Below are 56,208 nucleotides of genomic sequence, written 5' to 3'. Positions count from 1 at the left end.
GAAGGTGCTCCCCTGCTAAGGGAGTATGTGGGCAAAACCTGCATCGAGGGTTCGAATCCCTCCGACTCCGCCAAGCACTACCGAAACAGAAACACGGGCCCGAGAGGCCCGTTTTTCATGCCCCGTCGCAACCCGCGACGCGCCGCGCCCGCCTTGCTGCCGGCTTTCCGTGTCCTCGGGATTGAGCTGCATCAAGACCTTGCCGGACCGAAGTCCTAACCTTCGGCGCATGAGCAAGATCCTCGTCGTGACCTACTCCTTCACCGGTACGGGGGCACGCTTGACCGAGCTGTTATGCAGGTCGCGGGACTGGGCGTCTGCCCAGGTGGTGGAGAGGCGGCCGCGGCGTCGCTTCGTGACATGGCGCTGCGCGATCGAATCGTTCTTCAGGCTGCGCCCGGCCATCGTCTACGACGGGCCCGATCCCGCCGACTTCGACCTGGTGGTGCTGGTCGCACCGATCTGGCTGCAGCAGATGGCCAGCCCCATGCGCAGCTTCGTCGCCAGCTTTCGCGGCCGGCTGCGCCGCGTGGCCGTCATCTCCGTGATGGGCGGCAAGGGCGGACAGAACGCTCCGGCGGAAATCGGCACGCTGCTGGACCTGGCGCCGCTGATGAGCACGACCTTCACCATGCGCGAGGTCGACGATGGCAGCTACGCGCCGCGCCTGCTGGCCTTCGCCGTGGCCGTGCAGGCCAGCGTCGACGCGACCGGGCAATTGCGTCCCTTCCTGCTGTCGCCGGAGGCCGCGGGCTGAAGTCCGCGCGCATTGCCGTGACGGATTGACGCCCGTGCAGGGCCTGTCAAATCATCTACCGTTTTTATCAATTTATGATGGGCGCCATGGTGGCGACGGGTAGCAATCCTTGGCGACGCCGGTGCAGCGCGCCCGCGGGGAAGCGGCTCGCCGGCGAGCGGTTTCGCTTTGACCCTAATGCCGAAAGTGCGCTGACGCCGCTCGGAGGCCAGCGGTGAAGCAGGGCTCGCAGTCCCGCCTGCTACCCCTCGCCCTGGATGCCGCCCTCGTCGCCGTGGTGGTGTTGGCGGGGCTGCTCGCCAGCATCGGCGCCTTTCGCTCGCTGACGCAGAAGGCCGCGGCCCAACAGCGCGAGGTGCTGAATGCGATCGGCCAGAGCGTCGTCGCCGCCTTCGACCTGCAGCTGGTGCGGGCCATCGAGGCCCTTGAGGTGAGCGGCCAGTTGCTGTCCGTCCAGGGCCAGCCCTCGCTCGATCAGTTCAGGCGTTATGGCCGAGGCCTGTTGAGCGGCGGCTCGGCCCTGACCCTGCTGGAGTGGCAGCCCGTCGTGAGCGACGCGGACCTCTCCGCCTTCGAGCGCCGCGCCGCCGCCGAGCAGCGGGGCTATCGCATCGTCGAGCCGGCCGCGGCCGAGGGCGGGGCCGCCGGTGACGACTTCATTGCGGCGCGCCCGCGCGACCTGCATCTGCCGGTGCTGTACTCCTGGCCCGAGGCGGGGGCGGCCCTGGGCGTGGACATGGCTTTCGACCCGCGCCGCATGCGCTCCAAGCTGCTGGCTCGCGACTCCGGCTCGCCGGTGGCTTCAGAGACCTTCAGCCTCATCCGCCGCGGCCAGCCCGGCCCGGTCGTGCTCGGCTTCGCCGTCTCCGCCCCCGTCTACCGCGCCGCCCGGCCCGACACCGTCGAGGCGCGGCGTCGCGAACTGCTGGGCTTCCTGGCCGGCGTCATCGAGATGCCTGCCCTCATGCGCGAGGCCATGCGCCGCGCCGATGCCAACGACCTCGATCTCTTCGTCTACGACCAGGACGAGCAGCACCGCCTCATCTTCGGTGCCGCGGGCGCCGAACCCGCGCCTGGCGAGGAGGGCGACGCCGTGCTCAGCGTCGATGTCGGCGGCCGGCCATGGCAGCTGGTGCTGCGCCCCAGGCCTGCCTTCGTCGGCGGTGCGCGGGACCAATTGCCCTTGCTCGCCCTGGCCCTCGGGAGCCTGGCTTCGCTGTTGATGGGGGTCGCGGTGGCCCGCAGCCTCGTCATCCGCCGCCGGCTCGAACGCACCGAGGCCGTGCTGGCCGAGGACCGCCAGTACCTCAGCAATGTGCTCGACGGCACGGCCGCCGGCACCTGGGACTGGCATGTCGAGAGCGGTCGCCTCGAGGTCAACGAGCGCTGGGCCGAGATGCTGGGCCGCAGCCGCTCCGAACTCGAGCCCATCACCGGGACGACCTGGGAGCGGCTGTGCCATGCCGGCGACCTCATCGCGGCCAACGACGCCATGAAGCGCCATCTGGCGGGCCAGGAGGAGCGCTATGCGGTGGAGTTCCGCATGCGCCATGCCGACGGCCGCTGGGTCTGGGTGCAGAGCGTGGGCAGCATCGTCAAGCGCGACGCCCGCGGCCGGCCGCTGCGCCTGGCGGGCACCCACATGGACGTCTCCTGCCGCAAGGCCGAGGAGGAGTGCCTGCAGGAAGACGCCCGGGCGCTCGAGGCTGCCAACCGGCAACTGCGCGACCTCGCCATCCTCGACCCCCTCACCGGCGCCTTCAACCGCCGGCACTTCAACGACGTCTGCCTGGCGGCGCTGGCCGGCGCCCACCGTGGTCACGCCGTGGGCCTGTGCATGCTCGACGTCGACTACTTCAAGCCCTACAACGACCATTACGGGCATCAGTCCGGCGACGCCATCCTCAAGACCGTGGCGCAGGCCCTCAAGGACAACCTCAAGCGGTCCACCGACGCACTCTTCCGCGTCGGCGGCGAGGAGTTCGGCGTCATCTTCTCGGCCGCGTCGGCCGAGTCGGCCCAGCATTTCGTCGCCGAACTCGGCGCCACGCTGCGCGGGTTGGCACTGCCTCATGCCCGGAGCCCCTTCGGCCATGTGACGGCGAGCTTCGGCCTGGCCTGGTGGGCCGCGCCGACCTCGGCGCTGACGCCCGAGGCCATGTACGCCGCGGCGGACGCGGCCCTGTACGAAGCCAAGCGCGCCGGCCGCGACCAGACCGTCTTCCACCGTTTCGAGGCGGGCGAGGGCGAAACCCTGCCGCAGGCGCTGACGGGCAGACACTCCCTCGGCGTCGAGGCCGCCACCGATGATGCGGTCGACGGGCCTGTCAGGGCCTAGCCGCGGCCGGCATCGCGTCGGGGCGGTCTAGACTCGCTGCCCCATGAAGCCGCCGCCAGCCGCCCCTCAGCCCCAGCTGAACCGCCTCGTCCATCGCCCGCTCCAGCCGGGCCGCGACTATTGGGTGCTCGACGACGCGCTGCCCGACCCCATGGCGGTGAGGCAGCGTGCGCTCGCGCGGCAGGACTGGGTGCTGGGGGCGCCCCACCGCCCCGAAAGCTGGCCCGGCATGCGCATCCAGCCCGGCCTGACGCCTGAGGAACTGGCGCCGCTGGAGCGCTGGATGCTGGCGCAGACCGGCTGCCGCAAGGTGTACGCGCCACAGGTCGGCGCCGGGGACCGCATCAACCACAACTGCGTGCAGCTCGTCGGTGTCGACGAAGGCGCGGTGAAGCCGCACACTGATTCACGCGCCCTGTGCAGCTACGCCGCCGTGCTCTACCTGTCGCCCGACACGCCGCCCCACGCCGGCACGTCCTTCTTCCGGGTGCGCCACCCCGACGGCCGGCTCGGCGGCAACTGTGTGCCCTCGCGCTTCGCCAACCTCGTGGAGGCCCTGGGCACGCGCTTTGTGCCGCCCGACCTCTTCGTCGAGGAGGCGGCAGTCGACGCGCGCTTCAACCGCCTGCTGCTCTACCGCGCCGACCGGATCCACAGCGCCTCCGGCTACTTCGGCGAAGCGCCCGCCGAGCGGCGCATGACGGCGGTGTTCTTCTGGCTGGCCCGTTAGGGCCGGCCGCGCCTCACTCGTCGCCGGGGATCTGGCGGCGCAGCGTCACCTTGGTGTCGGCCGCGCGGCGCAGGCGGATGTTCATCATCTCCACGACGAGGGAGAAGGCCATGGCGAAGTAGATGTAGCCCTTGGGCACGTGGTGGCCGAAGCCCTCGGCCACCAGCACCACGCCGACGACGACCAGGAAGGACAGGGCCAGCATCTTGATGGTCGGGTGGTCGGACACGAAGCGACCGATCGGCCGGGCGAACAGCATCATCAGCGCCACCGAGCAGACCACCGCGGCGATCATCACGCGCACGTCGTCCACCATGCCCACGGCCGTGATGATGGAGTCGAGCGAGAACACCAGGTCGACCAGCATGATCTGCACGATGGCGGCGCCGAAGGCCGCCCGGGCTGCCTTGCCGGGGCTGGGCTTGGTCTCGTCTTCGCCTTCGAGCGAACCGTGGATCTCGACGGTGCTTTTCCAGATCAGGAAGAGGCCGCCTCCGATCAGGATGAGATCCCGGCCGGAGATGCCCTTGTCGAACACCGTGAACAGCGGCTCCACCATGCCGACGATCCACGCCAGCATCAGCAGCAGGCCGATGCGCATGAACATCGCCATGAAGAGGCCCACGCGCCGGGCCAGCTCCTGCTGCGCCTTGGGCAGCTTGTCCACCAGGATGCTGATGAAGATGATGTTGTCGATGCCCAGCACCAGCTCCAGCGCGGTCAGCGTGGCGAGGGCGATCCAGGTCTGCGGGTTGGTCAGCAGTTCGAGCATGGCGGGGCCGGTCCGTGGATTGAGCCGGAAATTGTCTCCAGCGCGGGGCCGGCCTTGCCCAGGCCCAGGCTGAGCGTCGCTTCGGTTTTTCAGGGGGTGTCGCCGCCGCTCGTGCGGCTCGATTCAGGACAGGCCCAGGGCCTGGAGCAGCTCGGCGGGCGAATAGGGCCGGCGGCGCCGGGGCCAGGCCTCCACCAGGCCCTGCATGCGCGCGTTCAGCGGTGCTCTGCGCCGCAGGCCTTGGGCCAGGCGGACGATCTCGCCGCACAGGGCGTCGATCTCGGTCGTGCGGCCCTGGGCGAGGTCGTCGGCCATGCTGGAGCGCGCCTTGGCATCGATGCGCAGCATGCGAGCCGCCACGAGGCGGAACAGCGGCGTGGGCAGGCGCAGCACCGTCAACAGCCGCCGGGGTGGCAGCGGCGTGAGCTGGGCGACCGGGCGGCCGGCGCCCTCCAGCAGATCCAGTGCCTCTTCCTGGAGGGCGGCCAGGGCGCGCCGGTAGCCGCGCTGCAGCAGTTCGTCGCGTAGCGGCCGGCCGCTGAGGGCGTTCACCGGGTTGTTCAGGTTGAGCAGCAGCTTGCCCCACTGGACGGGGGCGAGGTCGGCATGCAGGTCCAGCCGCATGCCCACGCGCGACAGCGCCGTCTGCCAGGCGGACAGCGCGGCATCCTGGGCCTCGCCCTCGGCGGCCAGCGCGCCGCCCGTGCCGCGGTGGTAGTGGCCGGGCGCGAGTTCGGCGATGTTGAAGGGCACCATGCCTGCGTGCCAGCGCAGCGCCGGGGCGGTGGCGCGGGCGAGGTCGGCATTGCCGATGCCGTTCTGCAGGCTGACGACCGGCGTGCCAGGAGGCAGCGTCAGGCCGAGCGCCGTCGCCGCTGCCGCCGTCGCGCCGGACTTCACGCACAGCAGCACCAGGTCTGGCTTGAGTCCGGCGGGTGGCTCTTCATGCAGGCGCAGCTGCAGCGCGGGGATGTGGCGGTCCAGGCCGTCCTGGTCGGTCAGGCGCAGGCCGTGCTTGCGCAGCGCCGCCAGCACGCGCGGGCGCCCGACGAAGTGCACTGGCACACCGGCCAGTTGCGTCAGGCCGCCGGCGAAGCAGCCGACGGAGCCGGCGCCCATGACCAAGACGCCGGTCATCGCTTCAGGGCTTCAGACCGGATGGGCCAGGTCGCGCAGGTGCGTCGGCCCGACGCGCCTTTCGATCTCCTCGAGCAGGCGGCGTCCCCAGCCCAGCGTGAACATCGCCTCGCCGACGACGAACATGGGGCCGACGAGCAGGCCGACGAGGTCATCGACGAAGGCGGGCTTGCGGCCCTCGTAGTAGTGGCCGACGAACTGGAAGATCCAGCCCACGACGAAGGCGCCCACGCCGATGAGCAGCCAGCTCGTCATCGAGCCTTGGGCCGCCGTCATGGCCATCGCCGTCAGGACGCCGTTCACGATGGCGGTGGCTGCGCCTAGCATGAGGTTGCCGCGGGTGAGATACCACAGCGCGGTCACGGCCCAGACGACGATGGCGGCATTCATGGGCGTGTCGCCGAGCGTGAACTCGGCGCGCGACAGCAGCACGCTGATGGCGAAGACGATGAGGGGGATGCCGATGAAATGCGTCGCGATGTTGCGGCGGTCGCGGTGGTAGGCGGCGTACTGCGCCATCAGGTCGAGGGCAGGGCGGAACAGGCTGGCCATGGCGGGCTCCGTGCGTGGGAGAGTGGTGGCTATGCTAGACCAGCCGGGCGCCGCGGCGCGAGGCGTCGGCCCGCAAACCCCCGAATGAACGTGCAGTTTGATGCCTAGGAACCTCACGATGTCACCTGCGAGACGCCGGCTGCTGCTGGCCGCCGCGGCGGCCCTGGCGGGCTGTGCCGGCCCTCTCCCGCCGTCGCCCGCCGCTCCTGACGATGGCCAAGCCTTGCGCATCCTCGTCTTTCGCGGTGGCACGGCGGCGCGGCTGGGCCATAACCACGTGCTGCGCGCAGCCGATCTCCGGGTGGAATGGCCCGAGGCCGGCCCGGTGCTGCGCTTTCGCCTGGACGCGCTGGACATCGACCCGCCGGCCCTTCGCGCCGGCCTCGGCGCCGCCTTCGCCAGCGCTGTCGGCGACGAGGCCCGCGCCGGCACGCGCGCCAACCTGCTCAAGGCCCTGGACGTGGCCAGGCATCCCGAGGTCGTCGTGCGCACGCTGCAGCGCCTTGGCGAGGGCGGCCGGCAGGCGGTGGAGGCCGAGATCAGCCTGCACGGCGTCACGCGCCGCCAGTGGTTCGTCGCCGAGGTCGAGGGCCGCCGAGCCCGCGGCGAGGTCGTCGTGCGGCAGAGCGACTTCGGCCTGCAGCCCTTCACGGTGCTCGGCGGCCTGCTGGCCGTGCAGGACGCGCTGGTGGTGCAGTTCGAGCTGACGGCGCCTTAGGCTCGCGGCGCCGGCCCGAGCCGGCGGACCATGAGGTCCTTGTCGAGCCGCCGGCCGTCGGGCAGGCGGATCGCGTCGGGCAGGCGGCCATAGCGCTCGAAGCCCTGGCTCTCGTAGAGGCCGATGGCGGCGCGGTTGCCGGCGGTGACGCTGAGCGTGACCTGCGCCAGCCCCGGGGTGGCCTGCAGGCGGTCGAGCGCCTCGGCCAGCAGCGCACGGCCGAGGCCACGGCCGCGGTGGCTGGCCGCCACCATCATGCCCACGAGGTGGGCGGTGTGCTGCACTTTGCGCCGCGGCTCGCGCTCGCAGGTGAGGGCGCCGACGAGGCGTCCGCCATCCAGGGCCACCAGGGTGAACAGCGTGGTGCCGTTGGCGCCGCCGGTCAGGCGGCTCCGATAGCTCGCCAGGTCGCGCTGGATCTCGGTCTCCGCGTCCGAGGTGAAGGCCTCGGGGTGGGCCGCGAGCATGCCGTCGCGCAGTGCCTTGTAGGCGAGCAGGTCGGGTTCCACCATGGGTCGGATGAGCAGGCTATCCATGCAGGTCGGCGAGGTGGTTGAAGTTGGCGAAGGCGGCTTCGCCGTCGAAGTGGGCGATGCCGTGGGGCCGGCTGCGCATCCAGCCCAGCACGGCACGGCCGCCGCCGCTCAGATGTTCGGCCAACGGCTCGCGCAGCCGGGCGTGCAGCAGAGCGTGGGTGGGATGCTCGCGCGCAGCCTGCGCGAAGGCCTGCCCGTGATCGGCTGCTGCTGCCAGCAGCCGGGCCGCAAGGTCCAGTGGCAGGCGAGGGCTGTCGCAGGGGGCCGTCAGCAGCCAGGCATCGTCGGGGATGGCGTTCAGGCCGGCCAGCATGCCGGCCAGCGGGCCGGCGAACTCGAGGCCGGGTGGATCGGTCAGCACCGGGTGGCCGAATGCCGCGTAGGCGTCCAGGTGGCGGTTGGCGCTGATGAGCAGCGCCTGGGCCTGCGGCGCGAGGCGTGCGATGACGTGAGCGACCAGGGGCTGGCCGTCCAGCAACTGCAGGCCCTTGTCCAAGCCGCCCATGCGCGTTCCCCGGCCACCGGCGAGGACGAGGGCATGGACGGCGCTCATCCGCCGATGTAGTGCATCTCGACGCGGCGCTCGCCCTCGGGCGTCGCGGCGCCCTGGCCGCGCAGCTGCGAATAGCGGTCGGCGCGGCCCGTCCAGACGCTCGCGACCGCCGCGGCCAGTTGTGCGTCGTCCACCGGCGCGGACCCGCGCAGCAGGCCGCGCAGGTCGTGGCCGCGGGTGGCGAAGAGGCAGGTGTAGAGCCGGCCTTCGGTCGAGAGCCTCGCGCGGTTGCAGTCGCCGCAGAAGGCCTGCGTGACGGACGAGATGAAGCCCACTTCGCCGCCGCCGTCGGCATAGGCCCAGCGTTCGGCCGTCTCGCCCGGGGCGCTGGCCGACAGCGGCACGAGGGGGAACTCCGCGGCGATGCGGCGCTGCACCTCGCTCGACGGCAGCACCTGGTCCATGCACCAGCCGTTGGTGGCACCCACGTCCATGTATTCGATGAAGCGCAGCACGATGCCGCTGTGCCGGAAGTGCCGCGCCATCGGCAGGATCTGGCCGTCGTTGACGCCGCGCTGGACGACCATGTTGACCTTGATCGGCCCGAGGCCGGCGGCCTGGGCGGCCTGGATACCCGCGAGCACGTCGGCCACGGGGAAGCCGACGTCGTTCATGCGCTGGAAGACGGCATCGTCCAGCCCATCGAGACTGACCGTCAGGCGCTTCAGCCCGGCCGCCCTGAGCGCACCGGCCTTGCGGGTCAGCAGTGAGCCGTTGGTGGTCAGCGTGAGGTCGAGTTCGCGGCCCTGCGGCGTGCGCAGGCCGGCCAGCATGCCGATCAGCGTTTCAAGGTGGCGGCGCAGCAGCGGCTCGCCGCCGGTGATGCGCAGCTTCTCCACGCCGAGGCCCACGAAGACGCGGGCCAGGCGGGTGATCTCCTCGAAGCTCAGCAGGTCGGCATGCGGCAGGAACTCGTGGTGCTTGTCGAACACCTGCTTGGGCATGCAGTAGCCGCAGCGGAAGTTGCAGCGGTCCGTCACCGAGATGCGCAGGTCGCGCAAAGGGCGCCCCAGCCTGTCGACCGGCGGGGCGCCGGCATCGCCGGCCGCGGGTTGCACCGGCATGCGCAGCGGGCGGGCGTCGTGCAGGGGGACGATGCGGGCGGACATGTGGCGATTGTGTCAGCGCCGCGAAGTCCGAGGGGTTGCGGGGCCAGGCGGCGCGCGCTTGAATCGGTCTGGATGAGCCCGATCCTCCATCCCGACCTGCCTCGCTTCGTCGCCTTCGGCGAGGCGTTGACCGACCTCATCCGCATCGGCCCGGACCGCTGGCGCAGCGCCTGCGGCGGCTCGCCCTGGAACGTCGCCGTGGCGATGTCCAGCCTCGGGCAGCTCAGCGCCTTCGCCGGCGCCATCAGCAACGATCCCTTCGGTGCCGAGATCTGGCGCAGCAGCCAGGACGCCAACCTCGACATGCGCTTCATCCAGCAGCTGGCCCGGCCGCCGCTGCTGGCCGTGGTGCACGAGGTCGACCCGCCGCAGGTCTTCTTCATCGGCCAGGACAGCGCCGACCTGCACTTCCGGCCCGAGGGCCTGCCCATGGGCTGGACGCGCGCGCTGCGATGGGCCCACTTCGGCAGCCTGGGCCTGGCGCGCGAGCCCCTGGCCGGGCGCCTGCTGTCGCTGGCCGAGGCGCTGAAGTCCGAAGGGCGGCTGATCAGCTACGACCCGAACTTCCGCAGCCCGCCGATGGATTCGAGCTACGACGACACGCTGGAGCAGATGTGCCGCCTGGCCGACGTCATCAAGGTGTCGGACGAAGACCTGCGCGGCCTGTTCCGCCTGCCCGACCACCGCTCGGGCCTGGCCCAGATCGCCGCCTGGAATCCCGGGGCCTGGCTGCTGCTGACGCGCGGCGATGCCGGCGCGACGCTCTACCACGGCGTCGAGGAGTGCAGCGCCCGGCCGCCGGAGGTCGACGTGGTGGACACCGTCGGTGCGGGCGATGCCGCCATGGCGGGGCTGCTCGACAGCCTGATGCGCGACGCCGGTGCCAGCGCCGAGCAGCATTTGCGCTGGGCCCTGGCGGCCGGTGCAGCGGCCTGCACCGAGGCCGGCTTCGCGCCCCCTCGCGCGGGTCATGTGGCGGCCTTGGCCGAGGCCGTGGAAATCGTCGACGCTAGGGTTTTCCCGCTTCGGTCTTGATCCAGATCAAGGGGGGCTCTAGGATTAACCGACCGGTCGGTAGAGAAATTCCATGTCCGAACACCTGATCCAGATCGAGCCGCAAGGCGCCGTGCGCTTGCTGCGCCTGAATCGCCCCGAAGCGCTGAACGCCTTCACGGCGCCCCTGCTCAGCCAGCTCCGTCAGGCCCTTGAGGCGGCGGCCGAGGACCGGGAGACGCGCGCCGTCGTCATCACTGGCGCGGGCCGGGCCTTCAGCGCCGGCCAGGATCTCGCCGACCCCCACGTCGCGCCCAGCCGCGACCCCGGCGCCGCGCCCAAGGACATTGGGCACATGCTGGAGCACTACTACATCCCGCTGGCCCTGCGCCTGCGCAGCATGCCGATCCCAGTGGTGGCGGCCGTCAACGGCGTGGCCGCAGGGGCGGGCGCCAACCTGGCACTGGGCTGCGACCTGGTGGTCGCGGGCGAGAGTGCCAGCTTCATCCAGGCCTTCTCCCGCATCGGCCTCATTCCCGACTGCGGCGGCACTTGGCTGCTGCCGCGTCTGGTGGGCCGCGCCAAGGCGCTGGAGCTGGCCCTGCTGGGCGACAAGCTCAAGGCCGCGGAGGCCGAGCGCATCGGCCTGATCGCCCGCGTGGTGCCCGACGCCGAGCTGGCCGGCACGGTCCTGGCCATCGCCCAGAGGCTCGCCGCCATGCCGACCCGCGCGCTTTATGAAACCCGCGCCGCGCTCGACGACGCCATGAAGCTGGACTATGAGCCCGCCCTCAAGCGCGAGGCACAGTTGCAAAGCCAGCTTGGCTTCGCCTACGACTACCTGGAGGGCACGGCCGCCTTCCTGGACAAGCGTTCGCCCGAGTTCAAGGACCGCTGATGGATACGCAAGCCACGGCCGAGAAGGTCCGCGACGTGATGTTCGCGGACGATGCCGCCAGCCGCATGCTGGGCCTGCAGATCACCGAGGTCTCGCCCGGCCGGGCCGTGGCGACGATGACGGTCCGGCCCGACATGCTCAACGGCTTCGGCATCTGCCATGGCGGGCTGATCGCCACGCTGGCGGACTCCGCCTTCGCCTTTGCCTGCAACAGCCGCAATGCGATGACGGTGGCGTCGGGCTTCGCCATCGACATCCTCAAGAGCGCCAAGCTCGGCGACGTGCTGACCGCGACGGCCGCCGAAGCCTCGCTGGCGGGGCGCACGGGCCTGTACGACATCACGGTCCGCAACCAGGAAGGCGAGTTGATCGCCCTGTTCCGCGGTCGCTCCTACCGCCTGGGCGAGCGCAAGGTCTTCGACGAAGGAATGCCAGCATGAGCATCAAGGCCCCGATCCGCGTGCCCAAGCCCGGCGAGCTGGAGCCCATCGAGACCGCCAGCCGCGACGAACTCCAGGCCCTGCAGCTCGAGCGGCTGCGCTGGAGCCTGCGGCACGCCTACGAGCACGTGCCGCACTACAAGGCCAGCTTCGACCGGGCCGGCGTGCACCCGTCCGACTTGAAGCAGCTGTCCGACCTGGCGAAGTTCCCGTTCACGACCAAGCAGGACTTGCGCGCGAACTACCCGTTCGGCCTCTTCGCCGTGCCGCGCGAGAAGCTGGCGCGCATCCATGCCTCCTCGGGCACGACGGGCAAGCCGACGGTCGTCGGCTACACCCTGGCCGACATCGACCGCTGGGCCAACCTCGTCGCCCGCTCCATCCGCGCCGCGGGTGGCCGTGCCGGCGATCTGGTGCACGTGGCCTACGGCTATGGTCTCTTCACCGGCGGCCTGGGTGCCCACTACGGCGCCGAGCGCCTGGGCTGCACCGTCATCCCGATGAGCGGCGGCCAGACCGAGAAGCAGGTGCAGCTCATCACCGACTTCAAGCCCGACATCATCATGGTCACGCCGAGCTACATGCAGGTGCTGATCGAGGAGTTCCGCCGCCAGGGCCTGGATGCGCGCGAGTCGTCGCTCAAGATCGGCATCTTCGGCGCCGAGCCCTGGACCGAGGCCATGCGCCGCGACATCGAGCAGGGCGCGGGCATCGACGCGGTGGACATCTACGGCCTGTCCGAAGTGATGGGTCCGGGCGTGGCCAACGAGTGCATCGAGAGCAAGGACGGCCCGGTCATCTGGGAAGACCATTTCTACCCCGAGATCATCGACCCCGAGACGGGCGAGGTGCTGCCCGACGGCAGCGAGGGCGAACTCGTCTTCACCTCGCTCACCAAGGAAGCGATGCCCGTCATCCGCTACCGCACGCGCGACCTCACGCGGCTGCTGCCGCCCACGGCGCGCAGCATGCGGCGCATGGGCAAGATCGTCGGCCGCAGCGACGACATGCTCATCATCCGCGGCGTCAACCTCTTCCCCACGCAGGTGGAGGAACTGGTGCTGCAGGAGCCGGGCCTGGGCGGCCAGTACCAGCTCGTCGTGACGCGCGACGGGCACCTGGACGAGCTCGTCATCCGCTGCGAGCTGGCGCTGGGCGCGACCGACGACGGCATCGGCCGGCGGCTGGCCGAGCGCATCAAGAACCTGATCGGCGTGAGCGCCAAGGTGAGCGTCGAGCAGCCCGAATCCATCGAACGCACGCTGGTCGGCAAGGCCCGCCGCGTGGTCGATCAACGCAAGAGATCATGAATACCCAACACAGCCACAGAGGCACAGAGACACAGAGGCGCTCGGATCTCTCTGTGTCTCTGTGCCTCTGTGGCCGTGTTCTTTTTCCTGAGCAAAGGAGCCGCTGATGTACACCCAAGCCATGGATCTGATGGCCCGGGAAGCCAAGCCCAAGGTCGTCAAGAGCGCCGAGGAGCTGGCCCGCGAAGAGGCCTTCGAGGCCCGCATCGACGCGGGCGACTTCATCGAGGCCAAGGACTGGATGCCCGAGCACTACCGCAAGACGCTGGTGCGCCAGATCAGCCAGCATGCGCACAGCGAGATCGTCGGCATGCTGCCCGAGGGCAACTGGATCACGCGCGCGCCGACGCTCAAGCGCAAGGCGATTCTTCTCGCCAAGGTGCAGGACGAGGGCGGCCACGGCCTCTACCTCTACGCCGCCGCCGAGACCCTGGGCACCAGCCGCGACGAGATGACCGAGGCGCTGCTGTCGGGCAAGGCCAAGTACAGCTCCATCTTCAACTACCCCACGCTGACCTGGGCCGACATCGGCGTCATCGGCTGGCTGGTGGACGGCGCGGCCATCATGAACCAGGTGCCGCTGTGCCGCTGCTCCTTCGCGCCCTACGCGCGGGCCATGATCCGCGTCTGCCGCGAGGAGAGCTTCCACCAGCGCCAGGGCTACGAGAGCCTGCTGGTGATGATGCAGAAGGGCACGCCCGAGCAGAAGGCCATGGTGCAGGACGCCGTGAACCGCTGGTGGTGGCCGGCGCTGATGATGTTCGGCCCGGCGGACAAGGATTCGCCCAACTCCGAGCAGAGCATGCGCTGGGGCATCAAGCGTGTCTCCAACGACACCCTGCGCCAGAAGTTCGTCGACGCCACCATCCCGCAGGCCGAGATCCTGGGCGTGACCGTGCCCGACCCCGAGCTGAAGTGGAATGCCGAGCGCGAGAGCTACGACTTCGGCCCCATCGACTGGAGCGAGTTCTGGCGCGTGGTGGGAGGCGAAGGCCCCTGCAACCGCGAGCGCCTGGCGGCACGTCAGAAAGCCTGGAACGACGGCGCCTGGGTGCGCGAGGCGGCAATGGCCCATTCGCGCAAGCAAGCCACCAAGGCCCAAGCGGCCTGAGGAGAGCACATGAGCAACACGAAGAACGAATGGCCGCTGTGGGAAGTCTTCGTCCGCAGCAAGGCGGGCCTGGACCACAAGCACTGCGGCAGCCTGCATGCGGCCGACGCGGCCATGGCCATTCAGATGGCACGCGACGTCTACACCCGCCGCCAGGAGGGCACGAGCATCTGGGTCGTGCGCTCCGAGCAGATCGTCGCCAGCGACCCGGTCGAGAAGGGCAGCCTCTTCGAGCCGGCCGACGACAAGGTCTATCGCCATCCGACGTTCTACGAACTGCCGGAACAGCTGAGCCACATGTGAGGACAGGCCCACCCCCTACTCGCTTTGCGAGCCTCCTCAAGGGGGCAACGCCGATGGCCCGGCAAAGCCGGTTTCGTGGCGTTCGCTGGGTAGAACCCACTGGCTGCGAGTCGAACTGCGAGACCCATGATGTTTGATCCCCGAATGACGTATGTCCTGCAACTCGCGGACACCTGCCTCATCCACGCCCAGCGCCTGGGCGAGTGGTGCGGCCATGCGCCGGTCATCGAGGAAGACCTCGCCCTGACCAACATGGCGCTGGACCTGATCGGCCAGGCGCGTGCGCTGCTCACGCATGCCGGCGCGCTGGAAGGGGCGGGCCGCGACGAAGACCAGCTCGCCTTCCTGCGCGAGGAGCGCGACTACCGCAACGTCGTCCTCGTCGAACTGCCCAACTCGGCGGCCAGCCCCAGCGACGGCAGCGGCGGCCGCGACTTCGCGCTGACGACGCTGCGCAACGCCGCGGTCGCCATCTGGCTGGAGCTGCTCTACGAGAAGCTCCTCGACAGCACGGACCCCGAGCTGGCCGCCATCGCCGCCAAGGCGCTCAAGGAGGTTCGCTACCACCGCCAGCATGCCAGCGACTGGGTCGTTCGGCTGGGCGACGGCACGGCCGAGTCGCAGGCACGCATGCAGGCGGCGCTGGCCGTGCTCTGGCCCTATGTCAACGAGCTGTTCGCCGCGCCGGGTGTCGACGGCGTCGGCCCGGCCTGGAAGGACGTCGAGGCCGAATGGCGCGCCCGCTGGGGCACCTTGATGCAGGAGGCCACCCTGAGCCTGCCGCGCGACAGCGCCCTGCGGACGCAAGGCCATCTCGGCGTCCACAGCGAGCACATGGGCCACCTGCTGGCGACGATGCAATACCTGCAGCGCGCCTACCCCGGAGGCGTGTGGTGAACCTGGAAGCCGCCCGGGCACGGCTGGCCTCGCTGCCGGACCCCGAGATCCCGGCCGTGACGCTGGTGGAGCTGGGCATCGTGCGGGACCTGCGCGAGACCGGCGCCGGGCTGGAGGTGGTGCTGACGCCGACGTACAGCGGCTGCCCCGCCACCGAGCTGATCGCCGACGACGTGCGTGCCGCGCTGGCGGAGTTCGGCCCGGTGACCGTGACCCTGCAGCGCAGCCCGGCCTGGACAACCGACTGGATCAGCGCCGAAGGCCGCGAGAAGCTGCAGCGCTACGGCATCGTGCCGCCGCAGTGCAGCGCCGAGCAGGCCATCCGCTTCGTGCCCCAGCTGCGCTGCCCGCGCTGCGCGGGCGGGCGCACGGAGCAGCTCTCGCGCTTCGGCTCCACGCCGTGCAAGTCGACGTGGCGCTGCATCGAATGCGGCGAGCCGTTCGAATACTTCAAATCGATATGAGCCCACCCCCTACGCGCTTCGCGCGCCCCCTTCAAGGGGGCACTGCCAGCGGCCCAGCAAAGCCGGCTCCGCGGCAGTCGCTGGATGGGCTCGCGCGCTTCGCCGCGAGCATTTAAGCCCCTGAAAACCATGGCACTTCACTTCCGACCCCTGCGCGTGACTTCCGTCGAGCGCGACACCGACGACGCGGTGGTCGTCGGCTTCGAGGCGCCGCCCGAAGGCTTCGGCTTCGAGCCCGGCCAATACCTGACCCTGCGCGCCAGCGTCGGGGGCGAGGAGCTGCGGCGCAGCTACTCCATCTGCTCGGACCGTTCGCTCAAGGTCGGCATCCGCCGCGTCGACGGCGGCGCATTCTCGAGCTGGGTGCATGAGCAACTGCGCGTGGGCGACGTGCTCGAGTCCTATCCGCCCCAGGGCCGCTTCGTGCTGCCGGCCGCGCGCCGGGACGGGCGCCATGTGCTCTTCGTCGCCGGCGGCTCAGGCATCACGCCCATTCTGGCCTTGCTGACGGCGCTGCTCGAACGCGAACCCACGGCCCGCGCGACGCTCATCTACGCCAACCGCCGCACGGCGTCGACGATGTTCAAGGAAGAACTCGAAGACCTGAAGAACCGCTTCATGACGCGGCTGTCGCTGCACCTGATCTTCAGCCGCGAGGCGGTCGACGCGCCGCTCTACGGCGGGCGGCTGGACGCGGGCAAGCTCAGCGCCTTCCTGGCCGGGCCGGTGCCAGCAGCCAGCGTTGACGAGGCCTTCGTCTGCGGGCCCTTCGAGATGAACGACCAGGCCGAGGCGGCGCTGCGGGGCGCTGGCGTGCCGGCCGAGCGCATCCACATCGAGCGCTTCGGCACGCCGGAGACCCTGGCCGGCCGTCCGGCGCCGCACGAGGTCAAGCCCGGCGATGCGCCCGAGGCCCGCGTCACCGTCATCCGCGACGGCCTGTCGCGCGAGATCGACTTCCATGCCGGCGACCCCAGCCTGCTCGACGCCGCCGCGCGCGAGGGCCTGGACGTGCCGTTCTCCTGCAAGAGCGGCGTCTGTTCCACCTGCCGCTGCAAGCTGGTGGAGGGCCGGGTGCGCATGGACAAGAACTTCGCGCTCGACAAGGACGAGGTGGCGGCCGGCTTCATCCTGAGCTGCCAGGCGCATCCGCTGACCGAGCGTGTCGTGATCAGCTTCGACGAACGTTGATGCATCATCCGGGGCCCTTCAACACGGCCACAGAGGCACAGAGACGCAGCGGCGTTTCCGGCCTGCGCTTCTCCGTGCCTCTGTGCCTCCGTGGTTGCATTTCTGAATCACGAGATTTCTGATGGCCCGTAAACGTGCCCCCGGTTTCGAAGCCCAACGCGAGGACATCCTCGCCGCCGCCGCGCGCCTGTTCGCCGAGCAGGGCTTCAGCGCCACGTCCATGAACCAGGTGGCCGAGGCCTGCGGCGTGGCCAAGCCCACGCTCTACCACTACTTCCAGGACAAGCAGGAGCTGCTCGCCCAGATCTGCGACAGCCATGTGCATGCGCTGCTGACGCTGGTGGAGGAGGTCAAGGCCCGGCAGCTGGCGCCCGACGCCCAGCTGCGCGCCCTCATCGAGCGCTTCACCCGCGCCTATGCCGACGCGCAAGACCAGCACCGCGTGCTGACCAGCGAGATCAAGTTCCTGGCCGATGCCGAGCGCGAGCGGCTGCTGGACGTCGAACGCCGCGTCGTGGCGGAGTTCGCCGCCGCGCTCTGCCGCGTGAGGCCGGAGCTGCGCGATGCCAAGCTGCACAAGCCGCTGACCATGCTGCTGTTCGGCATGATCAACTGGACCTTCACCTGGCTGCGCCCCGACGGCGAGCTCTCGCACGAGGCGCTCGCGGCCCTGGTGAGCGATCTATTCTTCGGCGGCCTCGGCGCAGTGCAACTGCGCCAGTCCGCCGCCATTCAATAACCCCGAGGAGACGACCCATGAAGCCCTTCAAGCAACTCGCCCTGGCCCTGGCCGCCACGCTCAGCCTCGCCGCCCAGGCCGACATCAACGTCGGCGTCACGCTGTCGGCCACCGGCCCCGCGGCCTCGCTGGGCATCCCGGAGAAGAACACTGTCGCGCTGATGCCGACGACCATCGCCGGCCAGAAGGTCAACTACATCGTGCTAGACGACGCGTCCGACACGACCACGGCCGTGGCCAACACCCGCAAGCTCATCACCGAGAACAAGGTCGACCTCATCATCGGCTCGACCGTCACGCCCAACTCGCTGGCCATGATCGACGCGGTGTCGGAGTCGGGCACGCCGATGATCTCGATGGCGGCCTCGGCCCGCATCGTCGAGCCCGTCGACGCCAAGAAGCGCTGGGTCTTCAAGACGCCGCAGAACGACATCATGATGGCCCTGGCCATCGTCCAGCACATGGTGGACAACGGCGTGAAGACGGTCGGCTTCATCGGCTTCGCCGACGCCTACGGCGAAGGCTGGTGGACCGAGTTCAACAAGATCGCCACCACCAAGAAGCTCAACGTCGTCGCGACCGAACGCTACAACCGCACGGACACCTCCGTCACCGGCCAGGTGCTCAAGCTCGTCGCCGCGCGGCCCGACGCCATCCTCATCGCTGGCTCGGGCACGCCCGCGGCCCTGCCGCAGAAGGCGCTCAAGGAGCGCGGCTACGCCGGCAAGATCTACCAGACCCACGGCGTGGCCAACAACGACTTCCTGCGCGTGGGCGGCAAGGACGTGGAAGGCACGCTGCTGCCGTCCGGCCCGGTGCTGGTGGCAGCCCAGCTGCCGGCCGACCATCCGGTCAAGAAGAGCGCGCTGGACTACATCGCCAAGTACGAGGCCGCCAACGGCAAAGGCAGCGTGTCGACCTTCGGCGGCCACGCCTGGGATGCCGGCATGCTGCTCGCCGCCGCCGCGCCCGAGGCCCTGAAGAAGGCCCAGCCCGGCACGCCGGCCTTCCGCGCCGCCCTGCGCGACGCGCTGGAGAACGTCAAGAACGTCGCCGGCGCCCACGGCGTGTTCAACATGTCCGCCCAGGACCACCTCGGCCTCGACCAGCGCGCCCGCGTGATGGTGAAGATCGAGAACGGCACCTGGAAGCTGATCAAGTAGCCCACCCTCTACGCGCTTCGCGCGCCCCTTCAAGGGGGCACTGCCGCAGGACCGGCAAAGCCGGATCCTCGGCAGTTGCTGGATGAACGGCCGTCGCTTCGCGAGGCCTTGAGGATCAAAGATGTCGGTTCCCATTCTGCAAAGCTACATCGCCGGCCGCTGGGTCGGTGCCACCGCGGCCAAGCCGCTGGCCAGCGCGATCAACGGCCGCGTCGTGGCCCACACGCACGAGGAGGCGCTCGACTTCGCCGAGAGCCTGGCCTATGCCCGGGGCACGGCCCTGCCGGCGCTGCTGCGCACCCACTTCCAGGACCGTGCCCGCGTGCTCAAGGCCCTGGCGGCCTACCTGCTCGAACGCAAGGAGCAGCTCTACGCCATCAGCGCCCACACCGGCGCGACGCGGGCGGACTCGTGGATCGACATCGAGGGCGGCATCGGCACGCTGTTCGCCTATGCCTCCATCGGCGGCAAGGACCTGCCCAGCAGCAATGTGTTGCACGAGGGCCCGCCGATGCGCCTCGGGGCCAACAACCACTTCATCGGCAGCCACGTGCTGGTGCCCAAGCGCGGCGTGGCCCTGCACATCAATGCCTTCAACTTCCCGATGTGGGGGATGCTGGAGAAGTTCGCGCCCAGCTTCCTGGCCGGCATGCCCTGCCTCGTGAAGCCGGCCACCGCCACCAGCTATGTCGCCGAGGCCTGCGTGCGCCTCATCGTCGACTCCGGCCTGGTGCCCGAAGGGGCGCTGCAGCTCATCATCGGCGGCACGGGCGACCTCTTCGACCGCCTCGACGAAGCCGACGTCGTCACCTTCACCGGCAGCGCCGACACTGCGCTGCAGCTCAAGGCCCATCCCAACCTGCTCCGCAGAAGCATCCCCTTCAACGCCGAGGCCGACAGCCTCAACTGCGCCATCCTCGCCCCCGACGTGACGCCGGCCGACCCTGAGTTCGACCTCTTCGTCAAGGAGGTGGCGCGCGAGATGACGGCCAAGGCCGGCCAGAAGTGCACGGCCATCCGCCGCACCCTGGTGCCGCGCCACCTGACCGATGTCGTCGCCGCCGCCTTGAAGGCCCGCCTGGCCAAGATGGTGGTCGGCGACCCGGCCCTGGAAGGCGTACGCATGGGGGCCCTGGCGAGCAAGGCTCAGCAGCATGACGTGGCCGAGCGTGTGGCCCAGCTCGCCCGCGGCTGCGAGGTGCTGCTGTCCGAGCGCGACGGCTTCGCGCCCAGGGGCGAGGGCGTGTCCGATGGCGCCTTCTTCGCGCCGACCCTGCTGCTGGCGCACAACTCCGCGGCCAGCGACGCCCACCATGTCGAGGCCTTCGGCCCCGTCACGACGCTGATGCCCTACGGCGAGTTCGAGGAGGCCCTGCATCTCGCGACCCTGGGCCGTGGCAGCCTCGTCGGCACCCTCTGCACCAAGACGCCGGCCCTGGCCGCGCAGGCCGTGCCCACCTTCGCCGCCTGGCATGGCCGCATGCTGGTGCTGGACCGCGAGGCGGCTCTCGAGAACACCGGCCACGGCTCGCCCCTGCCCAAGCTCAAGCACGGCGGCCCGGGGCGCGCCGGCGGCGGCGAGGAACTGGGCGGCCTGCGGGCCGTCAAGCACTACCTGCAGCGCTGCGCCGTGCAGGGCTCGCCGACCATGATCTCGGCCGTCACCGGCGAATACCAGCGCGGCGGCGCCGTGACGGAGAGCGAGACCCATCCCTTCCGGCGCTACTTCGAGGACGTGGAGGTGGGCATGAGCCTGCTCACCCACCGCCGCACGGTGGGGGAGGCCGACATCGTCGCCTTCGGCGGCCTGTCGGGCGACTACTTCTACATGCACTTCGACGAGGTCGCCGCGAAGGAGTCGCCGTTCGGCCGGCGCATCGCCCACGGCTACTTCGTGCTGTCGGCGGCGGCGGGCCTCTTCGTGAGTCCGGCGCCGGGCCCGGTGCTGGCCAACTACGGCCTGGAGAACCTGCGCTTCGTCACGCCCGTGGCCATCGGCGACACCATCCAGGCGCGCCTCACCGCCAAGCGCAAGATCGACCGCCCGCCGCGCGACGACCAGCCCGCGCAGGGCGTCATCGGCTGGGACGTGGCCGTCACCAACCAGCGCGGGGAGCTCTGCGCGAGCTACGAGATCCTGACGCTGGTGGCCAAAAGGGTGGCGGGATAGCCCACCCCCGAGGCGCTGCGCGCCTCCCCCTCAAGGGGGCGCACCCGGTGGCCTGGCAAAGCCAGTTCCACGGGTGCTGCTGGAGGGGGCAGCCGGCTGCGCGGCTGCGAAGGGTTCAGTTCAGGGGCAGCGCGCCTCAGCGCGTGACGGTGCCGCTCTCGGCGGCGGCCTTGAGGTCGGCGCGGCGGGCGCCGGTGAAGCGCTTGGCCCAGTAGGAGTCGCGCATGTCCTCCACGCGCACGGCACTGCCGGTGCGTGGGGCGTGGATGAACTTGCCTTCGCCCACGTAGATGCCCACGTGGCTGAAGGTGGCGCGCATGGTGTTGAAGAACACCAGGTCGCCGGGCTTGAGCTCGTCCTTGCGGATGGGCAGCAGGCTGCTGAGCTTGGCCTGCTCGTCGGCGCGGCGCGGCAGGATCAGGCCCACGCTCATCTCGAAGATGTGGCGGGTGAAGCCGCTGCAGTCGAAACCGTTCTCGACCGAATTGCCGCCTCGGGTGTAGCGCACGCCCAGGAAGTTCATGGCCGAGAGCACGAGGTCGGACGCGGTGTCCCGCACGCTGGCCAGCAGCCGAGATGACCCGCCGGTCTCGGCATTGCCCAACAGGCCGCGGTCGCTGAGGAAGCGGCTCACGGCATCGTTGGCTGGCTGGGTGCCCGGGGCGGGGCGGGGAGCCGCCTTGTCTGCCGCAGGCTGTGCCTGGGCCTGGGCCTGGGGCTGGGGCTGTTGCTGCTGCAGGCTCTGGCCGTAGGCACCCGTCATGGTGCCGGGCGGCGGCGTCACCGTCGCGGCCTGGGCCACCCCCTGAGCATGCGCGGCGCAACCGACGACCAGCAGGCCAGCGGCGGCGAGGCGATTCAGGAGGGCGAAGGGAACCAGGGACATTCGAGCGGACAGGGACCGGACGGAACGGGCCGCAAGGGCCAAGGCGGAGAAGGGAACGGCGGCGCGCAGGGTAGGGGGGTGACCCGCCAGCGTCAACCGGAGCAGACGTAAAGCGCAGAATTTTCAGGGCAAACCCGGGGTCGGCCAACGGCGAACTTCGTAAAAACCCGAAATAGTCCGCGCGACCTGACCCAGGTCAGACTGTCGTCAGTGGTGCATGACCACACTGGCGGACATGACGACCTATGCCGACTTCCACCGCCGCTCCCTCGTCGAACGCGATGCCTTCTGGGCCGAGCAGGCCCGGCGCATCGACTGGCAGACCCCGCCGCAGCAGATCTGCGACGCCAGCAATCCGCCCTTCGCGCGCTGGTTCGTCGGCGGCACCACCAACCTCTGCCACAACGCCGTGGACCGGCATGCCGCCAAGCGGCCCGATGACCGCGCGCTGATCTGGGTCTCCACCGAGGTGGGGCAGGAGAAGGTCTACAGCTTCGCCGAGCTGCAGGCCGAGGTGGAGGCCTTCGCGGCCATGCTGCAGGCCGAGGGCGTGGGCCAGGGCGACCGTGTGCTCATCTACATGCCCATGATCCCCGAGGCGGCCTTCGCCATGCTGGCCTGCGCCCGCATCGGCGCCGTGCACTCGGTGGTGTTCGGCGGCTTCGCCTCGGTCGCCCTGGCGAGCCGCATCGACGACGCCACGCCCAAGCTCGTCGTCAGCGCCGATGCCGGCAGCCGCGGCGGGAAGGTCGTCGCTTACAAACCCTTGCTCGACGAAGCCATTTCGCTCGCTGCCCACAAGCCCGCCAAGGTGCTGATGGTGGACCGCGGCCTCGCCGCCTTCACGCCCGTGGCCGGCCGCGACCTCGACTACGCCACGCTGCGCGCCACCTACCTGGGCAGCCGTGTGCCGGTGACCTGGCTGGAGTCCAACAGCGTCAGCTACACCCTCTACACCAGCGGCACCACCGGCAAGCCCAAGGGCGTACAGCGCGATGTCGGCGGCTATGCCGTGGCCCTGGCCACGAGCATGGACTACATCTTCGGCGGTAAGGCCGGCGAGACGTATTTCTCTACCAGCGACATCGGCTGGGTCGTCGGCCACAGCTACATCATCTACGGCCCGCTCATCGCCGGCATGGCCACGCTGATGTACGAAGGCCTGCCCGTCAACCCTGACGCGGCCATCTGGTGGAGCCTGGTCGAAAAATACCGGGTGACAGTGATGTTCAGCGCGCCGACCGCCGTGCGCGTGCTCAAGAAGCACGACCCCGCCCTGCTCAAGCGCCACGACCTCTCCAGCCTGCGTGCCCTGTTCCTGGCCGGAGAGCCGCTGGACGAGCCGACGGCGCGCTGGATCGCCGAAGGCCTGGCGGTGCCCATCGTCGACAACTACTGGCAGACCGAGACCGGCTGGCCGCTGCTGACGGTGGCCAACCACATCCCCGGCGTCGACCCGGTGCCCACGCGCTTCGGCTCGCCTGGCATGCCGATGTACGGCTACGGCGTGAAGCTGCTCGACGAGAACACCGGCGAGGAGCTGAGCTCGCCCGACCAGAAGGGCGTGCTCGTCATCGAGCACCCGCTGCCGCCGGGCTGCCTGCAGACGGTCTGGGGCGACGACGCCCGCTTCGTCAACACCTACTGGAGCAGCGTGCCGGGGCGGCAGGTGTATTCGACCTTCGACTGGGGCCTGCGCGACGCCGACGGCTACACCTTCATCCTCGGCCGCACCGACGACGTCATCAACGTGGCCGGCCACCGGCTGGGCACGCGCGAGATCGAGGAGTGCATCTCGGGCCATGCGGCCGTGGCCGAGGTGGCCGTCGTGGGCGTGGCCGACACCTTGAAGGGCCAGGTCGCGCTCGCCTTCGCCGTGCCGCGCGAGACGCCGGCCACGCCCGAGGCGGCCCTGGCCCTGGAGGGCCAGATCATGAAGCGCGTGGACGAGCAACTGGGCGCCGTGGCGCGGCCTTCGCGCGTGCTCTTCGTCAGCGTGCTGCCCAAGACGCGCTCCGGCAAGCTGCTGCGCCGCGCCCTGCAGGCGGTCGCCGAAGGCCGCGACCCCGGCGACTTGACGACGATGGACGACCCAGGCGCCCTCGCTCAGGTAAAAACCCTGCTGCACAAGTAGGGGTGTGAAGAACGGCTCCCGGGCCGGCGCCCGGGAGAATCGCGGCCTTCCCACAAGGAGACGCGATGAAACCCGTCCTCACCTCCCTGGCCGCGCTGGCGCTCGCCGCCGCGGCCCAGGCACAACCCCAACTGCCCGGTCCCAACTTCCCCGCCTTCCATACCGCCGGCGACATCAAGACCAGCTGCGACGCCGGCCTCAAGGGCGCCCGCCAGCGTGTTGCCCTGCTCGAGAAGCGCAAGGTCGATGGCGGCTGGCTGGCCGCCTACGACGACCTGACGGTCTATCTCGAGGACCACCAGGGTCCGACCGACTTCGTCCTCAACGTCCACCCCGACAAGGCGGTGCGCGACGCGGCCCAGGAGTGCTCGCTGCGCTGGGCCGACTTCGGCTCCAGCCTCGGCCAGAACGAGAAGCTCTACCGCGCGCTGCAGAAGGCGCCGAAGAAGGACGGCATCGACGCCGAGTTCGTGCGCCTGGCCTCGGGCCAGTTCGAGGACAGCGGCGTGGCCCTGCCCAAGCCCAAGCGCCAGCGCGCCAAGCAGATCCTGGACAAGCTCACCGAGCTCGACCAGCAGTTCAACAAGAACATCCGCGACGCCGGCACCAAGGTCGTCTTCACCGAGGCCGAGCTCAAGGGCGTGCCGGCCAGCGTCTGGGAGAAGGCCAAGCGCGACGACCAGGGGCGCATCGTCCTGGGCGTGGACTATCCGAGCTACGTGCCCGTGATGCGCAGCGCCGAGAGCGCCGAGGCGCGCGAGCGCATGTGGCGGGCCAAGACCAACGAGGGCGGCCAGGCCAACCTCGACCTGCTGGCCCAGATCGCCACGCTGCGCGCCGAGTACGCCAAGCTCTTCGGTTATGGCAACTACGTCGACTTCAACCTGCGCCGCCGCATGGCCAAGGACGGCGCCACGGCCACGCGCTTCCTCGACTCGGTGACGGGTGCCGTCAACGAGCGCGAGAAGGCCGAGCTGCAGGAGCTGCGCGCCAACAAGGCCCAGCACCTGGGCACGCCGCTGGAGCAGACGACGGTGCAGCGCTGGGACGCATCCTTCTACAGCGAGCGCGTCAAGCGCGAGAAGTTCAGCGTCGACCAGAACGCCTTCCGGCCCTACTTCCCGCCGCAGGCCAGCCTGCAGTTCGCCATGCACATCATCGAGAAGCTGATGGGCGTGAAGTACGAGCGCATCGCCAACCCGCTCTGGCATGACGAGGCGCAGACCTATGTCGTCAGCGACGCGGCGTCCGGCAAGGCCATCGGCCAGCTCTACGTCGACCTCTACCCCCGCGAGGGCAAGTACAACCACGCCGCCGTCTGGCCGCTGCGCGGCAGCGCCACGCGCATCGCCCGCACGCCGGCCGCGGCCCTGGTCGTCAACTTCGACCGCAACGGCCTGACGCTGGACGAGGTCGAGACCCTGCTGCACGAGCTGGGCCACGCGGTGCACGTCGACCTGTCCAACACCCGCTATGCGGCGACCGCGGGCACGAGCGTGATGCACGACTTCGTCGAGGCGCCCTCGCAGATGCTGGAGGACTGGGTCTACGACAAGAAGGTGCTCAAGCTCATGCAGGAGGTCTGCGCCGAGTGCAAGCCGGTGCCGGATGCCATGGTCGAGCAGGCGACGGCCGCCAAGCACTACGGCAAGGGCGGGCTTTTCGGCCGCCAGCACCTGTACGCGAGCTACGACCTGGCCCTGCACCAAAGCGCCAAGCCCGAGCCGCTGCCGCTGTGGGCCCGGATGGAAGGCGCCACGCCGCTGGGCTACGTGCCGGGCACGATGTTCCCTGCCGGCTTCGCCCACATCGCGGGCAGCTATGGCGCGGGCTACTACGGCTACCTGTGGAGCCTCGTCGTCGCCATGGACCTGCGCACCGCCTTCGCTGCCGACAAGCTCGATCCGGCGGTGGGCAAGCGCTACCGCGACGGCGTGCTGGCCCAGGGCGCGCAGAAGCCGGCGCCCGAGCTGGTCAAGGACTTCCTCGGCCGCGAGTCGAACTCGCAGGCCTTCTTCGACTACCTGAAGAAGTGAGCGGCAGGCCGGCCAGGCCGGCCTCGCCGACGGCGCTCAGCCGCAGCTGCTCGAACCGCAGCCGTGGCTGGCGACCGCCAGCGGCTCGCGGCATTCGCCGGTGGTGGGGTCGAAGCCGACCTGCTGCATGGTGAACACCAGGGCCGCGTCCATCATCTCGGCGTGCTGGGGAAACCAGCCCGCCAGCTCGGTGCGCAGGATCTTGAGCGGCTCGCGGTCCTTCAGCTCGGTCGCGTAGCGCAGCGCCTCGCGCATCACGTCCAGCACCATCTTGTGCTGGCCGGCATGGCAGTTCTGCGGGTCGAAGCCGCAGCGGGCCATCCAGTCCTCCTCCATCGCGAAGTGCTGCTCCGTGTGGGTCAGCAGCGCATGGAAGGCGGGCAGGGCATCCTCGCCGCGGTCCAGGGCGTCGCCGTAGGCGTTCAGCAGCTCGACGAACTCCTGGTGGGTGGTGTCCAGCCGGGGCTGGCTGAGGACGAGGTTGTCGGTCCAGGCGAGGGTAGTCATTCGGCGGATGCTAGTCAGGCGTGGCTTCGGCGGCTTTGAGGCAACTCAAGCGAGTCGCTCACGGTGGCGGGCCACCTGGGCCCGCACCTGGGCCGGCGCGGTGCCGCCGAGCACGTTGCGCGCGTTCAGCGAACCTTCCAGCGAAAGCACGTCGAACACGTCAGCCTCGACGCGGGCGTCGAAGGCCTTGAGCTGGTCCAGCGACAGCGCGGCCAGGTCCACGCCCTGCTGGGTCGCCGCCTTGACCGCATGGGCCACGACCTCGTGGGCGTCGCGGAAGGGCAGGCCCTTCTTGACGAGGTAGTCGGCCAGGTCGGTGGCCGTCGCATGGCCCTTCAGGGCCGCCGCGCGCATGGCCTCGGGCCGCACGCTCAGGCCGGCCAGCATGTCGGCAAAGATGCGCAGCGTGTCCTTGAGCGTGTCCACGGTGTCGAACAGGGGCTCCTTGTCCTCCTGGTTGTCCTTGTTGTAGGCCAGGGGCTGGCCCTTCATCAGCGTGACCAGGCCCACCAGGTGGCCGACGACGCGGCCCGTCTTGCCGCGCGCCAGCTCGGGCACGTCGGGGTTCTTCTTCTGCGGCATGATCGACGAGCCGGTGCAGAAGGCATCGGGCAGGGCGATGAAGCCGAAGTTCTGGCTCATCCACAGGATGAGCTCCTCCGACAGCCGCGACACGTGCAGCATCACCAGCGAGGCCGCGGCGCTGAACTCGATGGCGAAGTCGCGGTCGCTGACGGCGTCGAGGCTGTTCTGGCACACGCCCTCCATGCCCAGCGTGCGGGCGACACGCTCGCGGTCCAGCGGGTAGCTGGTGCCCGCCAGGGCGGCGGCCCCGAGCGGCAGGCGGTTCACGCGCTTGCGGGTATCGAGCATGCGCTCGGCGTCGCGGGCGAACATCTCCACGTAGGCCAGCAGGTGGTGGCCGAAGCTCACCGGCTGGGCCACCTGCAGGTGGGTGAAACCGGGCAGGATGACCTCGGCATGCCGCTCGGCCTGATCCACCAGCACGCGCTGCAACTGGGCCAGCAGGCCGGTGATCTCGTCGATCTCGCCGCGCAGCCACAGCCTCACGTCGGTGGCGACCTGGTCGTTGCGGCTGCGGCCGGTGTGCAGCCGCTTGCCGGCGATGCCCACTCGCTCCGTGAGGCGCGCCTCGATGTTGAGGTGCACGTCCTCCAGGTCCAGCTTCCAGTCGAACTGCCCGGCCTCGATCTCGGCGGCGATCTCGCCGAGGCCACGCTGGATGGCCTCCAGGTCTTCGCGACTCAGGATGCCCTGGGCGGCCAGCATCTCGGCATGGGCGAGGCTTCCGGTGATGTCGGCCCGCCACAGGCGCTTGTCGAAACCGACGCTGGCCGTGTAGCGCTTGACCAGCTCGCTCATCGGTTCGGAGAACAGGGCGGACCAGGCTTGGGATTTGTTGGCGAGTTGGTTGTCTGACATGGAGAACGTGCGGATTCAGCGCGCAAAATGCGCCGCAACCCGGGATTATCGAACGCCAGCCGAAACGCCACCCGCCACCGCCCCGCCATGCTCTTCTTCAAGCGTCGCGCCCAGCCCCGCCACAGCGTCTGGCACGAGTCCATGCAGTTGAGCCAGTGGCTGGGCTTCGGGGCCACCGAGCTGCCCGAGCTGCCCGAGCTGAACACCGCCCCGCTGCTGGACCCGACCCGCGCCTTCGACGTCTGCCACGTCGGCCTGGTGTTGCGCGCAGTCCTGGGCGTGCAGCTGCTGCTGGCGCTGGGGGCCGCCGTCGTGGCCAAGGATGCCTCGCAGTGGCTCGCGCTGACGGCCAACGGCACCGTCGTGACGATGTTCGCGGTGCTGTCCTGGCTGCTCACCGTCTGCGCCGCCAAGCGGCTGTGGCCCCGGCTGCCCGAACCCGCCCAGTGGGCGGTGCTGATGGCTCTCGGCGCGATCGGCGCGCTCTCGGGCTTCGCCCTGCTCAGCCTCACCAGCGAGGAGCCGCCCGGCCTCTGGCGCATCGGCAGCATCGCCGCCTGCGGCGCCAGCGGCGCGGCCCTGCTGCTGGCCTGGCTCAAGCTGCGCGAGCACACCCAGCGTCCGGCCGACGCCCTGGCCCAGCTCGTGGAGCTGCAGTCGCGCATCCGGCCGCATTTCCTCTTCAACACCCTCAACAGCGCCATCGCCCTGGTGCAGGTCGACCCGGCCCGCGCGGAAAGCGTGCTGGAGGACCTGGCCGAGCTCTTCCGCGTCGCCCTCGCCGATTCGAGCGCCTCCGTGACGCTCGGCGAGGAGATCGAGCTGGCGCGCCGTTACCTCGCCATCGAGCAGATCCGCTTCGGCAAGCGGCTGCGGGTCATCTGGCATCTCGACCCCGAGGCCGACGCCGCCCGCGTGCCGCCCCTGCTGCTGCAGCCGCTGGTGGAGAACGCCGTGCGCCACGGCGTCGAGCCCAACGACGAAGGTGGCGAGCTGGAGGTGACCACGCAGCGCCACGGCGCCGAGGTCGAGATCCGCATCGTCAACACCGTGGGCGCGCCGGCGCTCACCGTGGGCCACGGGCTGGCCCTGCGCAACGTGCGCCAGCGCCTGAAGCTCATGCACGACGTGGCGGCCCGCTTCGACATCGACGCCAGTCCCACCCGCTTCGCCCTGCGCCTACAGGTGCCGCTATGACTCCCTTGCGCATCCTTCTCGTCGACGACGAACCCCTGGCCCGGCTGCGCCTGCGCGGCCTGCTGGACGCCATCCAGGAGCCCCGCTGCGAGGTCGTGGCCGAGGCCGCCACCGGTTCGCAGGCGGCGGCCTGGCTGCGCGAGCACGGCTGCGACGTGGTGCTGCTGGACGTGCAGATGCCCGGTGCCGACGGCCTGCAATTCGCCGACAGCCTCGCCCAGCGCCAGCCGGGGCTGCCGGCGCCGCTGATCATCTTCGTCACGGCCCACGCCATGCATGCGCTGCGCGCCTTCGAGCTCGACGCCCTGGACTACCTCACCAAGCCCGTGCGCCGCGAGCGGCTGCAGGCGGCGCTGGCCCGGGCGGCCCAGCGCCTGGCCGAGCGCGCCGCCGCGCAGACCGGCCAGCCCGCCGCGGCTCCCGCCGCGCCCGACCCGGCCGAGTTCATCACGCTGACCGACCGCGGCCGGCTGCTGCGCGTGCCCGTGTCCGAGGTGCTGTACTTCAAGGCCGAACTCAAGTACCTGACGCTGCGCACGGCGAGCGAGACGCATGTGATGGACGGCGCCCTGTCGGACCTGGAGCAGCGCCTGGGCGACCGCTTTCTGCGCGTGCACCGCAACGCCCTGGTGGCACGCTGGGCGGTGCGCGAGCTGGAGCGGCATGCGCCGACGAGCTTCGGCGAACTCGATGGCGGCGATGGCTCGGCCGAGGCCGCCGACAGCTGGGCCGTGCGCATCGTCCATGTGGACGAGTGGCTGGCCGTGTCGCGCCGCCAGGTCGCGGCGGTGCGCGAGGCGCTGGCCGGCCAAGGGCGCTGAGGCGCCGGCCAGGCGCCATGGCGGGGCGAAGGGTGAAGAGGCTCGCGCCGGTGCTGGGCGCGGCGGCGGTGGCGCTTGCCGCGCTGCTCGGCTGGCGCTTTCACCAGGCGCCGGTCGAGCAGGCCCCGCCGTCTTCGGCAGCTGCACCGGCCGCGACGAAGGGCGCCGCGTCCGGCGCCTCAGCCGCCGCGCCGCCCAGGCCGATGCAGGCCGTCTCGCCCTTGCCGGCTCGGGCCTCCGCCGCCGCTCTGCCGGGGACGGTCGAGGTCTGCGGTTATGGCCGCGTCGCGCGGGAGGACCTGGACCGCCGCGAGGGCCAGCCGCCACCCGCCTGGGCTCGGGCCCTGGATGCGCGCTACGAGGCGGAGCGCCAGGCCCTGCTGCGGCGGCTGGACGGCGGCACGCCACGGCAGCGCGTCGCAGCGGCGGTGCTCCGGGAGGACGTGTCGGCCGCCGCGACTCAGGCCGCCTCCAGCGACGATGCCGTCGCCTATCTGATCGCCCTGCGGGCCTGCCGGCGCAACCTCGCCTACCTGGCCGGTTATGCCGCCCAGCAGGCCTGGCTGCGCACGCCTGCGGCCAGCGGCGTCGCGATGCCTCCCGAGATGCGCCCGCCGAGCCCCGTGCCGGACAGCTGCGCGGCTCTCAGCGTGGAGAGACTGCAGGCGCTGGCGCCGGGCGACGCCACGCCGGTGCTGATGCGGCTCAGCGACCACCTGGCGCGTGGCGAGGCGGCGGGCGTGGCACAGGACCTCTACCAATTGAGCCAGGGCGGCTACCGGCCGCTGAAGACGAGGGTGCTCAGCGCGACCGTGGGCGAGGTGGTCGGCGCCGACCCTTCGCCCAGCGAAGCCATGATGTTGATGGTGGCTGCCGGTCAGGACGCTGTCTCGATCGGCGACAGCGGGCTCTCCGGCTTGATGGCGCCCTGCAGCGTGGGAGCCGTGCAGGACGCCAACCGCCGCCAGCTTTGCGAGGCGGTGGTCAGGCAACTGCCATCGACGACGGCGGAAGTCATGGAAGCCCGCATCCTGCACAGGCTGGAGGAGGGCTTGGGGCTGCCCCACAGCCCGCAGGCGGTGTCGCGGGATGAGGCCAACCGGCTGCTGCAGCTCATGGCCGAACAGGGCATGGCCTGGGCCGCGGAGCTGAGTTGCGCCAACTTCAGCCGCAGCGGCCGGCAGGTGCTGGCTCTGGCGCGCGACGGCGAATTGGCCTATCTGCACAGCCTCGGTGCCTCGGCGCCGCGCTGAGCCCTGGGGGTGCGGCTCAGGCGGCAACGAGGCGCTGCAGCCGCTCCAGGGAGCCCAGGATCAGCGCATTGACGCGGGCCGCCTCGCCGATGGGGGCCATGTGGTCGGCGCCCTCCAGCATCTGCAGCGAGGCGCGTGGCAGGCGTTCTGCGAGGCGCGCGGCCACGGCGCGGGCGCTGGCCCGGGTGGCGGTACCGCAGAGCAGGCGCACGGGGATGTCCAGGCCGGCGAGCTGGGCTGGCGTCCAGCGTGCGGCGAAGAGGGCGTCGAAATGCCGCTTCACCGTCGGCATGGCATCGGCCATGCGCAGTTGCTGGTCGACCTGCAGCTCCGGCCAGATGTCGCGGCCCTGCCAGTAGGCGCAGAAGCCCCGCGCGGCGCCGAAGTCGTCGGCGCGCGCCAGGGCGAGGGTCAGTGCCCGCGCGACCTCGGCGATCTCCATGGAGGCGGCGTCGCCGGTCTCGGGGCCGGGCAGCAGGCCGAAGGCGACGGGCTCGTACAGCGTCAGCGAGAGCACGCGCGCCGGCTGCAGCAGGGCCAGCTGCAGGGCGACCGCGCCGCCGTAGCTGTGGCCAACGAGGTGGAAGGCCAGGCCGGCGTCCAAGGGCAGGCCGGCCAGCACACCCTGGGCCTCCACCTCGAGCCGGTTCGGCATCAGCTCCGGCCAGTCGGGGCGTTGGCCGTGGCCGTAGAGGTCGGGCGTGTGCCAGCGCCAGGCGGCACCGGTGGCGGCGAGCCGGCGCCATTGCCGGCCGCTGGAGGCGCTGGAATGCAGGCAGACGACGGGGGTGGCGTGGGGCATGGGGGGCTTTCGGTGTCGTGTGCCGGCATCCTCCGTCGCTGGCGTTTCAAGCCGGCTGCAGCGGCATGCGAGCTTGTTTCAATCGTTGCAGGCCGGCGCTGTAGGTGGACGCCTACCCAGGCGCTGTCCCGGAGCCGACACGCGCCGCGCCGCAGTTGCGCCTAGGCTAGGGCCTGTTCACGCTATGGCAACGGGTCGCGTTGCTACCAGAAAGGCCGTGAGCAAGGCGCAAAGCGGAGCCGGGTTGTGCACCCGGCGAGCATTTGCAACGCCGCACGCGGCCTTTCTGGTAGCAACCCTTCTGGAAGGCCCGCCGCCAGGGGCCACTCGGCGTTGCGCCACTTGCCCGCACGCCAGTGCGGGCGGCGTGCCGCGCCTTGATTGGCCCCTGGCGGCGGGCCTTCGCGACCCGTTGCCATAGCGTGAACAGGCCCTTGAACCCCATCTTCAGGAGCGGCCCATGAAGCAAGCCCTCAACCTCCCGGCCCTGGCCCTGGCCTGCGCGCTGGCCGGCACGTCGTTCGTCGCGTCGCCGGCGCAGGCTCAGGCGCAATATGACAGCCGCAGCGCGCCCGCCGTGCTGCGCGTCACCGGATTCGACGTCGAGCAGGTCGACCGGGTCGAGCCCGGGACCGAGCTGAACTTCACCGTCTGGGGCACGCCCGGTGCCGTCGTGCTGCTGCAGATCGACGGCGGGCGCCGCACCGTGCGGCTGGACGAAACCACGCCGGGCCGCTACCAGGGCAGCTACATCGTGAGCCGCTCCGACCGCATCGGCCCGGAGTCGCGCGTGCACGCCAACCTGCGCCGCGACAACCGCGTCGCCACTGCCTTGCTGGGCGAGCCGCTGCAGACCGGCTGGCCGGTGGTGGGCGAGGCCCTGCCGGCGCCGGAGATCCGGTCGGTGGCGGTGTCGCGCGAGCCCGGCCGCGGGCGGGCCGAAGCCTTGCGCTACACGGTGCGCGGTACGCCGGGCGGTCAGGCCTCGGTGCAGTTGCAGGGCAGCGAGGCACGTACCGTCGTGCTCGACGAAGTACGCCCCGGCGAGTACACCGGCACCTATGTGCTGCCCCAGGGAGGCTGGGTCGATGCCGAACAGCCGCTCGTGGCGCAGCTGCGGCTGGGCAACCGCAGCGCCCGCATCAGCCAGGCCAGCGCCTACGACGGCGTGGACTTCGCCGCGAGGCGCACCCGCCTGTGCCGCGACTGCGCCACCGTGCAGGCCATCAACCCGGTGGTGGTGGACGGCGAGGGCCGGGTGCTGGGCACGGTGGCCGGCGGGGTGCTGGGCGCCGTCGTCGGCAGCCAGTTCGGCAAGGGCGACGGCCGCACGGCTGCCGGGGTGGCCGGGGCCGTGGGCGGCGCGCTGCTGGGCCGCGAGATCCAGCGCCGCCAGAGCCAGCGCACGCAGTACGAGGTGCTGGTGCGCATGGCCGACGGCCAGCAGCGCACCGTGGTCTACGCCGACCCGCCGTCCTGGCGGGTGGGCGACACGGTGCGGGTCGTGGGCGACACCCTGGAACCGGTGCAGCGCTGAAGGCCCGCGTGGCCTCGCTCAGCCGGTGTTGCGCAGGCCGGCCGCGATGCCGTTGATGGACAGGTGGATGCCGCGCTGCACGCGCTCCATGGCCGGGTCGTCGGCCTGGGTGCGGCGGTAGCGGCGCATCAGCTCGACCTGCAGGTGGTTGAGCGGGTCGATGTAGGGGAAGCGGTGCTCGATGGAGCGCGCCAGCGACGGGTTGGCCGCCAGGCGCCGGTGGTCGCCGGTGATGAGGTTCAGGGCCTGCTGGGTGCGCTCGAACTCGGCCTTGATGGCCGAGAAGATGCGCTTGCCCAGCCGCTTGTCCTCGACCAGCTCGACGTAGCGTTCGGCCAGGGCCAGGTCGGTCTTGGCCAGCACCATGTCGAGGTTGGACAGCAGGGCGCGGAAGAAGGGCCAGCCCTTGCACATCCGCTTGAGCAGCGCCAGGTTCTTGGCCCGCTGGGCGGGCTCCTCGCCGAGGAAGGCCTCGACGCCCGAGCCGAAGCCGCACCAGCCCGGCAGGGCCACGCGGGCCTGGCCCCAGGAGAAGCCCCAGGGGATGGCGCGCAGGTCCTCGATGGCGCGCGTGGCCTTGCGCGAGGCCGGCCGCGAGCCGATGTTGAGCTCGGCGATCTCGCGGATGGGCGTGCTGGCGAAGAAGTAGTCGGCGAAGCCCGGCGTGTCGTAGACCAGGCCGCGGTAGGCGGCGAAGCTGGCGTCGGACAGGGCCTGGGCGGCGTCGAGGAAGCTGCGCGGCGCGCTCTGCGTCGGGTGCAGCAGGGTGGCCTCCAGCGTGGCGGCCACCAGGGTCTCGAGGTTGCGCCGGCCGATCTCGGGGTGGGCGTACTTGGAGGCGATGACCTCGCCCTGCTCGGTCAGGCGGATCTGGCCGTTCACGGTGCCCGGGGGCTGCGCCAGGATGGCCTGGTAGCTCGGGCCGCCGCCGCGGCCCACGGTGCCGCCGCGGCCGTGGAAGAGGCGCAGCGTCAGCGGGCCGGCGCGGCGCAGTTCGTCGAAGAGTTCCACGAGGGCGATCTCGGCGCGGTAGAGCTCCCACGAGGACGTGAACATGCCGCCGTCCTTGTTGCTGTCGGAGTAGCCGAGCATGATGTCCTGCTCGCCGCCGGACCGGTCCACCAGGCCGCGCACGCCGGGCAGGGCGTAGAACTCGCGCATGATGGTCGGCGCGATGCGCAGGTCGCCGATGGTCTCGAACAGCGGCACGACGATGAGGTCGCTGGTGGCGTAGCCGTCCAGCGTGCCGCGCAGCAGCCCGGTCTCCTTCAGCAGCAGGGCCACTTCCAGCAGGTCGGACACCGATTCGGTGTGGGAAATGATGTAGTGCCGCAGCGCCTCGCGGCCGAAGCGGGCCAGGGCCTCGCGGGCCGCCTCGAAGACGGCCAGCTCGCCGAGGGCCTTGTCGGTGTAGCGCGCGCCGATGACGCGCAGCGGGCGGGCGTCGTTCAGCAGCCGGATCAGCAGCTGGCGCTTGTGAGCCTCGTCGAGGGCGGCGTAGTCCTCCTCGATGCGGGCGGTGGCCAGCAGCTCGGCCAGCACCAGCTCGTGCTGGTCGCTGCTCTGGCGCAGGTCCAGCGTCGCGAGGTGGAAGCCGAAGACCTGCACCGCGCGGATCAGCGGCGCCAGGCGCGGCGCCACGAGGGCCTCGGCATGGTGGCTGCGCAGCGAGGCCTCGATGGTGCGCAGGTCGGCCAGCAGTTCCTCGGGGGTGCGGTAGGGGTCCTGCGGCGCGACGGCGTGGCGCAGGGCCTCGGTGCCGGTCAGCTCGTGCAGCGTGGCGGCCAGGCGCGCGTACATGCCCGTGAGTGCGCGGCGGTAGGGCTCGTCCAGCCGGTGGGCGTTCTGGTCGGGGCTGCGCTCGGCCAGTTGCTGCATTTCCGGCGAGACGCCGGTCAGGCGCAGCGAGATGGACAGCTCTGCCCCGAGTTCGTGCAGCTCGGTCAGGTAGTGGCGCAGGGCGACCTCGCCCTGGCGCTGCATCGCGCGCTTGAGCGTGGCCGCGCCGACATTGGGATTGCCGTCGCGGTCGCCGCCGATCCAGTGGCCCATGCGCAGGAAGCTGGGCAGGGCCTGGCCGGGGAGGTGCTCCTCCAGCTCGGCGTAGAGCTTGGGGATCTGGCGCAGGAAGGTGGCGGGGTAGTAGGACAGCGCGTTCTCGATCTCGTCGGCCACCGTGAGCTTGGAGTAGCGCAGCATGCGCGTCTGCCAGAGCTGGGTGATGCGGGCGCGCAGCAGGCTTTCGGCCTCGCGCAGCTCGCGTTCAGTGCCGGCGCGGTCGCGCGCCTCCAGCAGTGCCGCGACGGCGCGCTCGGCGTCGAGGATGCTCTTGCGCTGCACTTCGGTCGGGTGGGCCGTCAGCACGGGGGAGATGAAGCCGCGCCTGAGCACCTCGGCGATCTCGGCGGGGCGGATGCCGGCCTCGTGCAAGTGCTCCAGGCAGTAGGCGAGCGACCCGGGCTGCAGGCTGCCCGAGCGCTCGTGGATGTCGCGGCGGCGGATGTGGTGGCGGTCCTCGGCAATGTTGGCCAGGTGCGAGAAGTAGCTGAAGGCCCGGATGACGCTGACGGCCTGTTCGCCGGACAGGCTCTTGAGCAGCTTGTCGAAGCGCTTGCCGGCTTCCTTGTCGTGCTTGTGGCGGTAGGCCACGGACAGCTGGCGGATCCGCTCGACCAGCTCGTAGGCCTCCCGGCCCTCCTGCTCGCGGATGACGTCGCCGAGCAGGCGGCCGAGCAGCCGGATGTCCGCGAGCAGCGGTTCGTTCTTGTCGGCCTTGGGGTCGGCTGGCGCGCGGGCGGGAGCGGCTCGTGGAGGCATGGCGGGTCGTCCGGAAGGGATTTGCTAGAGGAGAGGTAACGAAATTACCTCAAGCGGACTCTAGCAGTTTCTTCCCCGCCGGCGCAGCCCTTCAGTTGGCGGGTGGCGCCACGGTGTAGCCGTCCGTCAGGGTGTTGAGGAAGGCGACGATGTCAGCCACGTCTTGCGCCGACAGGGCCGGCGCCTGGCCGGCGCGCCGGAAGGGAGCGCCCCGCTGGAGGTTGGCGCGGTAGGCGGCCGGCAGGTCGTCATAGGCCTGCACCTGGCCGCCGACGACGGGGTACCAGCGCGCCGGGTCGACGTCGCGCGTGGCGTAGAAGGCGACGACGTCTTCGAGCGCGGCGAAGCTGGCGTTGTGAAAGTACGGCGCGGTCAGGGCGACGTTGCGCAGTGACGGCGTGCGGAACAGGCCACAGAGGTCGGTGCGGCCGGCGAGGTCGCTGCGTTGTGGGCCGCACAGGCCGAGGTCGAAGAAGGCCGGGTCGGCGGTGGCCTGGCTGTGGTTGCGCGGTACGCCCAGGGCGTGATAGCTGAAGTTGGTGAAGTGGGCGCGGCTGAGGCCCGGTGCGGGCCGGCTGTCATGGCAGCTGGCGCAGTTGCCGCGCTGAGGGTCGTTGAAGGCGTCGAGGCCGCGCTGCTCCTGGGCGGTGAAGCTGGCGCGGCCGTCCTGCACGGCGTCGAACTTGCTGGTGAAGGGGTGGAACTTGGCGTCCTCGGCCTGGTAGCGGGCCAGGGCGGCGACGGCGGCGTCGACGAGCTGGTCGTCGGTGGCGGCCGCGGGGAGGCCCGCGGCGGCGCGCAGGTCGGCCACGTAGGGCAGGGCGCGCAGGCGGGCGGCGAGGGCCGGCACGTCGGCGTTGGCCATCTCGGCGGCATTGAAGAGCGGTCCGCGCGCCTGCTGGGTGCGGCTGTCGGCGCGGCCGTCCCAGAACAGGCCGCCGTGCGGACGGCCCTGGGCGTCGAAGGCGAAGGCACCGGCCAGATCGAGGTAGCGCGCGCTCGGCGAACTGCGCAGACCCTGGCGGCTGCCGTCAGCGCCGCCCAGCGGCAGGAAGCTGCCGGCCGCGTCGGCATGGCCTCGGGCCTCCACGTGGCAACTGGCGCAAGCGAGCTTGCCGCTGGCGGACAGCGCGGTCTCTTCGAACAGCCGGTCGCCGAGCTGGGCCAGCGTGAGGGCGGGCGTTGCCGGCACGCTGGCCGCGCTGCTGCTGCCTCCGGTGGATGTCGCCGCCGTGCCGCCCCCGCCGCCGCCGCAGGCCGCGAGCAGGGTGAGCAGCGCCAGGGCCAGGGCGTGGCTTGGCCGCCGGTGCCAAGGCGGCTGGATGGCGGCGTGGTGCAGTCGTTGCGTCATGGCGGTCTCCTCGCGTGGTGGGTGCCATGAGCATTGCGACCGAGCTTGGGCCGACGATGGAGGAAGTGTGGAGGCCGCCTCCACAGTTGCCGGGCAAGATGCGCGCATGCGTCTCGTGCACCAGCTCTCCCTGCTCCTCATCGCCACGGCGCTGGTGGCCGTCGCCGCGGTGGCGGGCCTCGTCGTGTGGAACCTGCGCGCCGGTTTCTCGGACTACCTGCAGGCTCAGGACGGCGAGCACCTGTCGCGGTTGATGGAAGCCGCCGAGCGCGACCTGGCCCAGCGCGGCGGTCCGCCGCAGGACTGGCGGCCGGCGCTGCGGAGTTGGCTGGAGGCCTCGCGCACCAACGGTGGCCGGCTGGCCGCGCCCGAGGGCCCGCCCGACGAACCGCCGCCGCTCGGCCGTGGCGATTTCGACGGCCGGCCGCCGCCGCCGGAGGCGCGCCGCGACCTGCCGCCGCCGCGGCGCGACCCGTCCAACTTCGGGCCGCGCATCGTCGTGCTCGCGCCCGATGGCGTCACGCCGCTGGCCGGCCGGCGCGAGACCCTGGACCGGCCGGGCCAGACGCGCGCCGTCAAGCTCGACGGCCAGACCGTGGCGGTGCTGCGTCTGGCCGAGCGCGCCGGGCCGGCGGAGGGTGTCGACGCCAGCTTCCTGCGCCGGCAGTACATCGGCCTGGCTGCGGTGGCCGGCGGTGTGCTGCTGGCGGCCCTGGCGCTGGCGCGCATCGTGGCGCTGCGCTGGGCGCGGCCGCTGGCCGAGGCGCAGTCGGCGGCGCGGCGCATCGCGGCCGGCGAATTCGGCGTGCGCCTACCGGCGCCGCGGGCCGGCGGCGCGAGCGAGATCGATGCCCTGCACGGCGACATCAACGCCATGGCCGACGCGCTGTCCCGGCTGGAGAGCAGCCGCCAGCGCTGGATCGCCGAGCTTTCGCATGAGCTGCGCACGCCGCTGGCGGTGCTGCGCGGCGAGGTCGAAGCCCTGGTGGACGGCATCCGCCCGCTGGACCGGGCGGCGATGGGGTCGCTGCAGGAGGAGGTGAGGCGGCTGTCCCGCCTGGTCGAGGACTTCCATCTGCTGGCGACCTCGGAGCTGCGGGCGCTGCCCTGCGAATTCGAGGCGGTCGCGCCGGCCGCGCTGCTGCAGGCCGCCGTCGACCGCATCGTGCCCCGCGCGCGCGCCCAGGGCCTGGTGGTCGAAGCCCAACTGCCGCCGGTGCTGCCGGCCGCGCAGTGGGATGCCGTGCGCGTCTCGCAACTGCTGGCCAACCTGCTGGAAAACAGCCTGCGCTACACCGAGGCGCCAGGGCTGGTGCAGATCAGGGCCCGTGCCCTCGGGGAGGCCATCGAGGTGAGGCTGGACGACACGCCGCCCAGCGTGCCTGAGGGCGACCTCGAACGTCTCTTCGACCCACTTTACCGGGCCGATCCGTCGCGCAGCCGCGCCTTCGGCGGCTCCGGCCTGGGCCTGGCGATCGCGAAGGCCATCGCCGCTGCCCACGGCGGGCGCATCCGTGCCGAGCCCTCGCCGCTCGGCGGCCTCGCCATCGTGCTGACCCTGCCGCTGAAGCCGCGATGAGCGCCGAACTCATCCTCGTCGTCGAGGACGAACCCAAGCTCGCGGCCCTGGTGCGCGACTACCTCCATGCCGCGGGCTTTCGCAGCGAATGGCTCGCCGACGGGCGCCTCGCGCTGGAGCGGCTCAGGACCGGCCCCATGCCGGCCGCCGTGCTGCTGGACGTGATGCTGCCCGGGCTCGATGGCCTGGAGGTCTGCCGCGCTGTGCGTGCCTTCAGCGACGTGCCCATCCTCATCAACAGCGCCCGCGTCGAGGAGCTGGACCGGCTGCTCGGCCTGGAGCTGGGCGCCGACGACTACGTCTGCAAACCCTTCAGCCCGCGGGAGCTGGTGGCGCGGGTGAAGGCGCTGCTGCGCCGAGCGCAGGGGCGGCTCGCCCCGGTGACCCTGGTGCCGGCGGCGGGCGGCTTCGCCGTGGACGAGGCGGGCCAGCGCATCCTGTGGCACGAGCAGGCCCTGTCGCTGACGCCGGTGGAGTTCCGGCTGCTGCGGCAGCTGCTGCAGCATCCCGGGCGGGTGTTCGAGCGGGCGCAGCTGCTGGACCTCATCCACGAGGACTTCCGCGACGTCTCGGACCGGGTCGTCGACAGTCACGTCAAGAACATCCGCCGCAAGCTCGCCGCACTCGACCCGCCGCAGGAATGCATCGCCTCGGTCTACGGGGTGGGCTACCGGCTCGACGCGGCCTGACACGGCAGGGGCCCGCGTATCGGCGTCGCCCGGCCGCAGCACCACTCGGCGGCCGACCCTTGCTTGGCGACTTCCGGGAAAACCACAACACCCGTGGCGATTGAATCCCCTCATCGTTTGGGATATCTTAGACAGCGTTGTCAATTTGAGTTCTGCCGGTGAATTGCGCGGTCAGTAACATCGTTGCTGAGATCGCTACCAACGCTTACCCCAACGGCGGGTTCACAGGGCTCCGCCAGCGCTGCACCACGCCTGAAAAGGCGCGTTCCGACTGGTGTTGTGGATTGCGCAAATCGCCAGACTCAACTCGCGTAAACCCCAGGAGGACGGGGCAGGGCAAAAAAATACAGTACGTCGGGCGATTGGGCTGGCAACTCTTTTTTTGAGGGAAGCTGGTAACGCTACCAATCGGCACACGGCAGGCCTACAAAAGTCGTCATCACTCGGCTCACTTCAGAGCCGGCCATGTCAGTAAGGAGACAAATGAAACACCCTCAGATTTCCAAGACCCGGCGGGGGGGGCAGCTCGCACAGCGGCTCAAGCCCGTTGCATGGGCATCCTCGATCGCGCTGCTGACCGGGGCGGCTGCCGCCCAGGCGCAGCAGACCGGCGCCGCAGCCCCCGCGGGAGCCGCCTCGTCGCCCACGTCGCTGGAGACCGTCGTCGTCACGGGTATTCGCAAGTCCCTTGACAGCGCTGTCACGCTGAAGCGCGAGTCTCGCGGCCTGGTCGACGGGATCGTCGCCGAGGACATCGGCAAGTTCCCCGACACCAACCTGGCCGAGTCGATGCAGCGCATCGCCGGCGTGTCCATCGACCGTTCGGCCAGTGGCGAAGGCTCCAAGGTCACCGTCCGCGGTGTCGGCCCCGACTTCAACATGGTGCTGCTCAACGGCCGCCAGATGCCTACCGCCGTCATCGGTTGGGAAGGCGCCGGCGCCAACGGCTCGCGTGCCTTCGACTTCGCCAACCTGTCGTCCGACTCGATTGCCGCCCTGGAGGTCTACAAGACGGCCCGCGCCGAGTCGCCCACCGGCGGCATCGGCGCCACCATCAACGTCAAGACGGCCCGCCCGCTCGACGTGCGCGAGCGCATCGCCAGCATCGGCGTGAAGGCCAACTACGACGCCTCCGTCGGCCGCCTGCCGGGCCCGCTGCAAGGCAGCAAGACCACGCCGGAAGTCTCCGGCATCTACAGCGACACCTTCGCCAACCGCACCATCGGCATTTCGATCAGCGGCAGCTACTCCAAGCGCGATTCGGGCTCCAACAAGGCCTACACGCAGAACGGCTGGGGCACCAACGATCCGGCGGTGAAGTCGGTCAGCCCGGCGTCCAACATCGTCAACAACCCCGCGGGCCTGTACGCGACCTCGCGCGAGCTGCGCTACTCGCTGACGGGCATGGAGCGCGAGCGCATCAACGGCCAGGCGACGCTGCAGTTCGCGCCGAGCAAGGAGCTGAAGTTCACCCTCGACCACACGCTGGCGATGAACACGCTCCACTCGAAGAACGCCGAGATGTCGAGCTGGTTCAACAACTCGTTCTCCGGCGATCTCAAGACCAACCCGGCCACGCAGTTCACCACCGGCCCCGTCGCCGCGCCCATCGTCCAGACGGCCATCTGGGACGGCACACACGACCTGGCCCTCAACACCGGCCAGTACGCCCAGAAGTCCAAGCTGAACTCCACCGGCTTCAATGCCGATTGGAAGGTCAGCGATGCGCTGCGCCTGGAGTTCGACGCCCACCACTCGAACGCCAAGACCACGCCGGACAGCCCCTACGGCACGTACAGCACGATGGACTTGGCGATGTTCAACCAGGGCAATGCCACGGCCTACTACGACCAGAAGTTCCCGATCCTGAGCCTGCCCGGCCAGAAGTTCGACGACACCAAGCTGAACGTCACCGGCACGCAGTTCCGCAACAACCTCAGCGATCAGACGGTCGACCAGTTCCAGACGCGTGGCACCTACCGCCTCGGCACCGACGACAAGCTGCTGGCGGGCCTGGGCTTCACCCGCACCAAGAACCGCTCCGCCAGCTACAACAACCAGAACAACGACTGGAGCGGCGTCGCACCGTCGCTGGGCCAGTTCGCCGGCATCAACACGGGTACCTACAGCCTGAGCAGCTTCTTCAGCCGCATCCCGGGCCACGACGACCCGCGCCTGTTCCCGTCCTTCTACATGGCGGACTTCGCCAGCCTCCGCGACCGCGCCGTCAAGATCAAGCAGGCGAACACGCCGGGGATGACGCAGGCCCAGGCCGAGGCCTACTTTGCCGCCGCCAGCGACTACACCCGCGGCGACGACTGGCGCGCCACGGAGAAGTCCAGCTCGCTCTACGGTCAGTGGGACCACGCCTTCGACACGGCCATCCCGATGAACCTGTCGGTGGGCGTGCGCTACGAGAGCACCAAGGTGGAGTCCTCCTCGCAGGTGGTCGACCACTCGGGCACGACGACCTGGGGTTCGCAGAACGAGATCAACCTCGCCTCGGGCGGCACGACCTTCGGCACCAAGTCCGGCAAGTACTCCTACTGGCTCCCCAGCATCGACTGGGATGCCGACCTGGCCGAGAACCTCAAGGTGCGCGCCAGCTACGGCGAGAACATCGGCCGGCCGGGCTGGAACCAGATGCAGGGCGGCCTGAGCCTGGGCGGCACGGCGAACCCGAACGGCGGCGGCACCGGCTCCACCGGCGATCCGGCGCTCAAGCCGCTGCGCTCCAAGAACTTCGACCTGTCGGCCGAGTACTACTACGCCAAGTCGAGCTACGCGGCGCTGGGCCTGTTCTACAAGAAGGTCAGCAACTTCGTCACCACGTCGAGCGTCGATGCGACGGTGCCGGGCATTCTCAACCCGGCCAGCGGCACCTACTACAACGCGGCGCTGGCGGCCTGCGGCGGCAACACCCAGCCGCTGTGCATCCGCAACTACATCTTCCGCAACTACAACGGCCAGCCGGGCGTGACGGCAACGGGGCCGCTGGACGCCGCGGAAGTCGCAGGGACCATCACCAGCGCCGTGCCGGGTGCCACGCCCATCCCGTTCAAGGTCACCACCTTCACCAACGGGCCTGGCGACAACATCAAGGGCCTGGAGCTGAACTTCCAGCACATGTTCGGCCGCAGCGGCTTCGGCGTGTCGGGCAACTACACCAAGGTGAAGACGGGCCTGAAGTTCAACAACCTGCGCACCGACCAGCAGGCAGCCCTGCTGGGCGTCAGCGACTCGGCCAACCTGGTGGGCTTCTACGAGAACGACGTCTGGTCCATCCGCGCGGCCTACAACTGGCGCGGCGAGTTCCTCGCGGCGACCAGCGACGGCAACGGCAACAACCCGGTCTACACCGAGCCCTACGGCCAGGTGGATGCGTCCATCGGCTACAAGCTCGGCAGCAACCTGACCCTGCAACTCGATCTGCTGAACCTGAACGACGGCTACATCCGTCAACACGGCCGCACGAACGAGATGCTGGTCTCGGCCCTCCAGACCGGCCGCCGCTACCTGATCGGTGCCCGCTACCGCTTCTGATCGATGACCCCGCCGCCCGGCTTGCCGGGCGGCGCCTTGGCCGGGGCGGGCAGCCATGTCCGCCTCGGCCAGCTTGTTTTGCAGGACTCCCCTGGCCGTGCGGGGCGGGAACGCCAGCCGCCGGCCATACTCACCGTCATGAATTCCACTCCAGGCGTGCGACGCATCGTGGTGTTAGGCGGCGGGTCGGCCGGCTGGCTGACGGCCGCGACCCTGGCCGCCGAACTGGGCGGTGACACGCCCGGCGCGCTGCAGTTCACGCTGATCGAATCGCCCGACATTCCCTCCATCGGCGTGGGGGAGGGCACCTGGCCGACCATGCGTGCCACCCTGCACCGCATCGGCCTGAGCGAGGTCGACCTGGTGCGCGAATGCGATGCCGCCTTCAAGCAGGGCTCGCGCTTCGATGGCTGGCTGCACGGCGCCGCCGGCGACCGCTACTACCACCCCTTCACGCTGCCCCATGGCTTTGGCGAGGCCGAGCTGGCCGCCGCCTGGCTGCAGGACGGCCGCGCGCAGTCCTTCGCCGAGAGCGTCGGGCCGCAGCCCCAGCTCTGCGACGCCCAGCTGGCGCCCAAGCAGACCACGACGCCGGATTTCGGCGGCGTCGTCAACTACGGCTACCACTTCGATGCCGTCAAGCTCGGCCAGCTGCTGCAGCGGCATGCGACGGCGCGGCTGGGCGTGCGCCACGTGGTCGACCATTTCATCGCCGTGCGCTCGCACGACAACGGCGACATCGCTGCGCTCTCGACCCGTGCCCACGGCGACATCGAGGGCGAACTCTTCATCGATTGCTCGGGCCTGGCCAGCCTGCTGCTCGGCCAGCATTACGGCATCGGCCTGCGCTCCGAGCGGGGCGTGCTCTTCAACGACAGAGCCCTGGCCGTGCAGGTGCCGCACGCCGCGCCGGAGGCGCCGCTCGCCTCGGCCACCATCGCCACGGCCCATGCCGAAGGCTGGACCTGGGACATCGGCCTGCCCACGCGGCGCGGCATCGGCCTGGTCTATTCGAGCGGCCACACCAGTGACGACGCGGCTGAGCGGGCGCTGCAGGCCTATATCGGGCGCTGCGGCCTCGAGGCCGCCGGGGCGACGCCGCGCCGGCTGCGCTTCAGCCCGGGCTACCGCGACAAGTTCTGGCATCGCAACTGCGTCGCCGTCGGCCTGGCTGCCGGTTTCATCGAGCCGCTGGAAGCCTCGGCCCTGGCCCTGGTCGAGCTGTCTGCCGCCTTCATCCGCGACGAGATGCCGGCCGGCCGTGACGACATGGACCTGGTCGCCCGACGCTTCAACGAGGCCTTCGCCTACCGCTGGTCGCGGGTCATCGACTTCCTCAAGCTGCACTACGTGCTCAGCCGCCGCGACGATGCCGACTACTGGCGCGAGCACCGCAGCATGGCCAGCCAGCCCGAATCGCTGCGCGAGCTGCTGCAGCTCTGGGCCCACCGCCTGCCGTCGCGCAACGATTTCTACCGCACCGAGGAAGTCTTCCCCGCGGCGAGCTACCAGTACGTCCTCTACGGCATGCAGTTCGCTCCCGCGCTGCGACCCCTGAGCGCCGATCGCCTGGCGGCGGCCCGCTCCTGCATGAAGGACGTGACGACAATGACCCGGCGCCTGCTGGGCGGGCTGCCGCGCCACCGCGACCTCATCGACCACATCCGCGCGCACGGCCTGCCGCCGTCGCACTGATCCTCCCTCCGAACGCCATGCTCGAACTGCTCAACAACATCCAGCACAAGGATCTGCGCATCGTCACCCGGCGCGGCGCGCAATGGGGCGACGACTTCATGTCCGCCCCCGTCACACTGGACGAATTCCGCAAGCTCCAGGCCCACTACCCCATCGTCTTCCAGCCCGACGGCAAGGGCAGCTTCCTGCCGGTCGTGCTCTTCGGCCTGCAGGAAGGGCAGAACCTCTTCCTCACCGACGAGGGCTGGGACGCCGACTACCTGCCGCTGTCCGTGCAGCGCATGCCCTTCTCCATCGGCGTGGCCGAGGGCGACGAGCTGCGCATGCTGGTGGACATGTCCAGCAGGCGCATCGGCCGGGGCGCCGAGGGCGAGGCCGTCTTCCTGCCGCACGGCGGCACGACCGATTTCACCGAGAACGCCAATGCCGTGCTGCGCACCCTGCACGAAGGCCTGCAGGCGACGGCCGAATTCGTCGAGACGCTGGTGGCCCAGGATCTGCTCGAGCCCTTCACCCTCGACGTCGAGCGGCCCGACGGCAGCCACGGCCAGCTGCTCGGCTTCTCCATCATCAACGAGGACCGGCTGGCGGCCCTGGACGCCGGCGCCGTGGCCCTGCTGCACCAGGCCGACTACCTGATGCCCATCTACATGGCCCTGGCCTCGTTGTCCAACTTCAGGGCGCTGATCAAGCGCCACCTCGCCCGGGAAGCGTGAGCCGATGACCGTCCGCCCAGACGCCGGCACCGCCATTCCGGACGACGTGCTGCATTCGACGCGGCCGGTGCTGTTGCCGGGGCTGGTGAAGCACTGGCCGTTGGTGCAGGCGGCCGGGCGCTCCGTCGCAGACTTCTGCGACTACCTGCGCGGCTTCGCGCCGTCCACGCAACTCGGCGTCTGGCGCGGCGGGCCGGAGATCGGCGGGCGATTCTTCTACAACGACGACCTCAGCGGCTTCAACTTCCACCGCGAGAACGCTCCGTTCGGCGCGCTGCTGGACGAACTGCTGGCCGGCTCGGACGACGCCCTCTACCTCGGCTCCACGGAGCTCGACGCCGCCTTCCCCGGCCTGCGCGCCAGCCACCCGCTGCCCGAGGTGGACCGCTTCGATCCGCTGGTGAGCCTGTGGCTGGGCAACCGCATGCAGGTGGCCACGCATTTCGACCTGCCCGACAACGTCGCCTGCGTCGTCGCCGGACGGCGCCGCTTCACACTCTTCCCGCCCGACCAGGTCGCCAACCTCTACATCGGCCCGCTGGACCTCACGCCCGCCGGCCAGCCCGTCAGCCTGGTCGACCACGCCCGGCCCGACCTCGAGCGCTTTCCGCGCTATGCGCAGGCGCTGGAGCAGGCCCAGGTCTTCGAGCTGGAACCCGGCGACGCCCTCTTCATCCCCAGCCAGTGGTGGCATGGGGTGGAGTCGCTGGAGCCCATCAACGCCCTGGTCAACTTCTGGTGGCGCCAGTCGCCCGGCTTCATGGACACGCCGCTCAACACGCTGATGCTGGCCCTGCTGTCGCTGCGCGACCTGCCGCCCGCCCAGCGCGACGCCTGGCGGGCGCTGTTCGACCACTACGTCTTCGATGCGGACGAGACCACCGCCGCCCACATTCCGCCCTCGGCGCGCGGCGTCCTCGCGCCGATGAACGAGCACAGCGCCCGCCAGCTGCGCGCCATGCTGCGCAACCGCCTGAATCGCTAATGAATGAGCCCCTCGCCCACCCTCGCATCGCTGAACGCGAGCGAGTCCGGTCGGTCCCCCTCGGGGACGGCGGTGCTTGCGGCATTGAGCCGCAAGCACATCGCCAGCGCGGGCCGGCTCGGGAGCGGCCCAGCGCTCGGCCCGCAATACACCGGTTTCATGGGCCGCGGGTGGCCGTGCCAAGCACCTTGGACAACTGAATATGAACAAACCGATCAAGCGCATCGTCATCGCCGGCGGCGGCACCGCCGGCTGGATGGTGGCGGCGGGTCTCGCCAAGTGCCTGGGCCGGCAGTACGACTTCCGCCTCGTCGAGTCCGAGGAGATCGGCACGGTGGGCGTCGGCGAGGCCACCATCCCGACGCTGCACTTGATGAACGAGATCCTGGACCTGGACGAGCGCGAGTTCGTGCAGGCCACACAGGCGACCTTCAAGCTCGGCATCCACTTCGAGAACTGGCGCAACGTCGGCCAGCACTACTTCCACTCCTTCGGCCGCACCGGCAAGGGCCACTGGACGGCGGGCTTCCAGCACTTCTGGCTGGAGGGGCGCCGCCGCGGCCTGGCCAGCGACTACGGCGACTACTGCCTGGAGCTGCGCGCGGCCCTGGACAAGCGCTTCGCCACCCTGCCCGACAACGGCATCAACTACGCCTACCACTTCGACGCCACGCTCTACGGCCAGTACCTGCGCCGCATGGCCGAGGCCATGGGGGTGCAGCGCCTGGAGGGCAAGATCGCCGAGGTCCGCACCGATGCCGCCAGCGGCGACATCACCGGCCTGCAGCTGCAGGACGGGCCGCTGCTGGAGGGCGACTTCTTCATCGACTGCACCGGCATGCGGGCCCTGCTCATCGGCCAGACGCTGGGCGTGCCCTATGAGAGCTGGTCGCACTGGCTGCCCTGCGACAGCGCCCTGGCCGTGCAGACGACCTCGGTCGGCGAGCCCGTGCCCTACACCCGTTCCATCGCCCACCCCTGGGGCTGGCAGTGGCAGATCCCGCTGCAGCATCGCGTCGGCAACGGCGTCGTCTTCAGCAGCCGCCACGTCAGCGACGACGAGGCCAAGGCCGCGCTGCTGGCCAACGTCCAGGGCGAGGTGCTGCGCGAGCCGCGGGTCATCCGCTTCACGCCGGGCCAGCGCGAGCAGGTCTGGAAGAACAACTGCGTCGCCATCGGCCTGTCCAGCGGCTTCCTGGAGCCGCTGGAATCCACCAGCATCCACCTCATCCAGAAGGGCATGAGCCGCCTCGTCGAGCTCTTCCCCACCGACGGCATCCGCCAGAGCGACGTCGACGAGTACAACCAGCAGTCACGCGAGGCCATCGAGGTCATCCGCGACTTCATCATCCTGCACTACCACGTCACCGACCGCGACGACTCGCCCTTCTGGCGCGACTGCCGCGCCATGGACGTGCCGCCGCTGCTGGCGCACCGCATCCAGCACTTCCGCGACACCGCCCGGGTCATGCTGCGCCAGGGCGAGCTGTTCGCCGAGAACTCCTGGGTGCTGGTCATGATGGGGCAGGGCATCACCCCGGCCAGCCACCATCCCATCACGCGCAACATGGACGACCGCAGCCTGGCGGACTTCCTCGGCGAGATCCGCAAGGACATCGCCCGCACGCTGATGAAGCTGCCCCGGCACCAGCAGTTCATCCAGCAGTTCGCGCCCGCAGCGAAGCTGCCGGTGGCCACGCCGTCGGCGGCCGTGCCCGCGCTGCGCATCAACCCGCGCGCCCGGGTCGAGGTGTTGACCCTGGCCGATAGCGCCAAGGTCTTCGTCGTCGACGACTTCGCCGAGGACCCTGAGGCGCTGGTCGCGCTGGCGCAGGCCACGGCGGACCAGTTCAAGGCCATGCCGGGCCAGCCCTATCCCGGCCCGCAGCTCGGGCTGCCGGACAGCCTGGCCGCCGAACTGGACGGATTCTTCCGCAGGCAACTGGCCGAGCCGCTGCGTCTCGGCGCCCCGCTCGGCATGTTCGCGCGCTTCTCGCGCGTCGTGCAGGATCCGGCCAGCCTCGACGCGCGCCAGCGCATCTGCCACCGCGACGACTCGGGGCTGGACCCGGCGGAGGCGATGTCGGCCTGCGTGCACTACCTCTTCAAGGACGAGAGCCTGGGCGGCACCGTGTTCTTCCGTCCGCGGGTGCCCGATGAACAGGTCCGGCAGCTGCGCCAGGACGCGCAGGCCCTGGAGCCTCGCGCCTTCGGCGACAAGTACGGCCTGGCGCCGGGCTACATGACCGAGAGCAACGCGTATTTCGAGGTCATCGGCCGCGTGCCGGCCCGGTGGAACCGGGCCATCTTCTACGACGGCGGCATCTTCCACTCCGGCGACATCCGCTGGGCCGACAACCCGGCGGGTTACCGGGCCGGCCTGGGCCGGCTGACCGTCAACGCCTTCTTCAAGAGCCGTCGGCCGGACCGGTCTTGAAACGCGACTCCCGCAGCACCTCGCAGACCTGCACGGTGTACTCGGCGTAGAAGTTGGCGCGGCCCTGCTTCTTCGCGTCCACGTGCAGAGCGTTGAGCGACCAGTTGCGCTGGCTGGCCTCGTCCTCGAACTCGACGATGATGACCCGTTCGCCGTCCTCGGCCATGAAGACCTTGTGGGAGCGGTAGCCTGGCATGGTGCGGGCGAGTGCGCTCATTTGCGGGGCCAGGTCGAAATAATCGGCCCGGGCATCGTCCTTGAGGCGGGAGCGGAACACCGTGACGATCATCGAAGCCTCCTCCTTTGGATTCCGGCCGATTGTCCCGCCTCGATAATCGGAGCATGAGCAATTCCATCACGATCGCCACGCGCGAGAGCCGCCTCGCGCTGTGGCAGGCCGAACATGTACGGGACCGCCTGGCCCGCGAACTCGGCGTCAGCGCCACCCTGCTGGGCATGACGACACGCGGCGACCAGATCCTGGACCGCACCCTGTCCAAGATCGGCGGCAAGGGCCTGTTCGTGAAGGAGCTGGAAGCGGCCCTCGCCGACGGCCGCGCCCAGCTCGCGGTGCACTCGCTCAAGGACGTGCCGATGGAGCTGCCGGAGGGCTTCATGCTTGCCGCGGTGCTGGAGCGCGAAGACCCGCGCGACGCCTTCGTCTCCAACGACTACGCCTCGCTGGCCGAGCTGCCCGAGGGCGCCGTCGTCGGCAGCTCCAGCCTGCGCCGCGTCACGCAGCTGCTCAGCCTGCGGCCCGACCTGCGCGTCGAGCCCTTGCGCGGCAACCTCGACACGCGGCTGCGCAAGCTCGACGAGGGCGGCTATCACGCCATCGTCCTGGCCGCCGCGGGGCTCAAGCGCCTGGGCCTGGGCGCCCGCGTGCGGGCCCTTTTCGACGTCGGCCAGATGCTGCCCTGCGCGGGGCAGGGCGCGCTGGGCCTGGAGATCCGCTCCGACGACGCCGGCCTGGCCGCCGCCCTGGGCCGGCTGGCCCATACGCCGACGCTGCTCGCCTGCGAAGCCGAGCGCGCCGTCTCGAGGGCCCTTGGCGGCAGTTGCAGCCTGCCGCTGGCCGCCCATGCCCACTGGCAGGGCAGCACGCTGTGCCTGGACGCGGCGCTCGGCCACGCCGAGCTGCACGCCTCGCCGCTGCTGCGCTCCAGCGTGGCGGCCGCCGTGGGCGACGTCGCCGCGGCGCGCAGCCTCGGCCAGCAGGCGGCGCAGCGCCTGCACGAGCTGGGCGCTGGCTCCTACCTGCCCGGATGACCGTCAAGCTGATCGTCACCCGGCCGCGTGCCCAGTGCGCGGCCTGGCTCGCGCGGCTGGCCGCGCTGGGGGTCGACGCGGCGGCGCTGCCGCTGATCGAGATCCTGCCAGCCCGCGACGCCGGCCCCGTGCATGCCGCCTGGGCCGGGCTGCCCGACACGGACCTGGCCGTCTTCGTCAGCCCCAACGCCGTCGAGCAGTTCTTCGCCCGCGCCGAGGGCGCCGGCTGGCCGCCGGGCACGCTGGCGGCTTGCGTCGGCCCCGGCAGCGCCCAGGCCCTCCTTGAGCACGGCGTGCCGGCGGAACGGATCGTCCAGCCCGCCGCCGACGCCGCCAGCCTCGATTCCGAACACCTGTGGGCCCGGCTGGAGCCGCGGCGCGACTGGGCCGGCGCCCGCGTGCTGGTGCTGCGCGGCGATGGCGGCCGGGAGTGGCTGGCCGAGCGCCTGGCGCAGGCCGGTGCGCAGGTTCAGGCCGTTACGGTTTACCACCGCACAGGGCCCCGGCTGGACGCCGCCGAGCAGGCCTTGCTGGCCCGCGTGCAGGCCGATCCGGCGGGCCATGCCTGGCTCTTCAGCAGCGCCGAAGCCGTGGGCCATCTGCAGGGCCTGGCCCTGGCCGGCCAGCGCGCCATCGCCACCCATCGGCGCATCGCCGAAGCGGCCCGCGCGGCAGGTTTCGCTCCTGTGGTTTTGGCGCGACCGGACCCTGAAGCGGTGACTCGGGCCCTGAAAGGCCTCTGACAGAATCTGGCGCACCGTGACCGAGCCGACCCCGCCCATCCCCGCCGAAGCCGCGGCCCTCCCGCCCCCGTCACCCCCGACGCCCGCGCCGCCGACCATTGCCCTGCCGGGCTGGATGCCCTGGCTGCTCGCGCTGATGGGCGTGGCCCTGCTGGCCTGCCTCGCCCTGGCCTGGCAGAGCCTGTCGCGCCAGCAGTCGCTGGAGCGGGAGCTGGTGCGGCGCCAGGAGGCGAGTGCGGCCCAGGCCACCGAGGCGCGGCTGGCAGCCAAGCAGTCGGCCGAGCTGGTGCGCGACACCGCCGCCAAGGTCTCGCTGCTGGATGCGCGGCTGGCCGAGGTGGCCCTGCAGCGCGGCCAGCTGGAGGAATTGATCCAGTCCATGTCCCGCTCGCGCGACGAGAACGTCGTTGGCGACATCGAGGCGGCCATCCGCGTGGCCCTGCAGCAGACCCAGATCACCGGCAGCGCCGAGCCGCTGGTGGCCACGCTCAAGCAGGCCGACGAGCGCCTGCTGCGCTACAAACAGCCGCGCATGGAGGGCGTGCGCCGCGCTGTCGCTCGCGACCTCGACCGGGTCAAGGCCGTCGCGGTCGTCGACGTCTCCACGCTGACCATCAAGCTCGACGAAGTCGTGCGCATGGCCGATGAGCTGCCGCTGGTCTCGGGCAACGAAGCCGCGCCGCGCCCGCGCGGCGACGACCGCAACGGCGAAGCCGCCCGCGAACGCGAGCGGGCCCTCAAGCTGCAGCGCGAGCAGGCCGCCGCCGCTGCGGACGGCAAGCTGGCGCTGTGGTGGTGGCAGGCGTCCCAGCAGCTGTCGAGCTGGACGGGCGTGGTCTGGGGCGAAGCCAGGACGCTGCTGCGCGTGACCCGCATCGAGCACCCCGAGGCCGCGCTGATCTCGCCCGACCAGAGCTTCTTCCTGCGCGAGAACCTCAAGCTGCGCCTGTTGAACGCCCGGCTGGCCCTGCTCAGCCGCCAGTTCGACACCGCGCAGTCCGACCTGCGCGACTGTCAGGACATGCTCAACCGCTACTTCGACATGCGTTCCCGCAAGGTGGCCGGCGTGGGCGAGCTGCTGCGCCAGGTGGCGGGGCAGGCCCGCCAGGTCAGCGTGCCGCGGCCGGATGACACTCTGGCCGCACTGACCGCCGCAGCCGCGGGTCGATGAGGCCCTAGCCCACCATGCGTCTCGTCATCTGGCTGGTCCTGCTGTTCACCGTCGCCGTCGTCGCGGCGCTGACCCTGGGTTCCAACGACGGCCTGGCCAGCTTCTACTGGGCCGGCTGGCGGCTGGACATCTCCCTCAACCTCTTCCTGCTGCTGCTGCTGGCCAGTTGCTTCGCGCTGGTGACGGCCATCCAGGCCATCGAGGCGCTCACGACGCTGCCGCGCCGGGCCCGCGAATGGCGGCTGGCCCAGCGCGAGCGCAGTGCCCAACTGGCCCTGCGCGAAGCCCTGGTGGAGTTCTTCGGTGCCCGCTTCAGCCGCGCGCAGAAGTCGGCGCAAAAGGCCCTCAACATCCAGTCCGCCACCCCCGAGCTGGCGGCCGACCAGGCCTTCATGGCCCTGGCCCATCTGCTGGCCGCGGCCAGCGCCCACCGCCTGCAGGATCGCCGGCACCGCGACGAGCAGCTCAACCGGGCGCTGGAGCTGGCGCGTCGCCACGGCGGCGCCCGGGCCCACGAGGACGGCGCCCGGCTGCTGGCCGCGGAATGGGCCCTCGACGACCGCGACGCGCCCCGGGCCCTCGGCCTGCTGGGCGAACTGCCGCCCGGCGTGGCCCGTCGCACCCAGGCCTTGCGCCTGCGCCTGCAGGCGTCGCGCCTGGCTCGCCAGCCGCTCGACGCCTTGCGCACGGCGCGGCTGCTCGCCAAGCACCAGGCCTTCTCCAAGGTCGCGGCCCAAGGCCTGCTGCGCTCGCTGGCCTTCGAGGCCCTGGACGGTGCCCGCGACGTCGACCAGCTGCGCACCGTCTGGCAGCAACTCGACGCCGCCGACCGCCGCGACCCGCTGGTCGCCGCCCGTGCCGCTCAGTGTGCCGGTCAGCTCGGCGCGCCGGACGATGGCCGCGGCTGGTTGCGCCCCTTCTTCGACGACCTGGCCGAACTGCAGCCCGACGATCGTGCGGCCCTCGCCAATGCCCTGGTGCCGGTGCTCGCCGGCTGCGGCCCCGACTGGCTGCAGCGCCTCGAATCGGCACAGTCCCGCTTCCCGCGCGAGCGTTCGTTGGCCTATGCGCTGGGCCATGCGCTCGTGGAGCGCCAGCTCTGGGGCAAGTCGCGGCTGATGCTGGAAGCGGTGGCCGAGGATGCCGGCATGCCCAGCGCCGCCCGCCGCCGCAGCTGGCTGGCCCTGGCGGCCCTGGCCGAGCAGGAGGGCGACGAAGCCCGCCGCGCGCGCTGCTTCGAAGCCGCGGCGCGCCTGCCTTGAGACGGCGCTGTGGCTCTGCTGCCCTTGCGGGGCCTGCGATGCGACGCCTCCGGAAGTTTTTTCAAAAAAACGCCGAACTCTTGCTGAGAGCCAAAAAATCTGGCTATACTGTGAGGCTTCAGCGGCTGTAGCTCAGTTGGATAGAGTACTTGGCTACGAACCAAGGGGTCGTGGGTTCGAATCCTGCCAGCCGCGCCAATAACAAGAAGAGTGAACGGGTCAGATGCGAAAGCATCTGACCCGTTTTCCTTTCTGCGTTTTTTCTGCGTTCTTTAGGCCGGCCGGCTGAGTCAGCTGCCGTCGCTCGAACCGGCGAGTGGCGAGAAGCGCGGCGCCGGTGACGGCATCCATCGCCCCTCGGCATCGCGGAAGAAGCTGCCGCGGGCCTGCGCATGCGGATGCTGTGGGGCCTCCGCGAGGCTCAGCACCGGGGCGAAGCAGGCGTTGCTGCCTTCCAGCTGTGCGGTCCATTCGTCGCGTGTCTTCTCGCGGATGCGCGCGGCCACGCGCTCCCGCAGGGCCGGCCATCGGCTGCGGTCGTGCTGCGCAGTGGGATCCACGTCGTCGAGCCCGAGCCGCTGCAGCAGCTCGGCGTAGAACTGCGGCTCCAGGGCGCCCAGCGAAACGAAGCGGCCATCGGCGCATTCGAAGCAGTCGTAGAAGGGCGAGCTGTGCAGGAAGAAGTTGTCCGCCGGTGCGTCGCTCCAGTGGCCGGCGGCGCGCATGGAGTGCAGCAGGCTGGACATCAGCCCCACACCGTCCACCATGGCCGCATCCACGACCTGGCCGCGGCCCGTGCGCCGGGCCTGCCAGAGGGCGGCCATCACTCCGAAGGCGAGGAACATCGCGCCACCTCCCATGTCGCCGATCAGCGTCGCAGGGATGCTGGGCGCCGCGCCGGCGCGCGAGGCGACAGACAGCACACCGGACATGGCGACGTAGTTGATGTCGTGGCCCGCGGCCTGCGCGAGCGGGCCGGCTTGGCCCCAGCCGGTCACGCGGCCGTAGACGAGGCGCGGGTGGCCGGCGGCGAAGCTCTCGGGGCCCAGCCCGAGGCGCTCCATGACGCCGGGCCGGAAGCCTTCGATGAGCGCGTCGGCACCTTCGATGAGGGTGCGCGCTTCGGCCAGTCCCCCGGCGGTCTTGAGGTCCAGGCAGGTGCGCTGCTTGCCCCGGTCCAGCGCCGTGCCGGTGTCGAGCACCTGGCCGCCTGGCCGCTCGATGACGGTGACGTGGGCGCCATGGTCGGCCAGCAGCATGCCGGCCAGCGGGCAGGGCCCGAGGCCGGCCATTTCGACGACACGGAGGCCGGACAGCGGGCCGGCGGAGGAGGGGACATGCATCGGACAATGCTCTCATGAACAAGGCCTTCACCAAGGAACCCGACGCGGCCGACGACGACGATGGCGACGGCCCCTCGCTGCCGGCGCTGCCGGCCGGCACGCGCAACTACATGACGCCGGCCGGCCATGCGCGGCTGCGCGCCGAGTTCATGCAGCTCATCGACGTGGAGCGGCCCAAGATGGTCGAGACGGTGTCCTGGGCGGCCAAGAACGGCGACCGTTCGGAGAACGGCGACTACCTCTACGGCAAGAAGCGCCTGCGGGAGATCGATCGGCGCCTGCGCTTCCTGACCAAGCGGCTGGACGTGGCCGAGGTCGTGGACCCCAGCGTCCACTTCGGTTCCGAGCAGATCTTCTTCGGCGCGACGGTGACCTATGCCAACGCCAAGGGCGAGGAGCGCACGATCATCATCAAGGGCATCGACGAGTCGGACAGCCTGGCCGGCGAGGTGAGCTGGATCTCACCCATCGCCCGCACCTTGCTGAAAGCGCGCGTGGGTGACGAGCTGCAGCTGGTGACGCCGGGCGGCGTGGAGAAGATCGAAGTCGTCGACGTGAGCTATCCGGCACCGCAGCCGGGGTGACCGCCAGTCGAGGGGGTCACGGCTTCACGCGCCATACCCGCTGCACGGCGGGCGTGCGGCGCAGCACCCGCAGGACGTCGGCCATATGCAGGCGGTCGCGCACGGCGATCAGCAGGTTCATTTCGGCCGTCTCGCGCGCCGGCGCGTCGTCGGTCATGGAGATGTGGGTGATGTCGGCCTCGGCCTGGGCCACGGCCTGCGCGACCTGGGCGAGCACGCCCTTGCCGTTGGTCAGCAGCAGCGTGATGCCGGCCTCGAAGCTGCGTGTCAGCTCCTCCGCCCATTCGACCTGGATCCAGTGCTCGCTGTCGCGCTGGAAGAGGCGCCGGCCGACCTGGCAGTCGCAGGTGTGCACGATCAGTCCCTCGCCACGGCCGAGGTAGCCGCGCACCTCGTCTCCGGGGATGGGGCGGCAGCAGCTGGCCAGCTGCACCGAGGCGCCTTCGCTGCCGTCGAGGGTGACGCTGCCCTGGTCGGGCGGCGCCTCGGCGAAGCGGCCCAGCGTCAGCGCCAGGGCGTCGGGCTTC

General features: G+C 70.7%; 49 protein-coding genes and 2 tRNA genes (2 of these 51 only partly in view). 36 read left to right on the top strand and 15 right to left on the bottom strand.

The window, feature by feature from the left end; genetic code table 11:
* From LXT12_RS06375 to LXT12_RS06360, 4 genes are all read left to right on the top strand, one after another.
* Positions 1-73, top strand: a tRNA-Ser gene (locus tag LXT12_RS06375) (it extends 20 nt beyond the left edge of the window).
* A 156-nt stretch (positions 74-229) separates the two neighbouring features.
* A complete protein-coding gene (locus LXT12_RS06370) occupies positions 230-757 on the top strand; it encodes an NADPH-dependent FMN reductase family protein (RefSeq protein WP_233390554.1) in 528 nt (175 codons plus the stop codon).
* Positions 758-971: 214 nt separating this feature from the next.
* The gene (locus tag LXT12_RS06365; protein ID WP_233390552.1) at positions 972-3,095 is read left to right on the top strand and encodes a sensor domain-containing diguanylate cyclase; all 2,124 of its coding nucleotides are present in this window, start codon (positions 972-974) and stop codon (positions 3,093-3,095) included.
* Positions 3,096-3,138: 43 nt separating this feature from the next.
* Positions 3,139-3,825, top strand: a complete 687-nt coding sequence (locus tag LXT12_RS06360) for a DUF6445 family protein (protein WP_233390551.1) — start codon at positions 3,139-3,141, stop codon at positions 3,823-3,825.
* A 13-nt stretch (positions 3,826-3,838) separates the two neighbouring features.
* Here LXT12_RS06360 and LXT12_RS06355 read toward each other — a convergent pair whose 3' ends face one another.
* From LXT12_RS06355 to LXT12_RS06345, 3 genes are all read right to left on the bottom strand, one after another.
* Positions 3,839-4,597 carry a TerC family protein gene (locus tag LXT12_RS06355; RefSeq protein WP_233390548.1) on the bottom strand — a complete coding sequence of 253 codons (759 nt, stop codon included), beginning with the start codon at positions 4,595-4,597 and terminating at the stop codon, positions 3,839-3,841.
* Positions 4,598-4,720: 123 nt separating this feature from the next.
* Positions 4,721-5,734 (bottom strand): 2-dehydropantoate 2-reductase, encoded by a 1,014-nt coding sequence (locus LXT12_RS06350; protein ID WP_233390546.1) that lies wholly within the window; start codon positions 5,732-5,734, stop codon positions 4,721-4,723.
* Between the two features lie 12 nt (positions 5,735-5,746).
* Positions 5,747-6,286, bottom strand: a complete 540-nt coding sequence (locus LXT12_RS06345) for an Mpo1 family 2-hydroxy fatty acid dioxygenase (protein ID WP_233390545.1) — start codon at positions 6,284-6,286, stop codon at positions 5,747-5,749.
* 118 nt (positions 6,287-6,404) lie between these two features.
* On the opposite strand from LXT12_RS06345, the gene LXT12_RS06340 reads away from it, so the two are divergent.
* Positions 6,405-7,004 (top strand): YceI family protein, encoded by a 600-nt coding sequence (locus LXT12_RS06340; protein WP_233390543.1) that lies wholly within the window; start codon positions 6,405-6,407, stop codon positions 7,002-7,004.
* Here LXT12_RS06340 and LXT12_RS06335 read toward each other — a convergent pair.
* Genes LXT12_RS06335 through moaA form a run of 3 tightly spaced genes read right to left on the bottom strand, consistent with a single transcriptional unit; the run spans position 7,001 to position 9,202 of the window.
* Positions 7,001-7,540: a GNAT family N-acetyltransferase gene (locus LXT12_RS06335; RefSeq protein WP_233390540.1), complete on the bottom strand. Its 540-nt coding sequence runs from the start codon at positions 7,538-7,540 to the stop codon at positions 7,001-7,003. The genes LXT12_RS06340 and LXT12_RS06335 overlap by 4 nt on opposite strands.
* On the bottom strand, positions 7,533-8,093 hold the full coding sequence (gene mobA, locus LXT12_RS06330; protein ID WP_233390538.1) for a molybdenum cofactor guanylyltransferase MobA: 561 nt from the start codon (positions 8,091-8,093) through the stop codon (positions 7,533-7,535). The genes LXT12_RS06335 and mobA overlap by 8 nt, the downstream gene beginning before the upstream one ends.
* Complete coding sequence (gene moaA, locus LXT12_RS06325) at positions 8,090-9,202, bottom strand: GTP 3',8-cyclase MoaA (protein WP_233390536.1); 1,113 nt, start codon at positions 9,200-9,202, stop codon at positions 8,090-8,092. The genes mobA and moaA overlap by 4 nt, the downstream gene beginning before the upstream one ends.
* A gap of 72 nt (positions 9,203-9,274) precedes the next feature.
* Between moaA and LXT12_RS06320 the strand changes: the two genes are divergently transcribed.
* From LXT12_RS06320 to paaZ, 12 genes are all read left to right on the top strand, one after another.
* Positions 9,275-10,237: a carbohydrate kinase family protein gene (locus tag LXT12_RS06320; protein WP_233390535.1), complete on the top strand. Its 963-nt coding sequence runs from the start codon at positions 9,275-9,277 to the stop codon at positions 10,235-10,237.
* Between the two features lie 52 nt (positions 10,238-10,289).
* A complete protein-coding gene (locus LXT12_RS06315; protein ID WP_233390533.1) occupies positions 10,290-11,093 on the top strand; it encodes an enoyl-CoA hydratase-related protein in 804 nt (267 codons plus the stop codon).
* Positions 11,093-11,533 carry a hydroxyphenylacetyl-CoA thioesterase PaaI gene (gene paaI, locus LXT12_RS06310; RefSeq protein ID WP_233390531.1) on the top strand — a complete coding sequence of 147 codons (441 nt, stop codon included), beginning with the start codon at positions 11,093-11,095 and terminating at the stop codon, positions 11,531-11,533. The genes LXT12_RS06315 and paaI overlap by 1 nt, the downstream gene beginning before the upstream one ends.
* Complete coding sequence (gene paaK, locus LXT12_RS06305) at positions 11,530-12,843, top strand: phenylacetate--CoA ligase PaaK (RefSeq protein WP_233390529.1); 1,314 nt, start codon at positions 11,530-11,532, stop codon at positions 12,841-12,843. The genes paaI and paaK overlap by 4 nt, the downstream gene beginning before the upstream one ends.
* Positions 12,844-12,949: 106 nt before the next feature.
* On the top strand, positions 12,950-13,954 hold the full coding sequence (gene paaA / locus LXT12_RS06300; protein ID WP_233390527.1) for a 1,2-phenylacetyl-CoA epoxidase subunit PaaA: 1,005 nt from the start codon (positions 12,950-12,952) through the stop codon (positions 13,952-13,954).
* 9 nt (positions 13,955-13,963) lie between these two features.
* Positions 13,964-14,257: a 1,2-phenylacetyl-CoA epoxidase subunit PaaB gene (gene paaB / locus LXT12_RS06295; protein ID WP_233390525.1), complete on the top strand. Its 294-nt coding sequence runs from the start codon at positions 13,964-13,966 to the stop codon at positions 14,255-14,257.
* Positions 14,258-14,401: 144 nt separating this feature from the next.
* Complete coding sequence (gene paaC, locus LXT12_RS06290; RefSeq protein ID WP_233390522.1) at positions 14,402-15,154, top strand: 1,2-phenylacetyl-CoA epoxidase subunit PaaC; 753 nt, start codon at positions 14,402-14,404, stop codon at positions 15,152-15,154.
* Positions 15,148-15,618, top strand: a complete 471-nt coding sequence (gene paaD / locus LXT12_RS06285) for a 1,2-phenylacetyl-CoA epoxidase subunit PaaD (RefSeq protein WP_233390520.1) — start codon at positions 15,148-15,150, stop codon at positions 15,616-15,618. Before paaC ends, paaD begins: the two co-directional genes overlap by 7 nt.
* 129 nt (positions 15,619-15,747) lie before the next feature.
* A complete protein-coding gene (gene paaE, locus LXT12_RS06280; RefSeq protein WP_233390517.1) occupies positions 15,748-16,809 on the top strand; it encodes a 1,2-phenylacetyl-CoA epoxidase subunit PaaE in 1,062 nt (353 codons plus the stop codon).
* A gap of 121 nt (positions 16,810-16,930) precedes the next feature.
* Complete coding sequence (locus tag LXT12_RS06275; protein WP_233390515.1) at positions 16,931-17,548, top strand: TetR/AcrR family transcriptional regulator; 618 nt, start codon at positions 16,931-16,933, stop codon at positions 17,546-17,548.
* A 17-nt stretch (positions 17,549-17,565) separates the two neighbouring features.
* A complete protein-coding gene (locus LXT12_RS06270; RefSeq protein WP_233390513.1) occupies positions 17,566-18,711 on the top strand; it encodes an ABC transporter substrate-binding protein in 1,146 nt (381 codons plus the stop codon).
* Between the two features lie 121 nt (positions 18,712-18,832).
* Positions 18,833-20,881 carry a phenylacetic acid degradation bifunctional protein PaaZ gene (gene paaZ, locus LXT12_RS06265; RefSeq protein WP_233390511.1) on the top strand — a complete coding sequence of 683 codons (2,049 nt, stop codon included), beginning with the start codon at positions 18,833-18,835 and terminating at the stop codon, positions 20,879-20,881.
* Between the two features lie 136 nt (positions 20,882-21,017).
* Here paaZ and LXT12_RS06260 read toward each other — a convergent pair whose 3' ends face one another.
* On the bottom strand, positions 21,018-21,767 hold the full coding sequence (locus LXT12_RS06260; RefSeq protein WP_233390510.1) for a C40 family peptidase: 750 nt from the start codon (positions 21,765-21,767) through the stop codon (positions 21,018-21,020).
* A gap of 217 nt (positions 21,768-21,984) precedes the next feature.
* Here LXT12_RS06260 and LXT12_RS06255 point away from each other — a divergent pair, with 217 nt between their 5' ends.
* Positions 21,985-23,901: a propionate--CoA ligase gene (locus tag LXT12_RS06255; protein ID WP_255763477.1), complete on the top strand. Its 1,917-nt coding sequence runs from the start codon at positions 21,985-21,987 to the stop codon at positions 23,899-23,901.
* A 65-nt stretch (positions 23,902-23,966) separates the two neighbouring features.
* A complete protein-coding gene (locus LXT12_RS06250) occupies positions 23,967-25,937 on the top strand; it encodes a M3 family metallopeptidase (protein ID WP_233390508.1) in 1,971 nt (656 codons plus the stop codon).
* 36 nt (positions 25,938-25,973) lie between these two features.
* Here LXT12_RS06250 and LXT12_RS06245 read toward each other — a convergent pair whose 3' ends face one another.
* Positions 25,974-26,444, bottom strand: coding sequence for a hemerythrin domain-containing protein (locus LXT12_RS06245; RefSeq protein WP_233390506.1), 471 nt, complete (start codon positions 26,442-26,444; stop codon positions 25,974-25,976).
* 45 nt (positions 26,445-26,489) lie between these two features.
* Entirely contained in the window at positions 26,490-27,887 is a 1,398-nt protein-coding gene (argH, locus tag LXT12_RS06240; protein ID WP_233390504.1) for an argininosuccinate lyase, read from the bottom strand.
* An 87-nt stretch (positions 27,888-27,974) separates the two neighbouring features.
* Between argH and LXT12_RS06235 the strand changes: the two genes are divergently transcribed.
* From LXT12_RS06235 to LXT12_RS06225, 3 genes are read left to right on the top strand one after another with little or no spacing between them, the layout of a single operon-like run.
* Positions 27,975-29,084: a sensor histidine kinase gene (locus LXT12_RS06235; protein ID WP_233390502.1), complete on the top strand. Its 1,110-nt coding sequence runs from the start codon at positions 27,975-27,977 to the stop codon at positions 29,082-29,084.
* The gene (locus tag LXT12_RS06230) at positions 29,081-29,905 is read left to right on the top strand and encodes a LytR/AlgR family response regulator transcription factor (protein WP_233390500.1); all 825 of its coding nucleotides are present in this window, start codon (positions 29,081-29,083) and stop codon (positions 29,903-29,905) included. The genes LXT12_RS06235 and LXT12_RS06230 overlap by 4 nt, the downstream gene beginning before the upstream one ends.
* A gap of 32 nt (positions 29,906-29,937) precedes the next feature.
* Positions 29,938-31,158 carry a hypothetical protein gene (locus LXT12_RS06225; protein ID WP_233390499.1) on the top strand — a complete coding sequence of 407 codons (1,221 nt, stop codon included), beginning with the start codon at positions 29,938-29,940 and terminating at the stop codon, positions 31,156-31,158.
* Positions 31,159-31,174: 16 nt separating this feature from the next.
* Here the strand turns inward: LXT12_RS06225 and LXT12_RS06220 are convergent, their stop codons facing one another.
* Positions 31,175-31,960 carry an alpha/beta fold hydrolase gene (locus LXT12_RS06220; protein WP_233390497.1) on the bottom strand — a complete coding sequence of 262 codons (786 nt, stop codon included), beginning with the start codon at positions 31,958-31,960 and terminating at the stop codon, positions 31,175-31,177.
* Positions 31,961-32,420: 460 nt separating this feature from the next.
* On the opposite strand from LXT12_RS06220, the gene LXT12_RS06215 reads away from it, so the two are divergent.
* Positions 32,421-33,497, top strand: a complete 1,077-nt coding sequence (locus LXT12_RS06215) for an outer membrane lipoprotein (protein WP_233390495.1) — start codon at positions 32,421-32,423, stop codon at positions 33,495-33,497.
* 18 nt (positions 33,498-33,515) lie between these two features.
* Here LXT12_RS06215 and ppc read toward each other — a convergent pair whose 3' ends face one another.
* Positions 33,516-36,314 carry a phosphoenolpyruvate carboxylase gene (gene ppc / locus LXT12_RS06210; protein WP_233390494.1) on the bottom strand — a complete coding sequence of 933 codons (2,799 nt, stop codon included), beginning with the start codon at positions 36,312-36,314 and terminating at the stop codon, positions 33,516-33,518.
* A 91-nt stretch (positions 36,315-36,405) separates the two neighbouring features.
* The gene (locus tag LXT12_RS06205) at positions 36,406-37,665 is read right to left on the bottom strand and encodes a cytochrome-c peroxidase (RefSeq protein ID WP_233390492.1); all 1,260 of its coding nucleotides are present in this window, start codon (positions 37,663-37,665) and stop codon (positions 36,406-36,408) included.
* 106 nt (positions 37,666-37,771) lie between these two features.
* Here LXT12_RS06205 and LXT12_RS06200 point away from each other — a divergent pair, with 106 nt between their 5' ends.
* The 7 genes from LXT12_RS06200 to LXT12_RS06170 all read left to right on the top strand — a co-directional run bounded on the left by LXT12_RS06200 (position 37,772) and on the right by LXT12_RS06170 (position 49,309).
* Positions 37,772-39,244: an ATP-binding protein gene (locus LXT12_RS06200; protein WP_233390490.1), complete on the top strand. Its 1,473-nt coding sequence runs from the start codon at positions 37,772-37,774 to the stop codon at positions 39,242-39,244.
* A complete protein-coding gene (locus LXT12_RS06195; RefSeq protein ID WP_233390489.1) occupies positions 39,241-39,933 on the top strand; it encodes a response regulator in 693 nt (230 codons plus the stop codon). The genes LXT12_RS06200 and LXT12_RS06195 overlap by 4 nt, the downstream gene beginning before the upstream one ends.
* A 483-nt stretch (positions 39,934-40,416) precedes the next feature.
* Positions 40,417-43,476 (top strand): TonB-dependent receptor, encoded by a 3,060-nt coding sequence (locus LXT12_RS06190; RefSeq protein ID WP_233390487.1) that lies wholly within the window; start codon positions 40,417-40,419, stop codon positions 43,474-43,476.
* Between the two features lie 138 nt (positions 43,477-43,614).
* Complete coding sequence (locus LXT12_RS06185) at positions 43,615-45,171, top strand: tryptophan halogenase family protein (protein WP_233390486.1); 1,557 nt, start codon at positions 43,615-43,617, stop codon at positions 45,169-45,171.
* Between the two features lie 17 nt (positions 45,172-45,188).
* Positions 45,189-45,887, top strand: coding sequence for a SapC family protein (locus tag LXT12_RS06180; protein ID WP_233390485.1), 699 nt, complete (start codon positions 45,189-45,191; stop codon positions 45,885-45,887).
* A gap of 4 nt (positions 45,888-45,891) precedes the next feature.
* Positions 45,892-46,872: a cupin-like domain-containing protein gene (locus LXT12_RS06175; RefSeq protein ID WP_233390483.1), complete on the top strand. Its 981-nt coding sequence runs from the start codon at positions 45,892-45,894 to the stop codon at positions 46,870-46,872.
* Positions 46,873-47,074: 202 nt separating this feature from the next.
* Positions 47,075-49,309, top strand: a complete 2,235-nt coding sequence (locus tag LXT12_RS06170) for a DUF6445 family protein (protein WP_233390481.1) — start codon at positions 47,075-47,077, stop codon at positions 49,307-49,309.
* On the opposite strand, the gene LXT12_RS06165 is transcribed toward LXT12_RS06170, so the two are convergent.
* Positions 49,281-49,598, bottom strand: a complete 318-nt coding sequence (locus tag LXT12_RS06165) for an antibiotic biosynthesis monooxygenase family protein (protein WP_233390480.1) — start codon at positions 49,596-49,598, stop codon at positions 49,281-49,283. The two genes, LXT12_RS06170 and LXT12_RS06165, sit on opposite strands and share 29 nt — an antisense overlap.
* 53 nt (positions 49,599-49,651) lie before the next feature.
* Here LXT12_RS06165 and hemC point away from each other — a divergent pair, with 53 nt between their 5' ends.
* From hemC to LXT12_RS06140, 5 genes are all read left to right on the top strand, one after another.
* Positions 49,652-50,578: a hydroxymethylbilane synthase gene (gene hemC, locus LXT12_RS06160; RefSeq protein WP_233390478.1), complete on the top strand. Its 927-nt coding sequence runs from the start codon at positions 49,652-49,654 to the stop codon at positions 50,576-50,578.
* Complete coding sequence (locus LXT12_RS06155) at positions 50,575-51,321, top strand: uroporphyrinogen-III synthase (protein ID WP_233390476.1); 747 nt, start codon at positions 50,575-50,577, stop codon at positions 51,319-51,321. Before hemC ends, LXT12_RS06155 begins: the two co-directional genes overlap by 4 nt.
* 16 nt (positions 51,322-51,337) lie before the next feature.
* Positions 51,338-52,492, top strand: coding sequence for a uroporphyrinogen-III C-methyltransferase (locus LXT12_RS06150; protein WP_233390474.1), 1,155 nt, complete (start codon positions 51,338-51,340; stop codon positions 52,490-52,492).
* A gap of 14 nt (positions 52,493-52,506) precedes the next feature.
* A complete protein-coding gene (locus LXT12_RS06145; RefSeq protein WP_233390472.1) occupies positions 52,507-53,754 on the top strand; it encodes a heme biosynthesis HemY N-terminal domain-containing protein in 1,248 nt (415 codons plus the stop codon).
* A gap of 121 nt (positions 53,755-53,875) precedes the next feature.
* A tRNA-Arg gene (locus tag LXT12_RS06140) sits at positions 53,876-53,952 on the top strand.
* Between the two features lie 92 nt (positions 53,953-54,044).
* Here LXT12_RS06140 and LXT12_RS06135 read toward each other — a convergent pair.
* Positions 54,045-55,097: a CaiB/BaiF CoA transferase family protein gene (locus LXT12_RS06135; RefSeq protein ID WP_233390470.1), complete on the bottom strand. Its 1,053-nt coding sequence runs from the start codon at positions 55,095-55,097 to the stop codon at positions 54,045-54,047.
* A gap of 14 nt (positions 55,098-55,111) precedes the next feature.
* Between LXT12_RS06135 and greB the strand changes: the two genes are divergently transcribed.
* Positions 55,112-55,681, top strand: a complete 570-nt coding sequence (gene greB / locus LXT12_RS06130; protein ID WP_233390468.1) for a transcription elongation factor GreB — start codon at positions 55,112-55,114, stop codon at positions 55,679-55,681.
* 16 nt (positions 55,682-55,697) lie between these two features.
* On the opposite strand, the gene LXT12_RS06125 is transcribed toward greB, so the two are convergent.
* Positions 55,698-56,208, bottom strand: partial view of a RelA/SpoT family protein gene (locus tag LXT12_RS06125; protein ID WP_233390466.1) — the final stretch only. Its footprint extends 1,748 nt past the window's final position; 511 of the gene's 2,259 nt are visible here — the last part of the coding sequence; its start codon lies beyond the right edge, outside the window; the stop codon is at positions 55,698-55,700.

This window comes from Pelomonas caseinilytica, from assembly GCF_021353235.1.
Lineage (GTDB): Bacteria > Pseudomonadota > Gammaproteobacteria > Burkholderiales > Burkholderiaceae_C > Pelomonas > Pelomonas caseinilytica.
The sequence above is the reverse complement of the archived record's forward strand: the minus strand, read 5'-3'. Positions and strand labels throughout refer to the sequence as shown.

Coding starts and splice junctions, on each gene's coding strand:
- LXT12_RS06370 (WP_233390554.1), top strand. CDS start 230: ATGAGCAAGATCCTCGTCGTGACCTACTCCTTCACCGGTACGGGGGCA.
- LXT12_RS06360 (WP_233390551.1), top strand. CDS start 3,139: ATGAAGCCGCCGCCAGCCGCCCCTCAGCCCCAGCTGAACCGCCTCGTC.
- LXT12_RS06355 (WP_233390548.1), bottom strand. CDS start 4,597: ATGCTCGAACTGCTGACCAACCCGCAGACCTGGATCGCCCTCGCCACG.
- LXT12_RS06350 (WP_233390546.1), bottom strand. CDS start 5,734: ATGACCGGCGTCTTGGTCATGGGCGCCGGCTCCGTCGGCTGCTTCGCC.
- LXT12_RS06345 (WP_233390545.1), bottom strand. CDS start 6,286: ATGGCCAGCCTGTTCCGCCCTGCCCTCGACCTGATGGCGCAGTACGCC.
- LXT12_RS06340 (WP_233390543.1), top strand. CDS start 6,405: ATGTCACCTGCGAGACGCCGGCTGCTGCTGGCCGCCGCGGCGGCCCTG.
- LXT12_RS06335 (WP_233390540.1), bottom strand. CDS start 7,540: ATGGATAGCCTGCTCATCCGACCCATGGTGGAACCCGACCTGCTCGCC.
- mobA (WP_233390538.1), bottom strand. CDS start 8,093: ATGAGCGCCGTCCATGCCCTCGTCCTCGCCGGTGGCCGGGGAACGCGC.
- moaA (WP_233390536.1), bottom strand. CDS start 9,202: ATGTCCGCCCGCATCGTCCCCCTGCACGACGCCCGCCCGCTGCGCATG.
- LXT12_RS06320 (WP_233390535.1), top strand. CDS start 9,275: ATGAGCCCGATCCTCCATCCCGACCTGCCTCGCTTCGTCGCCTTCGGC.
- LXT12_RS06315 (WP_233390533.1), top strand. CDS start 10,290: ATGTCCGAACACCTGATCCAGATCGAGCCGCAAGGCGCCGTGCGCTTG.
- paaI (WP_233390531.1), top strand. CDS start 11,093: ATGGATACGCAAGCCACGGCCGAGAAGGTCCGCGACGTGATGTTCGCG.
- paaK (WP_233390529.1), top strand. CDS start 11,530: ATGAGCATCAAGGCCCCGATCCGCGTGCCCAAGCCCGGCGAGCTGGAG.
- paaA (WP_233390527.1), top strand. CDS start 12,950: ATGTACACCCAAGCCATGGATCTGATGGCCCGGGAAGCCAAGCCCAAG.
- paaB (WP_233390525.1), top strand. CDS start 13,964: ATGAGCAACACGAAGAACGAATGGCCGCTGTGGGAAGTCTTCGTCCGC.
- paaC (WP_233390522.1), top strand. CDS start 14,402: ATGACGTATGTCCTGCAACTCGCGGACACCTGCCTCATCCACGCCCAG.
- paaE (WP_233390517.1), top strand. CDS start 15,748: ATGGCACTTCACTTCCGACCCCTGCGCGTGACTTCCGTCGAGCGCGAC.
- LXT12_RS06275 (WP_233390515.1), top strand. CDS start 16,931: ATGGCCCGTAAACGTGCCCCCGGTTTCGAAGCCCAACGCGAGGACATC.
- LXT12_RS06270 (WP_233390513.1), top strand. CDS start 17,566: ATGAAGCCCTTCAAGCAACTCGCCCTGGCCCTGGCCGCCACGCTCAGC.
- paaZ (WP_233390511.1), top strand. CDS start 18,833: ATGTCGGTTCCCATTCTGCAAAGCTACATCGCCGGCCGCTGGGTCGGT.
- LXT12_RS06260 (WP_233390510.1), bottom strand. CDS start 21,767: ATGTCCCTGGTTCCCTTCGCCCTCCTGAATCGCCTCGCCGCCGCTGGC.
- LXT12_RS06255 (WP_255763477.1), top strand. CDS start 21,985: ATGACCACACTGGCGGACATGACGACCTATGCCGACTTCCACCGCCGC.
- LXT12_RS06250 (WP_233390508.1), top strand. CDS start 23,967: ATGAAACCCGTCCTCACCTCCCTGGCCGCGCTGGCGCTCGCCGCCGCG.
- LXT12_RS06245 (WP_233390506.1), bottom strand. CDS start 26,444: ATGACTACCCTCGCCTGGACCGACAACCTCGTCCTCAGCCAGCCCCGG.
- argH (WP_233390504.1), bottom strand. CDS start 27,887: ATGTCAGACAACCAACTCGCCAACAAATCCCAAGCCTGGTCCGCCCTG.
- LXT12_RS06235 (WP_233390502.1), top strand. CDS start 27,975: ATGCTCTTCTTCAAGCGTCGCGCCCAGCCCCGCCACAGCGTCTGGCAC.
- LXT12_RS06230 (WP_233390500.1), top strand. CDS start 29,081: ATGACTCCCTTGCGCATCCTTCTCGTCGACGACGAACCCCTGGCCCGG.
- LXT12_RS06220 (WP_233390497.1), bottom strand. CDS start 31,960: ATGCCCCACGCCACCCCCGTCGTCTGCCTGCATTCCAGCGCCTCCAGC.
- LXT12_RS06215 (WP_233390495.1), top strand. CDS start 32,421: ATGAAGCAAGCCCTCAACCTCCCGGCCCTGGCCCTGGCCTGCGCGCTG.
- ppc (WP_233390494.1), bottom strand. CDS start 36,314: ATGCCTCCACGAGCCGCTCCCGCCCGCGCGCCAGCCGACCCCAAGGCC.
- LXT12_RS06205 (WP_233390492.1), bottom strand. CDS start 37,665: ATGACGCAACGACTGCACCACGCCGCCATCCAGCCGCCTTGGCACCGG.
- LXT12_RS06200 (WP_233390490.1), top strand. CDS start 37,772: ATGCGTCTCGTGCACCAGCTCTCCCTGCTCCTCATCGCCACGGCGCTG.
- LXT12_RS06195 (WP_233390489.1), top strand. CDS start 39,241: ATGAGCGCCGAACTCATCCTCGTCGTCGAGGACGAACCCAAGCTCGCG.
- LXT12_RS06190 (WP_233390487.1), top strand. CDS start 40,417: ATGAAACACCCTCAGATTTCCAAGACCCGGCGGGGGGGGCAGCTCGCA.
- LXT12_RS06185 (WP_233390486.1), top strand. CDS start 43,615: ATGAATTCCACTCCAGGCGTGCGACGCATCGTGGTGTTAGGCGGCGGG.
- LXT12_RS06180 (WP_233390485.1), top strand. CDS start 45,189: ATGCTCGAACTGCTCAACAACATCCAGCACAAGGATCTGCGCATCGTC.
- LXT12_RS06175 (WP_233390483.1), top strand. CDS start 45,892: ATGACCGTCCGCCCAGACGCCGGCACCGCCATTCCGGACGACGTGCTG.
- LXT12_RS06170 (WP_233390481.1), top strand. CDS start 47,075: ATGAACAAACCGATCAAGCGCATCGTCATCGCCGGCGGCGGCACCGCC.
- LXT12_RS06165 (WP_233390480.1), bottom strand. CDS start 49,598: ATGATCGTCACGGTGTTCCGCTCCCGCCTCAAGGACGATGCCCGGGCC.
- hemC (WP_233390478.1), top strand. CDS start 49,652: ATGAGCAATTCCATCACGATCGCCACGCGCGAGAGCCGCCTCGCGCTG.
- LXT12_RS06155 (WP_233390476.1), top strand. CDS start 50,575: ATGACCGTCAAGCTGATCGTCACCCGGCCGCGTGCCCAGTGCGCGGCC.
- LXT12_RS06145 (WP_233390472.1), top strand. CDS start 52,507: ATGCGTCTCGTCATCTGGCTGGTCCTGCTGTTCACCGTCGCCGTCGTC.
- LXT12_RS06135 (WP_233390470.1), bottom strand. CDS start 55,097: ATGCATGTCCCCTCCTCCGCCGGCCCGCTGTCCGGCCTCCGTGTCGTC.
- greB (WP_233390468.1), top strand. CDS start 55,112: ATGAACAAGGCCTTCACCAAGGAACCCGACGCGGCCGACGACGACGAT.